This is a genomic window from Streptomyces sp. AC558_RSS880 (assembly GCF_019049255.1).
GTDB lineage: Bacteria > Actinomycetota > Actinomycetes > Streptomycetales > Streptomycetaceae > Streptomyces.
Window position 1 is genome coordinate 113,270 of record NZ_JAGMUJ010000040.1, and the last position, 57,671, is coordinate 170,940.

The following is a 57,671-nucleotide window of genomic DNA, read 5'->3' on the forward strand; positions in this document are numbered from 1 at the left end:
TCCGGGCTGGGCGGCGTTGGCCTTGCGGTAGTCGAAGACGACCGGCCGACGGTCGCGGCAGGCCAGCATCAGCGGCTCGAACGCGGCCTCGTGCACCGGGATGCGCGGCTCCAGCGCACCGTGGGCGCCGTACGGGTCGACGTCCTCGGGGAGGCCGGCCGCGCGCAGCTTCTGCAGGGCGCCGCTGGCCGCACCGGCGAGCCGGGCCTGCTGCCACACCTTGGCGGCGAGCCCGAGGGCGGCGGCCTCCTCGGCGTCGAGGGTGATGGGCGGCAGCCGGTTGCTGTCGCGGCGGGCCAGATAGCCGACCTCGCCGTCGAGGTTCTCCACGGTCTCGATGACCAGTCCGAGTTCGCGCAGGTCGTCCTTGTCGCGCTCGAACATGCGGTTGAAGGAGTCGTCCGAGCCCGCTTCGAGATAGGCCTCGATGGATTCGCGCAGTTCGCGCTTGCTGAGCGGCCGGCGCGTCCCGAGCAGACACAGCGCCAGGTTCATCAGCCGCTCGGCCTTGGCAATGGCCATCGACCCGCTTCGCCTCCCTATGGTGCTTACGACCGATGACCGTACCGCCCCGAGGTGGCGCGGTAAAAGCCGAGGGCCCATGCCCGGACAGGCATGGGCCACGGATGATCGACTCCGGTCGGATCAGACGCCGAGCAGGTCGACCACGAAGATCAGGGTCTCACCGGGCTTGATCGCCGGGGTGGGGCTCTGGTTGCCGTAGGCGAGGTGGGCGGGGATGGTCAGCTGTCGGCGGCCGCCGACCTTCATGCCCTGCACGCCCTGGTCCCAGCCCTTGATGACCCGGCCGCCGCCCAGCGGGAAGCGGAACGGGGTGCCGCGGTTCCAGCTGGCGTCGAACTCCTCGCCCGTGCTGAAAGCGACACCGACGTAGTGCACGGTGACGGTCTGGCCCGCCTGCGCCACCTCGCCGTCGCCCTCCCAGATGTCCTTGATCTCGAGGTCCGCCGGGGGCTCGCCGCCCGGGAAGTCGATCTCGGGCTTGTCGATGCTCACGTCTAACGCTCCTGCTTGTCTGCGGAAAGGCGAACACGCACAGTCTTACATCCTCACGGCGTCACAGCTTCGCGAGGATGTCGACCGAGAAGACCAGCGTGGAGTCCTTCTTGATTCCGCTGCCCTCCGGCGGGGTGTCGCCGTAGCCCAGCTCCGGCGGGATGACGACGAGGACCCGGCTGCCGACCTTCTTGCCGGTCAGCCCCTGCGCCCAGCCCTTGACGACCTGCTGCAGCGGGAACGAGGTCAGCTGCCCCTTCTTGTACGTCGAGTCGAACTCCTTGCCACCGTCCCACAGCACCCCCTTGTACTGCACCAGGATGCTGTCCTCGGCGCCGACCTCCTCGCCGTCGCCCTCGATGACATAGCTCGCCACCAGCTTCTTCGGGGCGTCCGCGTCGGGCACATCGATGGTGGGCGCCTTGCCGTCGGTGTTGGTGCCGACCTTGGGCAGGTCCTTGTCGTCCTGGGCCACCTCGGTGCCCTTGGCGCTGCTGGTGGCCTTGTACGTGTCCTTCACGTCCACGACGAACACCAGCGTGTCGGTGCCCTCGATGCCCGCCTGCGCGTTGCCCTGCTCGCCGTACCCCCAGGTCGGCGGGACTGCCATCTGGACGCGGCTGCCGGCCTTCTTCCCGATCAGGCCGTACCGCCAGCCGTCGATGATGGCGCCCTGGGTGAGCGGGAGCGCCAGGCGGGTGCCGCGGTCGTAGGAGTTGTCGAACACCTTCCCGCTGTCCCAGATCTGGCCGAGGTAGTGGGCCACCACGAAGTCGTTCTCCGCGATCGTCTTCCCGCCGCCCGCGATGACCGTCTTGACCGCGATCTGGTCCGAGGGGTCCCCGCTGCCCTTGGCGACCGTCGGCTTCTCTTCGAACTTCGTACCCGCCGTGATCGCCGGCAGCGGTCCGTCGACGATCTTCGGCGGCGGTGCCGCGGACGTCTGGGGCGCCGAGGGCGAGGCGCTGTCGCTGGCCTTGCCCGAGTCGGACTTGTCGTCCCCGCACGCGGCGAGGGTGGCCAGTCCAGCGGGAACGGCAATGAGAAGTGAGCGTCGGCGCACGGTGGGGGCCTCGTAATCATCGATCTTGTGGATGGCGTCCGCGCAACTCTACGGCGTGAGAAGGGCGCCGCACGGTGTAACGTACGGCGCCCGTGTGACGTTCCGGGAATTTCCGGTCCCCTGGCGGAACGTGTCTCTCACATTCCTGCGATCAGCTTCTCCACCCGTTCGTCCACCGAACGGAACGGGTCCTTGCACAACACCGTGCGCTGGGCCTGGTCGTTGAGCTTGAGGTGCACCCAGTCGACGGTGAAGTCGCGGCGCTGCTCCTGGGCGCGCCGGATGAAGTCGCCCCGCAGCCGGGCCCGAGTGGTCTGCGGCGGTACGGACTTGCCCTCGAAGATCTTCAAATCGTTGCAGATCCGGGCGGCTTGTCCCTTCTTCTCCAGCAGGTAGTACAGACCCCGCCGACGGTGGATGTCGTGGTAGGCGAGGTCTATCTGCGCGACCCGGGGGTGCGACATGGTCATGTTGTGCTTGGCCCGGTACCGCTCGAGGAGCTTGTACTTCATGACCCAGTCGATCTCGGTGCCGATGCGGTCGAGGTCCTCGGACTCGATCGCGTCCAGCGTACGGCCCCACAGCTCCAGCACCTGCTCGACGGTGCCGGTGCGGATGCCGCGGCGCTCGCAGAAGTCCAGCGCCTTCTCGTAGTACTCGCGCTGCACCTCCAGCGCGGAGGCCTCCCGGCCGCTGGCCAGGCGCACCTTGCGCCGCCCGGTGATGTCGTGACTGACCTCGCGGATCGCCCGGATCGGGTTCTCCAGCGTGAGGTCGCGCATCACGGTGCCCGCCTCGATCATGCGCAGCACCAGGTCGGTGGCGCCGACCTTGAGCAGCATGGTCGTCTCGGACATGTTCGAGTCGCCCACGATGACGTGCAGCCGGCGGTAGCGCTCGGCGTCCGCGTGCGGCTCGTCGCGCGTGTTGATGATGGGCCTCGAGCGGGTCGTCGCCGAGGAGACGCCCTCCCAGATGTGCTCGGCCCGCTGACTGACGCAGTACACGGCGCCGCGCGGCGTCTGCAGCACCTTGCCCGCACCGCAGAGCAGCTGCCGCGTGACCAGGAACGGAATCAGGATGTCCGCGAGCCGCGAGAACTCCCCGTGCCGGGCCACCAGATAATTCTCGTGACAGCCGTAGGAGTTGCCGGCGGAGTCGGTGTTGTTCTTGAAGAGGTAGACGTCGCCCGCGATTCCCTCCTCGTGCAGGCGTCGTTCGGCGTCCACCAGGAGTCCCTCGAGAATGCGCTCGCCGGCCTTGTCGTGGGTGACCAGTTCGGTCACGTTGTCACATTCCGGCGTTGCGTATTCCGGATGTGATCCCACGTCGAGATAGAGGCGGGCGCCGTTCCGCAGAAAGACATTGCTGCTTCGGCCCCATGACACGACACGGCGGAAGAGGTACCGCGCCACCTCGTCAGGCGACAGGCGGCGCTGTCCCCTGAACGTGCACGTGACACCGTACTCGTTCTCCAGCCCGAAAATGCGGCGGTCCATGAGGGAACATTACGCCCGATCCCCCGAGCTGAAACGAGGTTCGACAGCACGATTCGGATCATTTTCCGAACGGGCCGCAACCACCGCTCTCCCGGCGGGAACTGCCAGTACCCGTCCCGTGGCGACCAAAACCAGCAGGGACACGCCGCCCGCGACGCCCGGCACGGCGAACCCCCACAGCGCCCCGCCCGCCTCGACGACCGGACCGGTGAGTCCCGTTCCGACCGACGCGCCGACGGTGAAGGTGGTCACCAGCCAGGAGAACGCCTCCGTGACCGTGCCGCGCGGCGCGTGCCGGTCGACCAGCACGAAGGCGCAGGCGATGGCCGGAGCGAGGAAGATCCCGGCGACCACGGTGAGCAACGTCATGGCCACCACGCCCGGCATCAGCATCAGCGGCAGGTAACACACCGCCAGAAGGGCCACCAGCACCCGCAGTCGCCGCGCGGGCTCACCGGCCCACTGGCGCGCCCCGTACGCCACACCGCCGATCAGGGCACCCAGCCCGATCCCCGCCATCAGCCAGCCGTACACGTGGTCACCGCCGTGCTCGTCCGCGTACGTCACCGCCGCCACGGTGATCGACCCCAGCGCCATCCCCACGGCCAGGAAGGCACCCAGCAGCGCGAGCAGCCCCGGCGAGCGCAGCGCGCCCAGCCAGTGCGCCTCGCGCGGCGCCGACCGCCAGGCACGCGAGGGCGGCGAGACGACCACGGAGAGGGCGCCCAGCACCCCGATGACGTTCAGCACGAGCAGCGCGGCCTGCGCCGACCACACCGAGGCGCACACCGTCACCAGCAGCGGCCCGACGGTGAACATGACCTCCTGGGCCACGGCGTCCATGGCGTACGCCCGGTGGACATGGTCCTCCTCGGGCAGCACGGAAGCCCACAGCGCCCGCAGCCCGCCCTCCAGGGGCGGGGTGAAGAGTCCCGCGGCGGCGACGGCGCCGTAGGCCACCGCCGACGGCCCGATTCCCACGAAGGCGAACACGGCCATCGCCAGCGCCGACAGCACGGCGGCCGGCAGTTGCACGCGCGGCTGCCCACGCAGATCCACCAGCCGCCCCAGCACCGGCTGTCCCACGGCGTTGGCGACGCCGTACACCGCCGCCAGGGCACCGGCCAGGCTGTACGTACCGCCCTCCGCGCGCACGAACAGCACGATCGCGATGGCGGCGGTCGCGTTGGGCAGCCGCCCCACGAGCGTGCCCACGAGCAGCCGGGTGGCGTGCCGCGCCCGGAGGATCTCCAGGTATCCCGTGGCCATGCGGGCCCCTTCACTGGAAGTTTTACGTATAACTAGGTGCTCCATACGTACCATGTCCGCTGTTCACCAGTCCAGACGAAGGAGCGGCCCGACGATGCCCCGAGCCGGCACCCGCCCCACGAGCCGGGACGTCGCCCAGGCCGCCGGCGTCTCGCAGGCCGCGGTCTCCCTGGTCCTCGGCGACAAGTGGCGCGGCCGGGTGTCCGAGGCCACGGCGGAGCGCGTACGCGAGGCCGCGCGCACCCTGGGCTACCGCCCCAACCTGGCCGCCCGCAACCTCCGGCTGGGCCGCACCCGTACGGTCCTCCTGGTCGTCCCCGCCCTCACCACGGAGTTCTTCGCCGGCGTCTACACCGGGGCCGCCCGGGTGGCCTCCCGGCACGGCTTCGGCGTGGTCCTGTACCCCTCCCCCGAGGGCATCGGCCCCGCCCGCGACCCCTTCGCGTCCGCACAGGCGGCCCTGGACGGCGTCATCGCCTCCTCCATGGCCGCGGAGGCCCTCACCGCGATCCGCGGCGAGGCGCTGCCGCTGGTGATGCTGGACAGCGACCCCGAGGGCAGTGTGGGCGCGGCCACGGTCAACCTCGACATCGCCGACGGCGTCCGCCAGGTCACCGACCACCTCCTGGCACTGGGCCACCGCCGCTTCCTCCACCTGGCGGCGGATGTGGCGTCCTGGACCTTCGAGGTGCGTGCGCGGGAGCTGGCGGCGCGCCTGCGGGAGGTTCCGTGGACGTCGTTGCGCACGGCGCGGGCGCCGATCTCGATCAAGGGTGCGGAGGCCGCGGCGGAGGCCGCGCTCTCCAGGACCGCACCGGACCGCCCCACCGCCGTGGTCTGCGACGACGACCACCTGGCAGCCGGCACGTACAAGGCCGCGCGGCGTCTGGGACTGCGTGTTCCCGAGGACTTGTCCATCACCGGTCTGGACGATCTGGCCCTCGCGAGCGCGATCGATCCGGAGCTGACCACGGTGCGGTTGGACGCGGAGCTTTTCGGTGAGCGGGGGATGGAGGCGTTGCTGGCGGTCCTGGAGGGCCGCGCCCCCGCCGCGGGCGACATCCCGGTCGAGCTGGTGGTCCGGGGGTCCACGGCCCCGGCACCCCGCTGACGGCTGCGGCGGCGCCCTGCGTCGGTGCTGAGCGGGGGTGGGTTCGCAGCCCGGCGGCTTACGGAGCGCCCGGCGTTGGTGTCGACCGGGGGTGAGTTCGCGCAGCCCGGCGCTTACGGGGTGCCGTCGCGCCCACCCGTGCCGCCCCAGCGGCACGACTGCCCGCGGTGAGCGGGGGCGGCGGCAGGTAGCCGCGTACGGCGTGGAGGGGACGGGGCGGGGGTGGCCGCCCGCAGCGGCCGACGCGTCCGCGCCCCCAAGAAACCCGATCGCGCCAGTCCGAGGACGGACACCCCCGACGCGGCCCCGGCCCACCCACCGGCCACGGGCGCTACGCGCACCCCCACCGGAGCGAACGCCGCGCCGCAGGCGTCAGACGCGCACCCCCACTACTCGACGTCTCCGCCGGAGTCCGTCTCGGCCTCCGCCTCGGAGGCCGTCTCCGCACCGCCCGCCTCCAGCAGACGGGACAACTGACGCCCCCCGATCCGCTTGAACTTCCGCTTCTGCGGCCGCGTACGGTCCAGCACCGCCACCTCCAGCCGCTCCGCGGGAATCTCCCGCTCACTGCCGTTGGTGTCCCGCGACAACGCCTGCACCGCCAGCCGCAGCGCCTCCGCCAGCGTCATCCCGTCCCGGTGCCGCTGATCCAGGTACCCGCTGATCTGCTCCGCGTTACCCCCCACCGCCACCGAGCCGTGCTCGTCCACGATGGACCCGTCGTGCGGCAACCGGTAGATCTGGTCGTACTCCGGGGTCTCCCCGACCTCGGCCACCACCAGCTCCACCTCGTACGGCTTCTCCCCCACACTCGAGAAGATCGTCCCCAGCGTCTGCGCGTACACGTTCGCCAGACCCCGGGCCGTCACATCGTCCCGGTCGTAGGTGTAACCCCGCAGATCGGCGTACCGCACGCCCCCGATCCGCAGATTCTCGTACTCGTTGTACTTACCGGCCGCGGCGAACCCGATCCGGTCATAGATCTCGCTGAACTTGTGCAGCGCACGGGACGGGTTCTCACCGACGAACACGATCCCGTCGGCATACTGCAGCACCACAAGGCTGCGACCACGGGCGATGCCCTTCCGGGCGTACTCCGCCCGGTCCGCCATCGCCTGCTGGGGTGAGACATAGAACGGCGTCGACACCGGTTATCCGTCCCTTTCTGTCGAAGTCACTGGACCACCTGAAACAACCGAACAACCCGCCCGCGCGGCCTACAGCAGCGAGGCCCGCGGACCGTCCGGCTGCTCCAGCCGCCGCTCCAGCACCGACCGGGCGATGTCGGACGCCTCGTCCTCGGTGAGCCGGCGGAAACCGTCCTCGGTGATCACGGTGACGATCGGGTAGATCCGGCGGGCGACATCGGGACCACCGGTCGCCGAGTCGTCGTCTGCCGCGTCGTACAGCGCCTGCACCACCAGCGTGGTGGCCTCGGCCTCACTCAGGTCGTCCCGGAACAGCTTCTTCATCGCACCGCGCGCGAAGATCGACCCGGAACCGGTCGCGGCGTACCCCTTCTCCTCCGAACGCCCGCCCGTGACGTCGTAGGAGAAGATCCGCCCCTTCTCCCGGTCCACGTCGTACCCGGCGAACAGCGGAACCACGGCCAGCCCCTGCATCGCCATGCCCAAATTCGAACGGATCATCGTCGACAGCCGGTTCGCCTTGCCCTCCAGCGACAGCTGCGCGCCCTCGACCTTCTCGAAGTGCTCCAGCTCCAACTGGAACAGCTTCACCATCTCCACGGCGAGACCCGCCGTACCGGCGATTCCCACCGCCGAGTACTCATCGGCCGGGAACACCTTCTCGATGTCCCGCTGCGCGATGACGTTCCCCATGGTGGCTCGCCGGTCACCGGCGAGCACGACGCCGCCGGGGAAAGTCACCGCCACGATCGTCGTCCCGTGCGGCGCCTCGATCACACCCTTCACCGGCGGCAACGACCTCTTGCCCGGCAGCAGTTCCGGCTGGTGCTCGGAGAGGAAGTCCATGAAGGAGGACGACCCGGGCGTCAGGAAGGCGGCCGGCAGACGCCCGGTGCTACGAGTGTTCGCTTCCACGAAGTTCCTTCCAGGTAGGCGGCTGCCCGACGAACAGCGTCGGGATCATCTCCCAACTTGCCGATGGCCGAATTGCAGTTGAAGCACAGTACGCCACGGACCCTACCCGTCCTGCGGCAATGATCCACATATACGGCGGAGGCTTTCGGGCAGCCCCCGCAGCGCGGACGCTGCCCGCGGCCGGTCCATCCCGCACCACGGACAGCGTCTCACGCCACCTTCGACTCTCACCCTGGACACCCCCGCAACCTTCGATGCGAAGGTTACTGGCCGCCCTTTTGCACGAAGCTTCGAACGAAGTCCTCGGCGTTGGCCTCGAGCACGTCGTCGATCTCGTCCAGGACGTCGTCCACGTCCTCGCTCAGCTTTTCCTGACGCTCCTTGAGGTCCTCCGAAGCCTGCGCTTCCGCCGCCTGCTCCTCGACCTCCTCCGTGGACCGGGTGGCCTTCTGCTGTCCGCCGCCGGTGTCCTTGGTCGCCATCACCCTCACCCCGCTCGGTTCGCCCGACACACTTGCTCGGTCAAGATCAGACCCTACTCGCCGGGTCCGACAATGCCCCCGCAGTTGCTCCAACGTACGGGGACCCTCTCGATGATTCCCGGACCCGGCGTTTTCCACCCTGTCCGGCCGGCCCTTCCCGGGGTACCCCGGTACCCGCTCAGTTCCCGGACAACACCCTGACCAGGTCTTCTGCCGTGCGACAGCGGTCCAGGAGCTCCTTGACGTGATTACGCGTTCCGCGAAGCGGTTCCAGGGTTGGGACCCGCTGGAGCGAGTCCCGGCCCGGCAGATCGAAGATCACCGAGTCCCAGGAGGCCGCCGCGACGTCGTCCGCGTACTGCTCCAGACAGCGCCCGCGGAAGTACGCGCGGGTGTCCTCCGGAGGCTTCGTACGGGCCCGCTCGACCTCTCCCTCGCCCAGTAGCCGCTTCATCCGTCCCCGGGCCACCAGGCGGTTGTAGAGGCCCTTCTCGGGGCGTACGTCGGCGTACTGCAGGTCCACCAGGTGCAGCCGGGCGGCGTCCCAGTCCAGGCCGTCCCTGCGCCGGTAGCCCTCCATGAGCTCCCGCTTGGCGACCCAGTCCAGCTCGCCGGCCAGGCTCATCGGGTCGTTCTCCAACCGCGTGAGCGTGTCCTCCCAGCGAACCAGCACGTCCTTGGTCTGTTCGTCGGCATCGGCCCCGAAGCGCTCCTCCACGTACTTGCGAGCCAGCTCGTAGTACTCCATCTGGAGCTGCACCGCGGTCAGGGTCCGCCCGCTACGAAGCGTGACCAGCCGCTTCAGGGACGGGTCGTGCGAGACCTGGTGCAGCGTCCGCACCGGCTGGTCCACGGCCAGGTCCACCGCGATGAACCCGTCCTCGATCATCGACAGGACCAGTGCCGTCGTGCCCAGCTTCAGGTACGTCGAGATCTCGGACAGGTTCGCGTCGCCGATGATCACGTGCAGCCGCCGGTACTTCTCGGCGTCGGCGTGCGGTTCGTCCCGGGTGTTGATGATCGGGCGCTTCAGCGTCGTCTCCAGGCCCACCTCGACCTCGAAGTAGTCCGCGCGCTGGCTGAGCTGGAAGCCGTGCTCGTGGCCGTCCTGGCCGATGCCGACGCGGCCGGCGCCGGTGAAGACCTGGCGGGTGACGAAGAACGGCGTCAGGTGGCGCACGATGTCCGAGAAGGGGGTCTCCCGCTTCATCAGGTAGTTCTCGTGCGTGCCGTAGGAGGCGCCCTTGTTGTCGGTGTTGTTCTTGTACAGGTGGATGGGCTGGGCGCCGGGGAGCTGGCCGGCGCGCTCCGCCGCCTCGGCCATGATCCGCTCGCCGGCCTTGTCCCAGAGGACGGCGTCGCGGGGGTTGGTGACCTCGGGGGCGCTGTATTCCGGGTGGGCGTGGTCCACGTAGAGCCGTGCGCCGTTGGTGAGGATGACGTTGGCCAGGCCGATGTCCTCGTCGGTGAGCTGGCTGGCGTCGGCGGCCTCGCGGGCGAGGTCGAAGCCTCGCGCGTCCCGCAACGGGTTCTCCTCCTCGAAGTCCCAGCGGGCCCGGCGGGCCCGGTGCATCGCCGCCGCGTAGGCGTTCACGATCTGGGACGAGGTGAGCATGGCATTGGCGTTGGGGTGGCCGGGGACGGAGATGCCGTACTCCGTCTCGATGCCCATTACTCGCCGTACGGTCATGCGGCCCTCCTTGCCCGGCGGCGTCCCCGGTCGGGGGCGCTGCTGTACCGCCGGCGCTCCGGTGCGTGTGCGGTGCCCGTCCCCGCACTGCGCGACTCGGCGATACGGAAGAGCCTAGAACGCCTTTGCGCTGGTGGGGAGATCATTTGCGTCATTGCTGTGCTCCAGCCGTGGCCCGAAAAGCAGTCGGCTGCGGGTACCCGTCGAGGGCACCCGCAGCCGCCCTGGCTTTTACAGGTACTGACCGGTATTCGCCACCGTGTCGATGGAGCGTCCGGTGTCCGCACCCTGCTTTCCGGTGATGAGCGTACGGATGTACACGATCCGCTCGCCCTTCTTTCCGGAGATTCGGGCCCAGTCGTCGGGGTTGGTGGTGTTGGGCAGGTCCTCGTTCTCCTTGAACTCGTCCACGCAGGCCTGGAGCAGGTGGGAGACGCGGAGGCCCTTCTGGTTCTTTTCCAGGAAGTCCTTGATCGCCATCTTCTTGGCGCGGCCCACGATGTTCTCGATCATGGCGCCGGAATTGAAGTCCTTGAAGTAGAGGACTTCCTTGTCGCCGTTGGCGTAGGTGACTTCCAGGAAGCGGTTTTCCTCGGATTCGGCGTACATCTGTTCCACGGCGGTCTGGATCATGCTCTGGACCGTCATGGCCTTGTCGCCGCCGTGCTCGGTGAGGTCGTCGCCGTGCAGCGGGAGGCGTTCGGTGAGGTACTTGCCGAAGATGTCCTGGGCCGCCTCGGCGTCCGGACGCTCGATCTTGATCTTCACGTCCAGCCGGCCGGGCCGCAGGATGGCGGGGTCGATCATGTCCTCGCGGTTGGAGGCGCCGATCACGACCACGTTCTGCAGGCCTTCCACGCCGTCGATCTCGGCGAGCAGCTGCGGGACGATGGTGTTCTCCACGTCCGAGCTGACGCCGGAGCCGCGGGTGCGGAAGAGGGATTCCATCTCGTCGAAGAAGACGATGACGGGGGTGCCCTCGCTGGCCTTCTCCCGGGCCCGCTGGAAGACCAGGCGGATCTGCCGCTCGGTCTCGCCGACGTACTTGTTCAGCAGCTCGGGGCCCTTGATGTTGAGGAAGAAGCTCTTGCCGGCGGCCTGGCCGGTGACCTCGGCGACCTTCTTGGCCAGCGAGTTGGCGACGGCCTTGGCGATGAGCGTCTTGCCGCATCCGGGGGGCCCGTAGAGCAGCACGCCCTTGGGCGGCCGCAGTTCGTGCTCCTTGAACAGGTCCGGGTAGAGGTACGGCAGCTCGACCGCGTCGCGGATGGCCTCGATCTGGCCGCCGAGGCCGCCGATCTGCTCGTAGCCGATGTCGGGGACTTCCTCGAGGACGAGTTCCTCGACCTCGCTCTTGGGGACGACCTCGTAGACGTATCCGGAGCGGGGCTCCATGAGCAGGGCGTCGCCGGGGCGGATGGTGACGTCCAGCAGCGGCTCGGCGAGCCGTACCACCCGCTCCTCGTCGGTGTGCCCGAGCACCAGGGCCCGCTCGCCGTCCTCGAGGATCTCCTTGAGGGTGACGATGTCGCCGACGCGCTCGAACTCCATGGCCTCGACCACGTTGAGCGCTTCGTTGAGCATCACTTCCTGGCCGCGCCGGAGCTCGTCGAGCTCCACGCTGGGGCTGACGTTCACCCGCAGTTTGCGGCCGCCGGTGAAGATGTCGGCCGTGCCGTCCTCGTTCGCCGTGAGGAAGACCCCGAAGCCGGCCGGGGGCTGTGCGAGCCGGTCGACTTCCTCCTTGAGGGCCACGATCTGGTCGCGGGCCTCACGGAGCGTGCCGGCGAGTCGTTCGTTCTGGGCGGACACGCCGGCCAGGTTGGTCTGCAGCTCGACGATCCGCTCTTCGAGAATCCTCGTGTGTCGCGGAGAGTCGGCGAGCTTGCGTCGCAGGACGGCGATCTCCTGCTCAAGGTAGGCAATCTGCCCGGCCGGGTCGTCGGACCCGCGTCCTGGGCGGATGCCGCGGTTCATGTCGTCGTCGTGGGCTGCCACGGTCCTCACCTCCTCCAAGGGGAGCTGGACGCTTCCAGACCCTACCTGGGTGGGTGTCGATTGAAACCCCTAGATCACAAAGACGGTCGGGGTGTGTCCGATCTTCACCCTTGCGCTCTCCCTCACGCCAGGGGAATACCCACCGAAGACGATCGGAACCCAGGCGAAGGTAGGGTCGAAGTGTTCAACACCCGTCGGAGCTGGCCGGATTCCCGTGCGGCTCGGCGCAGGAAACGGCAGGAGAGATGAGCGTGCAGCAGGAGGCCGGAGTCGACGGCGAGGCCCTGGAGGTCTGGATCGACCAGGACCTGTGTACCGGCGACGGCATCTGCGCCCAGTACGCGCCCGAGGTGTTCGAGCTGGACATCGACGGTCTGGCCTACGTGAAGAGTCCGCAGGACGAGTTGTTGCAGGACAAGGGGGCGGCAACGCCCGTGCCGCTGCCGCTCCTCACGGACGTGGTCGACTCGGCGAAGGAGTGTCCGGGCGAGTGCATCCACGTCCGTCGGGTTTCGGACAGCGTCGAGGTGTACGGGCCGGACGCCGAGTGATCGATTTGACACGACGCGTCACGACTGTCTGATTTCTCACACTCCGGGGCGTGCGTCCCGGGGCGCGCCCCGCGGCACGCCCGCGCACGGGTCACACACTCCTGGCGCCGGACGGGGCGGACCGCACGAACGTGCCGTTCTCCCACCGCCACTTCACGTTCTCGCGCACGTCGGGGCAGCAACTGGGCACGTCGGCGGAGGAGTAGCCGAAGAGTCCGGCGGTGACCTCGCCGTCACGCACGGCGAAGTCGCCGACGTTGGTGCGGTCCTCGGGGTCGACGAGGGTGGCGACCACGCGCGGTTCGGTGCTGCCCGCGGCCCGGGTGAGGACGTACACGCCGTCGGGCGGGGTACCCATCGGGGTTTCGCAGTGGACCACGGCCACGGTCTCCGGGCGGCCGTCGCCGTCAAGGTCGCCGGACGCCTTCTTCTTCACCACGAGCCCCACCCGGCCGCAGTCGAGGGGGAGCTCGGCGGCCGCGGGATCGGGCGGGGCGGTGTGCGCCGGGGCGCTCTTCGTCTGCGGTCCGGGCGTCGGGACCGCGGTGGCGGCGTCGGGACCCACGACCGAGGAGAGGGCCACGACACCGGCGACGGCCGTGGCGGTGGCGACCCAGTGGATGGGCCGGGTGTGCGTGTGGGCGAGCTCCGGGACGGCGGAAGGCTGCACTAGGAGTGTCTCCTGTGAGGGCTGTGCCGGTGGGGGTGGCCAGCATCGTGCCACACGTCACAGTGGGGAGGGAACGGCGGGGTGTGCGGTTCCGGTGCGGGGGAACGGGGAAGGGTTCCGCTCTCCGTGCCGTCGGTCGGGTCGTCGGGTCAACGTGAAGGCGCCGTGGTGCAGTTCCCGGCCGTTGCCGGGAACTGCACCACGGCGCCCGTCCGTTGTGGGGGTGGCGGTCCGCGTCAGCGGGCGGCGCCTCCGTCGGCGTTGGGGCCGGCGTAGTCCTCGCCGTAGGCGCCCTTGGCGGGGCGGCGGCGGCGCATGGGCGGCTCGACACCGTCGGCGAGGCGGCGGGCGGTGAGGAGGAAGCCGGTGTGGCCGATCATCCGGTGGTCCGGGCGGACGGCCAGGCCCTCGATGTGCCAGTTGCGGATCATCGTCTCCCAGGAGGTCGGCTCGTTGAAGCAGCCGATCTCGCGGATGGACTCGACGGTCCGGGCGAGCTGGGTGGTGGTGGCCACGTAGCAGCACAGGATGCCGCCGGGGACGAGCGCCTTGGAGACGGCCTCCAGGCACTCCCAGGGGGCGAGCATGTCGAGGATGACGCGGTCGACGTCGGTGTCGGACAGGTTGTCCTGGAGGTCGCCGACGGTGAGCTGCCAGGCGGGGTGCGGGCCGCCGAAGTAGCGCTCGACGTTCTGCCGGGCGATGTCGGCGAAGTCCTCGCGGCGCTCGTAGGAGTGCAGCATGCCCTGGTCGCCGATGGCGCGCAGCAGGAAGCTGCTGAGCGAGCCGGAGCCGACGCCGGCCTCGACGACGCGCGCGCCGGGGAAGATGTCGGCGAAGGCGAGGATCTGCCCCGCGTCCTTGGGGTAGACGACGGCTGCCCCGCGGGGCATGGACAGGACGTAGTCGGGGAGCAGGGGGCGCAGCGCGAGGTAGGCGACGTTCCCGGTGGTGCGGACAACGCTGCCCTCGGGAGCGCCGATCAGTTCGTCGTGGGGGAAGGAACCCTTGTGGGTGTGGAAGTTCTTCCCGGCCTCGAGCGTGAACGTGTAGTGGCGGCCCTTGGGGTCGGTCAGCTGAACCTGGTCCCCGACCTTGAAGGGCCCGCGCCTGCGGGCGGCACCGGTCGGTTCGGACATGTGAACAGCCTACCCGTCCCGGGAGGGGGCGCCGACCACGGCCGGTGCGGGCGGGAGGTTCAGCTGGGCCGCGCCATCGCCTTCACGAAGGCGCGCTCGACGTCGGCCGCGGACAGGACGCCGTAGATCTCGCCAGTGTCCTCGACCACCAGGTACTCGGTGGCCGGGGTGGCGCGCAGGGCGTCCAGGAGGTCCTCTCCGGCGAGCTCGGCGGAGACGTGCATGCCGTCGGTGAGGTCCTGGGCGAGTCCGCCGACGGGTACCCAGGGGCGGCGGTGTTCGGGTACGCCGACGATGGCGGCCTCGCGGACCAGGGAGAGGGGGGCGCCGTCGGGGTCGACGACGACCAGGGCGCGGGCGCCGGCGGCGTTGGCCCGGCGCAGGGCCTCGGAGAGGGGGGTGTCGGTCTCGACGGGCACCGCGCGGCGGGTGAGGGTGCGGGCGCGCAGCTCGGGGAGGTGTTCGCGCAGCCGGGCCATGCGCAGGCTGTTGCCGGCGCCGGTCCAGATGATCGCGGCGAGGATGGCGGCGAGCAGGGCGTCCAGGACGGTGTCCATGCCCACGTTGTCCACGGCGTCGGAGCCGAGGGCGCCGGACTGGGTGAGCAGCGGGAGGCCGATCAGGACGGCGACGGCGAGGGCTCGGCCGACCCAGGCGGCGGCGATGGTGCCGGTCATGGGTTTGCCGCTGATCGCCCAGACGACGGCGCGGAGCATGCGGCCGCCGTCCAGGGGGAGGCCGGGCAGGAGGTTGAAGACGGCCACGATGAGGTTGGAGATCATCAGGCCGGCCAGCAGGACGCCGGGGACGCTGCTGGGGTCGACGGCCAGCAGCGCGAGGTAGAAGAGGCCGGAGAGGACGAGGGAGAGCAGGGGGCCGACGAAGGCCAGCACGAACTCGCGTCCGGGGGTCTCGGCCTCCTTCTCGATCTCGGAGACGCCGCCGAAGAACTGGAGCTGGATGCGGCGCACCGGGAGTTTGAAGCGGAGCGCGGCGAGGGTGTGGGCGAGCTCGTGGACCAGTACGGAGGCGTAGAAGGCGACCGCGAAGAACAGGGAGACGAGGTAGCTGGCGGCGCCGAGCTCGGGCAGCACGCGGTCGATCTGTCCGCCGAACACCCAGGTGATGAGGATGGCGACGAGGAACCAGCTGGGCGCCACGTACACGGGCACGCCGAACGGGCGCCCCATCAGCAGCCCGCCCCGCTGCTTCTCCTGCGGCCGCTGCGGGGGCGTCTGCCCCGCACCGGAGTGCGCGAGCGGGCGTCCCTCGCCGGTGCCGTCGGCCCGCGGGGTGCTCCGCTCGTCACCGGGCCCGCCCGCGGAGGCGGGAGGCTCGCCGGGTCCGGAGTCCGGAGTCCGGGGAGCCGGCCGGGGGGAGGCTGGGGGGTGCCCCGGACCGGTGGCCGGGGGCCGCGGGTGTGCGGGGGCGCCGTCGGACCGGCCGGCGGCGGGCTCGTCCGCGGGGTGGCCGGGCTCAGGGGTGGCCGAGGGCTGAGGGCCCGTGTGGTCGGGCGACTCGTCGTTGCCGGGTCGCGGCTGTCCGCGCCCGCCGCTTACGTCCACCGGTGTCCCCTCGTTCGCTGCGTCTCCCGCGCCTGCCGGACGGGAGGGTCTCGTGTCGATGGTATGCGGCCTGCGCCGCGCGTTCCGCCCCGGCACCCTGTCTCTTCCCCTCCTTCCCCCTTCCCCTTCCTTCCCCACCGTCACGCGCGGCGCCTGCGGCCGACGGGCGGTCCGGGGCCGCGTCGGAGGCGTCCGTCCTCGGACCGGCGCGCGATCGGCCCGCTGGAGGGGCGCGGGAGCACCGGCCACCGCGGACGGCCGCCCCGCCCCTTCCGCTCCGTCGGCGCGCACGCTCTGTCAGTGGCGGGCCGTAAGGTCTGTGGCATGGAGACGAGCACCGAGGGCGAGGAGCGGACCGGCGGCAGCCCGGTCACCATGGGCGTACGAGCGGACACGGCCGCCATACCGCCCGCCTCGTTGTCCCCTTCCCGTGCGAGTGACTTCATGCAGTGCCCGCTGCTGTACCGGTTCCGGGTCATCGACCGGCTGCCGGAGAAGCCGAGCGAGGCGGCGACCAGGGGCACGCTGGTGCACGCGGTGCTGGAGCGCCTCTTCGACGACCCGGCCGCCGACCGCACCGCGCCCCGGGCGAAGTCGCTGGTCCCGGGTCAGTGGGACCGGCTGCGCGAGACCCGGCCGGAGGTCATGGAGCTGTTCGCCGACGATCCGGAGGGCGAGCGGCTGGCGCGCTGGCTGGCGGAGGCGGAGAGGCTGGTCGAGCGGTGGTTCTCGCTGGAGGATCCGAGCCGGCTGGAGCCCGCCGAGCGGGAGCTGTTCGTCGAGGCGGAGCTGGACTCCGGGCTGAGACTGCGCGGCATCATCGACCGGGTGGACGTCGCGCCCACCGGCGAGGTGCGGATCGTCGACTACAAGACGGGCAAGGCGCCCCGACCGGAGTACGCCGAGGGCGCGCTCTTCCAGATGAAGTTCTACGCCCTGGTGGTGTGGCGGCTGAAGAAGGTGATCCCGCGCCGGCTCCAGCTGGTGTACCTCGGCAGTGGTGACGTGCTGACCTACGACCCCGTGCTCGCGGACCTGGAGCGGGTGGAGCGCAAGCTGCTCGCGCTGTGGGACGCGATCCGGCTGGCGACCGAGACGGGTGTCTGGCGTCCGCGTCCCACGAAGCTGTGCGGCTGGTGCGACCACCAGGCGCACTGCCCGGAGTTCGGCGGCACTCCCCCGCCGTACCCCCTCCCGGTGAGGGCGCCCGAGTCCGGCGGGGCCCAACAGGGCAGAATGGGGCCGGACTAGCGAAGGAGACTCAGGTGGCCATCCGCGTCCTACTGGTCGACGACCAGCCGCTGCTGCGTACCGGGTTCCGGATGATTCTGGAGGCCGAGCAGGACCTCGCGGTCGTCGGCGAGGCCGGAGACGGCCTCCAGGCCCTGGACCAGGTGCGGGCGCTGCAGCCCGATGTGGTGCTGATGGACATCCGCATGCCGCGGATGGACGGGGTGGAGGCGACCCGGCAGATCACCGGACCCGAGCGGGACGGGCCGGCGAAGGTACTGGTGCTGACGACGTTCGATCTCGACGAATACGTGGTGGAGGCACTGAAGGCGGGGGCCAGCGGCTTCCTGCTGAAGGACGCCCCGGCCAACGAGCTGGTGCAGGCAATCCGTGTGGTGGCCGCCGGGGAGGCGATGCTCGCGCCGAGCATCACGCGCCGGCTGCTGGACAAGTACGCCACGCATCTGCCGTCCGGTGACGAGCCGGTGCCGGACACGCTGCACACACTGACCGAGCGTGAGGTCGAGGTGCTGAAGCTGGTGGCGCGCGGGCTGTCCAACGCGGAGATCGCCGCCGACCTGTTCGTCAGCGAGACCACCGTCAAGACGCACGTGGGTCATGTCCTGACCAAGCTGGGGCTGCGCGACCGGGTGCAGGCGGCGGTGTACGCCTATGAGAGCGGGCTGGTGCGCCCCGGCGCGCAGTAGCGCGACGGTCGTGGTACGACGAGGGCGCCCTCCCCGTCGGGAGGGCGCCCTCGTCGTACCGGTGCGGCGTCAGCTCTTGTTCAGCTCCCAGAACCGGAACACGGTCGAGGCGTCGAGGCAGTACTCCAGGCCGTACACGCCGTCCCGGACGACCGCGTACTGCTTGGCCTGCCAGAGCGGGAGGACGGGGATGTCCTCGGCGACGATGTCCTGGATCCGGCCGAACTCCTTGTCGGTGGCGGAGCGGTCGCTCTGGGCGGCCGTGCGCGGGAGGAGCGACTCGGTGATCGTGCCGGCGTCGTAGTTGTTGTCCAGCACGTTGCCCTCGCCGAAGAAGGGGCCGGTGAAGTTGTCGGCGTCCGGGTAGTCGGGCACCCAGCCCTTGACGTAGACGCCGTACTCGCCGGCCGCGATGTCCTTCTCGTACTGGGCGAAGGGGACCGACTCGACGTCGGCGTCGAAGAGTCCGCTGGCGTTGAGCTGTCCGGCGATCGCCTTCAGTTCCTGGTCGGTGGCCGGGCCGTAGCGGGACGGGGTGGACCACAGGGTCAGCTCCACCTTGCCGGTGATGCCCTCCTCCTCCAGTGCCGCGGCGGCCTTGGCCTTGGAGGGGCGGGCGCCGTAGGTGTCGAAGAAGGCGGTGTTGTGGCCGGCGATGCCGGCCGGGACGATCGAGTACAGCGGGCTGGCCGTGCCCTGGTGGACGTCCCGGACGAGGGCGTCACGGTCGATCAGATGGGCGAAGGCCCGGCGCACGCCGAGCCTTCCGGCGACCGGGTCGTCCATGTTGAAGACCAGGTGCTGGACCTCGGCGCTGCTGCCCTCGACGACCTCGGTGCCGCCGGTTCCGTCGTCGGCCCGCTCGATGTCGTTGATGGCCTCGGCGGTGAGGCCGCGGTAGGCGACGTCGACCTCGGCGTTCTGTACGGCCTTCTTCAGGGCGTTCTGGTCGCCGTGGAAGAACTCCAGGGTCACGCCGGAGTTCTTGGTCTCGGCGGTGCCCTGGTAGTGCTCGTTGACGGAGAAGACGGCACGGTCGTTGGTGAACGAGTCCAGCCGGTACGGGCCGGAGCCGACCGCCTCCCCGTCCTCGCGCAGTCCGTCAGCGTCGTACTCGCGGTGGTCGACGATGGCACCGGCGCCGGACGCGATCTTGCTGGGGAAGGTGGCGTCGGGTGTGTTGAGCTCGAAGACGACCGTCTTCTTGTCGGGGGTGCCGACCTCTTCCAGCGTGGGGAACATGACCGCGGGCCCCTCGGGGTCGTTGATCCTCAGCATGCGGTCGAAGGAGAACTTCACGTCCTTCGAGGTGAGGGGGTCACCGTTGCTGAACTTCAGTCCGTCCCGCAGGGTGCAGCTGTAGACGGTGGTGCCGGCGTCCGCGAAGCCGCAGCTCTCGGCGGCGTCCGGCTGCGGCTCGGTGGCTCCCTGGGGGAAGCTGAGCAGCGACTGGAAGACGTTGTTGAACAACAGCCAGGAGCCGGGGTCGTAGCCGGAGGCGGGGTCGGTGGACAGGACGTCGTCGGACATCCCCACCACGACGTCGGAGCTGCGGGCCCCGGTGTCGCCGCTCTCGGTGCCACAGCCGGTCAACAGGCCGGAGGCCAGCCCCGCCACGAGGGGCAGGACTGGCCACGGGTTACGCAAATTCACGTGCTATGCCTTGTCATTCTTACTGCCCGGACCGCGCCACCGGTCCGGGTTCGTGCGGTTTCGTCACTCGGTGACGCCGCGCGCGAGCTCCCACAGCTGGAGAGTCGAGGAGGAGTTGAGCGCGTAGGCGGTGCCGGTGACGCCGTCGCGTGCGGCGACGTACTGCTTACCCTGCCACAGCGGGATCAGCGGGACCTCGATGGCGACGATGTTCTGGATCTCGCTGAGGCTGTCGGAGGCGGACAGCCGGTCGGCCTGGCGGCGCGACTCCGGGATCAGCTCATTGATGATCTCGCTGTTGGCGTAGGGCGAGCTGAGGAAGTTGTCCTCGCCGAGGAAGGGGGCGGTGAAGGCGTCGGCGTCCGGGTAGTCGGGGAACCAGCCCATGCCGTAGACGTCGTACTTCTCGTTCTGAGCGGCGGTCTTGAACTTGTTCCAGGTCTCGCTCTTGATGTCGGTCTCGAACAGACCGCTGTCGTTGAGCTGCTTGCTCAGCTGCTCGAACTCCGACTTGGCGGCGGGGCCGTAGTGGTCGTGCGTGTAGTGCAGGGTCAGCTTCACCGGGGTGCTGACGCCGGCCGCCTCCAGCAGGTCGCGGGCCTTGGCCACGCTCGGCTCGCCGTACTTGTTGAAGAACGCGTTGGTGTGACCGGTGACGCCGGCGGGGACCAGCGAGAACAGCGGCTCGGCCTGGGAGCCGTAGACGTTGCCGACCAGCTCGCTGCGGTTGATGACCTGGGCCATCGCCTGGCGGACGGCCTTGTCCTTCACGGTGGGGGCCTCGGTGTTGAACGCCAGGTACCGGATCTCCAGACCGGGCGACTCGACCAGCTCGATCTCGTCGTCGGTGGCGTTGCCGAGCTCCTGGATCTGCTCGGGCGACATGGTGCGGGTCGCCATGTCGATGTCGCCCTTCTTCAGCGCCTCGCCCATGGCCTCGGAACTGTCGTAGGAGACCATCTCGACCTTGTCGTTGTTCACCTCCAGCGCGCCCTTGTAGGAGGAGTTCTTGGTGAAGGTGGCGCTGACCAGCGTGTCGCCCTCGACCTTGCCCTCGAAGGTGTACGGGCCGGAGCCGTCGATCTCGAAGCCCTCGCGCAGCGCGCCCTTGTCGTAGGCGTCCGCGTTGACGATGCCCGCGACCGGGGTGGACAGCTTGTACGGGAAGGTGGCGTCGGCGCTCTTGAGGTGGAAGATCACCTCGCGGTCGCCCTGCGTCTCGACGGTGTCGATGATGGACAGCAGCGCGAAGACACCACTGTCGCCCTTGAGGGAGAGGGCGCGCTCGATGGAGAACTTCACGTCCTCCGCGGTGATCGCGTCGCCGTTCGAGAACTTCAGACCGTCGCGCAGGGTGCAGCTGTAGCGCTCGTTGCCGGCGTCGGTGAATCCGCAGGACTCGGCGGCCTCGGGCACCGGCTCGCCGTCGCCGCGGGGCTGGACCATCAGGGTCTGCACGGTCTGCCGCAGGATGTTCCAGCTGCCGACGTCATAGGCCCAGGCCGGGTCGAGGGGCGCGGGGCCGTCCTCCTTGGATGCGGTGAACCGGTCCGTGGTGCCCACGACGATCGCTTCGCCGTCTCCGCTCCCGCCCTCGGTGTCGCCGCAGGCGGCGAGCACCGGCGCGAGCAGGCCCATCGCGGCCGCCAGCACCAAAGTCTTGCGGTTCATGCTCGAGTTTCTCCAGGACTGTCGACTCCGTGTATCCGGCACGCAGGGGTTGTCGCTGCGGATCACGGGGATGGGGGCGAGGTTCTCGCGATGACATTAGTCCGCGCCCGCAGGAGGGTTCGCAGCCGCCGGAGTTGAGGGCACATCACGCAGTGGAACCGGGTGTGAACGCACCGGTAAAGGCGACCGGGGAAGGATTGGTGCAGCTTCTCATGAATCGGGACACAAAGGCGCACCGACGACCCCCGAAATGGTGCGGAAAGCACAGGCGGACATCGTTGTCGACCCCCTTTCATGTGGTGAACCTCACATGTGAAAAGGGGCTCGGCGGCACCTGAATTCGGCCACCGGCAAGCGGGGCGAATTCTTTCGGGGGCACGCGACCGGGTCCGGGAAGCCGAGCGGTGGGAATTCCGGCGGTAACACCGCTGCGCTGGGTGAACGCCTAGCGCATTTCCGTCATCACACCGCGCAGGAATGCCAGGTCCACGACTTCCAGCGAGGGGACGACCGTCCGCCGGACGGCCGGCATGATCGGGCCCACCGACGGCACCGCGACGACCTGGCAGCCCGCCGCCTCGGCGGCGGCCACACCCGTCACGGTGTCCTCGACGACGGCGCACCGCACGGGGTCCACACCGAGCCCGGCGGCGGCCGCGAGATACGGGTCGGGGTGCGGTTTGGTGCGCGGCACCTCGTCGCCGGCGATCGACAGGGCGAAGTGCTGCGGTCCCAGCGTGGTCAGCACCCGGTCGATGATGCGCCGGTGGGAGGCGGAGACGAGCGCCGTGGGGATCTCGTACTCGGACAGTTCGGCGAGCAGCCGCGCGGCGCCCGGCATCAGCGGCAGGGCGTGGTCGATACGGTCCTCGAAGCCGTCGTTGAGCAGCACCGTCAGCTCGGGGAGGCCGATGTCGGCACCGGTGGCCTCGATGAGGAACCCCGCACTGCGGGTCATGGGGCCGCCGACCACGACATGGCGCCAGGAGTCGTCGAGGGTGTGGCCGAGGGAGGCGAAGACCTCGACCTCGACGTCCCACCAGAAGCCCTCGGTGTCCACCAGGGTGCCGTCCATGTCGAGGAACACGGCCTGCAGGGCCGAACCCTCGGCCGTCTGGGTTCCTAGCGCGGGGACCGTACTGGTCATCCACGTACCTCCTTCACAGGGACGACCAGGCCGGTTCCCACGGGGGGAACCGGCCTGCGGTGGATCGACAAGTGTACGTCGTGAGGGCCGCGAACGCCCGGTGCGGCCGGTGGGGCCTCAGCGGGCGTTGAAGTACTTGGCCTCGGGGTGGTGGATGACGATGGCGTCCGTGGACTGCTCGGGGTGCAGCTGGAACTCCTCGGAGAGCCGCACCCCGATGCGCTCGGGTTCGAGCAGGGCGGCGATCTTGGCGCGGTCCTCCAGATCGGGACAGGCGCCGTAGCCGAGGGAGAAGCGGGCGCCCCGGTACTTCAGGGCGAACATGTCCTCCATCGCGGCCGGGTCCTCGCCCGCGAAGCCGAGTTCGGAGCGCACGCGCGCGTGCCAGTACTCGGCCAGGGCCTCCGCCAGCTGCACGGAGAGCCCGTGCAGCTCCAGGTAGTCGCGGTAGGCGTTGGCCTCGAACATCCGGGCGGTCTCTTCGCCGATCCTCGATCCGACGGTGACCACCTGCAGGCCGACGACGTCGGTCTCGCCGGACTCCTCGGGGCGGAAGAAGTCCGCCAGGCACAGCCGGCGGCCGCGGCGCTGGCGCGGGAAGGTGAAGCGGGTGCGCTCGTTGCCCTGCTCGTCCAGGATGATCAGGTCGTCGTCCTTGGAGACGCACGGGAAGTAGCCGTAGACCACGGCCGCCTCCAGCAGGTTCTCCGTCTGGAGCCGGTCGAGCAGTCCGCGCAGCCTGGGCCGGCCCTCGGTCTCGGCCAGCTCCTCGTAGGTCGGCCCGTCACCGGTGCGGGCCTGCTTCAGACCCCACTGGCCCTTGAACAGGGCGCCCTCGTCGAGCCAGCTCGCGTACTCCTTGAGCTGGATGCCCTTGATGACACGCGTGCCCCAGAAGGGCGGAGCGGGGACCGGGTTGTCGGTGGCGACGTCGGAGCGGACGTGCCCCTCCTCGGGCCGCTCCTCGATCTCCACGGTGGCCGCGCGGACCCGGCGCTGCTTCAGTTCGGGCAGCTTCGCGCCGGGCACTCCGCGCTTGATGCCGATGAGGGCGTCCATCAGGCGCAGGCCCTCGAAGGCGTCGCGGGCGTAGCGGACCTCGCCCTGGTAGATCTCGTGCAGGTCCTGCTCGACGTAGGCGCGGGTGAGGGCCGCGCCGCCGAGGATCACCGGGTAGTCGGTGGCCAGGCCGCGCTGGTTGAGCTCCTCCAGGTTCTCCTTCATGATCACCGTGGACTTCACCAGCAGCCCCGACATGCCGATGACGTCGGCCTTGTGTTCGTCGGCCGCGTCCAGGATCGCGGAGACCGGCTGCTTGATGCCCAGGTTGACGACGTTGTAGCCGTTGTTCGACAGGATGATGTCGACCAGGTTCTTGCCGATGTCGTGCACGTCGCCGCGCACGGTGGCCAGCACGATGGTGCCCTTGCCGGCCTCGTCGGTCTTCTCCATGTGCGGCTCGAGGTGCGCGACGGCCGTCTTCATCACCTCGGCGGACTGGAGCACGAACGGCAGCTGCATCTGGCCGGAGCCGAACAGCTCACCGACCACCTTCATGCCGTCCAGGAGGGTGTCGTTGACGATGTCGAGGGCCTTGCGGGTCTGAAGGGCCTCGTCCAGGTCGGCCTCCAGGCCGTTCTTCTCGCCGTCGATGATGCGGCGCTTGAGGCGCTCCTCCAGCGGCAGCGCGGCCAGTTCCTCGGCCTTGCCCGCCTTCAGCGACTTGGCGGTGGCGCCCTCGAAGAGCGCCATGAGCTTCTGCAGCGGGTCGTAGCCCTCACGGCGCCGGTCGTGGATGAGGTCGAGGGCCGTGGTGACCTCTTCCTCGCTGAACCGGGCGATGGGCAGGATCTTCGACGCGTGCACGATCGCCGAGTCCAGGCCGGCCTTGACGCACTCGTCGAGGAAGACCGAGTTCAGCAGGATGCGGGCGGCCGGGTTGAGGCCGAAGGAGATGTTCGACAGGCCCAGGGTGGTCTGCACCCTGGGGTGGCGCTTCTTCAGCTCGCGGATGCCATCGATGGTGGCCAGGCCGTCCTTGCGGGACTCCTCCTGGCCGGTGCAGATGGTGAAGGTCAGGCAGTCGACGAGGATGTCCTCCTCCCGGATGCCCCAGTTGCCGGTCAGGTCGTCGATCAGCCGCTCGGCGATCTCGACCTTCTTCTCGGCGGTGCGGGCCTGGCCCTCCTCGTCGATGGTGAGCGCGATCAGGGCGGCGCCGTGCTCCTTGGCGAGCTGGGTGACCTTGGCGAACCGGGACTCGGGTCCCGCGCCGTCCTCGTAGTTCACCGAGTTGATCACCGCGCGGCCGCCGAGCTTCTCCAGCCCGGCCCGGATGACGTCGACCTCGGTGGAGTCCAGGACGACGGGCAGGGTGGAGGCGGTGGCGAAACGTCCGGCCAGCTCCTCCATGTCGGCGACGCCGTCACGGCCCACGTAGTCCACGCACAGGTCCAGCATGTGCGCGCCCTCGCGGATCTGCTCGCGCGCCATCTCCACGCAGTTGTCCCAGCGGCCCTCCAGCATCGCCTCGCGGAACTTCTTCGACCCGTTGGCGTTCGTCCGCTCACCGATCGCCAGGTAGGAGGTGTCCTGGCGGAAGGGCACGGCCTGGTAGAGGGAGGCGGCGCCGGGCTCCGGGCGCGGGTCGCGCTCCGCCGGGGCGAGGTCGCGCACCCGCTCCACGAGCTGCCGCAGGTGCTCGGGCGTGGTGCCGCAGCAGCCGCCCACCAGGGACAGGCCGTAGTCGCGGACGAAGTTCTCCTGCGCGTCCGCGAGCTCTCCCGGGGACAGCGGGTAGCGGGCGCCGTCCTTGGTGAGTTCCGGCAGGCCGGCGTTGGGCATGCAGGACAGCCGGATGCGGGAGTGGCGGGCCAGGTGGCGCAGGTGCTCGCTCATCTCGGCCGGGCCGGTGGCGCAGTTCAGGCCGATCATGTCGATGCCCAGCGGTTCCAGCGCGGTGAGCGCGGCGCCGATCTCGGAGCCGAGCAGCATGGTGCCGGTGGTCTCGACCGTGACCGACACGATCAGCGGGACCTCGAACCCGGCGGTCTCCATCGCGCGGCGGGCGGCGATCACGGAGGCCTTGGTCTGCAGCAGGTCCTGGGTCGTCTCCACCAGCAGCGCGTCCGCGCCGCCCGCGAGCAGGCCCTCGGCGTTCCGCTGGTAGGCGTCCCGGATGGCGGCGAAGGTGGTGTGGCCGAGGGTGGGCAGCTTGGTGCCGGGGCCCATCGAGCCCAGCACCCAGCGGGTGCGGCCGTCCCGCGCGGCGTACTCGTCGGCCGTCTCGCGTGCGATGCGCGCGCCCGCCTCGGACAGCTCGGCGACGCGCTCCGGGATGTCGTACTCGCCGAGGGCGGTGAGGTTGGCGCCGAAGGTGTTCGTCTCGACGCAGTCGACCCCGGCGTCGAAGTACTCGGCGTGGACCGAACGGACGATGTCCGGGCGCGTCAGGTTCAGGATCTCGTTGCAGCCCTCGAGGTCCTGGAAGTCCTCGAGCGTGGGGTCCTGGGCCTGGAGCATGGTGCCCATGGCTCCGTCGGCGACCACCACCCGGGTGGCGAACGCCTCGCGGAGGGCGGACACACGGGTCCGGCTGTCGGCGGAAGGGGTCTGCGGCAACGAGGCCATGAAAGGGGCTCCCTCTGGGTGCGACGGCTGTCGGCTTTGCGGCTGCCCGGGAATCCCCTCACGGAGCGTCCCCGGCTGGGCGCACCTCGCCAGGGTATCCGGGACCGCTCCCTGATGTTCAGGGCGTCCACGGGGCGGACCATGATGGCCGACAACCGACGTACGGAGTACGGGTGGCGGAACCGGTCACGACCGACCATTGGCGAGAGGTCGACATCGACCGGTAGTGTTCGACAATGCCGAACAGCGGCAGCGGCGCGTCGCGGGTCGACGGCCGAAGGGGACGGAGGCAGTACGGCGATGGCACGGAACATCCAGTCGCTCGAACGGGCGGCAGCGATGCTGCGGCTGCTCGCGGGCGGCGAGCGGCGGCTCGGCCTGTCGGACATCGCCTCGTCGCTGGGCCTCGCCAAGGGCACCGCCCACGGCATCCTGCGCACGCTCCAGCAGGAGGGGTTCGTCGAGCAGGACGACGCCTCCGGGCGCTACCAGCTGGGCGCCGAGCTGCTGCGCCTGGGCACCACCTATCTCGACGTGCACGAGCTGCGGGCGCGCGCCCTGGTGTGGACGGACGACCTGGCCCGCTCCAGCGGCGAGAGCGTCCACCTCGGCGTGCTGCACCAGCAGGGGGTGCTGATCGTGCACCACGTCTTCCGGCCGGACGACAGCCGGCAGGTCCTGGAGATAGGGGCCATGCAGCCGCTGCACTCCACGGCCCTGGGCAAGGTGCTGTCGGCCTACGACCCGGTGGCCCACAGCGAGGCCCTGGAGGCCGACCGCAAGGCCTTCACCGACCGCACGGTGTGCGACCCGGACGGCTTCGAACACATCCTCGACCTCACCCGCGCGCGCGGCTACGCGGCGGACGTGGAGGAGACCTGGGAGGGCGTCGCCGCCGTCGCCGCCCCCATCCACGACCGGCGGCGCATGCCGGTGGGCGCGGTGGGCATCACGGGGGCGGTGGAGCGGCTGCGCCGGGACGGCGAGTTGCGGCCCGAGCTGATCGCGGCGGTGCGGGACTGCGCCCGCGCGGTGTCGCGGGATCTGGGCGCCGGGCGGTTCTGAGCGGAACACCGAGGAGACCGGGGTGCCGTACGGCGTTCCGGTCACAGCCGTGCCCGGGGGGGCGGACATACGGGGCGCGAGCCGGTGCAACCGCCGCGAAGATCGACGACTCGGGACGATCGATAACGATCGCGTTTTCGACAACCAAACTCTTGACGCCCGGGGGGTGCCGGGAAAGACTCCCGTCCATCGGTCGGCATTGTCGAACACCTACCGGCAATACGAGTTAGAGTGTGACAACGCCAAGGGCCGGCATCGCTCTCACCCCTGAGGGCGCCAATCCCCGGTGGGACCCGGGGGTCGGCTTCCCTGGACGAAGGACAAAGGAGTCGCGGGTGTCCAGCTCCGACATCTTCATCGGCGAGACCATCGGTACCGCCATACTCATCCTGCTCGGCGGCGGCGTCTGCGCCGCCGTGACGCTGAAGGCCTCCAAGGCCCGTAACGCCGGCTGGCTCGCCATCGCCTTCGGGTGGGGCTTCGCCGTCATGACGGCCGTCTACATCGCCGGACCGCTCTCCGGCGCCCACCTCAACCCGGCCGTCACCGTGGCACTCGCCCTCAAGGACGGCGAGTGGAGCAACGTTCCGGTCTACTTCGCCGGAGAGTTCCTCGGCGCGATGATCGGTGCGGCTCTGGTCTGGGTGGCCTACTACGGCCAGTTCCTGGCCCACCTCACCGACAAGGAGATCGTCGGCGGTCCGGGCGCGCAGACCACCGCCGCCAAGGCGGTCGAGGCGCAGGAGAAGGGCGCGGGCCCGGTGCTCGGCGTCTTCTCCACCGGCCCGGAGATCCGGAACCCGGTGCAGAACCTCGCCACGGAGATCATCGGCACCTTCGTGCTGCTGCTCGCCATCCTCACCCAGGGCCTGAACGACGCGGGCAACGGCCTCGGCGTGCTGGGCGGCCTGATCACGGCGCTCGTCGTCGTCTCCATCGGTCTGTCGCTGGGCGGCCCGACCGGTTACGCCATCAACCCGGCCCGCGACCTCGGTCCGCGCATCGTGCACGCGCTGCTGCCGCTGCCCAACAAGGGCGGCTCCGACTGGTCCTACGCCTGGGTCCCGGTGGTCGGTCCGCTGATCGGCGGTGCCCTCGCGGCCGGTATCTACAACGTCGCCTTCGCCTAGTCGACCAGGTCGCCGTCAACGGCGAATGTTGTAGAAGCGCCGTACACACAGCCCCGTAACCAAGGAACTCCCAGGAGCACACAGTGACCGACGCCCACACCGCCGGCCCGTTCATCGCCGCCATCGACCAGGGCACGACCTCCTCCCGCTGCATCGTCTTCGACCGCGACGGGCGCATCGTCTCCGTCGACCAGAAGGAGCACGAGCAGATCTTCCCCAAGCCCGGCTGGGTCGAGCACGACGCCACCGAGATCTGGACCAACGTCCAGGAGGTCGTCGCCGGAGCCATCGAGAAGGCCGGCATCACCCGCGACGACATCAAGGCCATCGGCATCACCAACCAGCGCGAGACGACCGTGCTGTGGGACAAGAACACCGGTGAGCCGGTCCACAACGCCATCGTCTGGCAGGACACCCGCACCGACGCCCTCTGCCGCGAGCTCGGCCGCAACGTCGGCCAGGACCGCTTCCGCCGCGAGACCGGCCTTCCCCTCGCCTCCTACTTCGCCGGCCCCAAGGCCCGCTGGCTGCTCGACAACGTCGACGGCCTCAAGGAGCGCGCCGAGGCGGGCGACATCCTCTTCGGCACCATGGACACCTGGGTCATCTGGAACCTGACCGGCGGTGTGAACGGCGGCCACCACGTCACCGACGTCACCAACGCGTCCCGCACGATGCTGATGAACCTGCACACGATGCAGTGGGACGAGAAGATCGCCGAGTCCATCGGCGTGCCCACCGCGATGCTGCCCGAGATCCGCTCCTCCGCCGAGGTCTACGGCGAGATCACGGGCGGCAGGCTGGGCGAGCTGCTCGGCGGCATCCCGGTCGCCTCCGCGCTCGGTGACCAGCAGGCGGCCCTGTTCGGCCAGACCTGCTTCGCCGAGGGCGAGACCAAGTCGACGTACGGCACCGGCACCTTCATGGTGATGAACACCGGCGACAAGATCATCAACTCCTACAGCGGCCTGCTGACCACGGTCGGCTACCGGATCGGCGACCAGAAGCCGGTCTACGCCCTGGAGGGCTCGATCGCCGTCACCGGCTCGCTGGTGCAGTGGATGCGCGACCAGATGGGCCTGATCTCCACCGCCGCCGAGATCGAGACCCTCGCGCTGACCGTCGAGGACAACGGCGGCGCCTACTTCGTGCCGGCCTTCTCCGGCCTGTTCGCCCCGTACTGGCGCTCCGACGCCCGCGGTGTGATCGCCGGACTGACCCGGTACGTCACCAAGGCGCACCTCGCGCGCGCCGTGCTGGAGGCCACCGCCTGGCAGACGCGGGAGATCGCGGACGCCATGACGAAGGACTCCGGCGTGGAGCTGACCGCCCTCAAGGTCGACGGCGGCATGACCTCCAACAACCTGCTGATGCAGACGCTCTCGGACTTCCTGGACGCCCCCGTGGTGCGCCCGATGGTCGCCGAGACCACCTGCCTCGGCGCCGCCTACGCCGCCGGCCTGGCCGTCGGCTTCTGGAACAGCACCGACGACCTGCGCGCCAACTGGCGGCGGGCCGCCGAGTGGACCCCCCGCATGGACGCGGAGACCCGCGACCGTGAGTACAAGAGCTGGCTCAAGGCCGTCGAGCGGACCATGGGCTGGCTCGAGGACGAGGAGTAAGAACCGCCATGACCACCCAGTCCACCCTGCAGTCCGTGCCTGCCCTGGGGACGCGCCCGGCGTCCGGCTCGAACCCGAGCCGTGCCGAGACCCGGGAGCAGCTCTCCAAGGCGTCGTACGACCTTCTCGTGATCGGCGGCGGCATCCTGGGCATCTCCACCGCCTGGCACGCCGCGCAGTCCGGCCTCAGGGTGGCCCTGGTGGACGCCGGTGACTTCGCCGGCGCCACCTCCTCCGCCTCCTCCAAGCTGCTCCACGGCGGTCTGCGCTACCTGCAGACCGGCGCGGTGAAGCTGGTGGCGGAGAACCACTTCGAGCGCCGCGCGGTCTCCCGCCAGGTGGCCCCCCACCTGGCGAACCCGCTCACGTTCTACCTCCCCGTGTACAAGGGCGGGCCGCACGGCGCGGCGAAGCTCGGCGCCGGTGTCTTCGCGTACTCGGCGCTGTCCGCCTTCGGCGACGGCGTCGGCCACCTGCTCTCGCCGGCCAAGGCCGCGCAGGACGTGCCGGAGCTGCGCACCGAGAACCTCAAGGCCGTGGCCGTGTACGGCGACGACCAGATGAACGACGCGCGCATGGCGCTGATGACGGTCCGCGCGGCGGCCGAGTCCGGCGCGGTCGTCCTCAACCACGCCGAGGTGACGGGCCTGCGCTTCACCCGGGGCCGGGTCACCGGCGCCGAGCTGCGCGACCGGCTCTCGGGCGACGAGTTCGGCGTGAACGCCCGCCTCGTGCTCAACGCCACCGGCCCGTGGGTCGACCACCTGCGCCGTATGGAGGACCCGGACGCCGCGCCGTCCATCCGTCTGTCGAAGGGCGCGCACCTGGTCCTGAAGCGGACCTCCCCGTGGAAGGCCGCGCTGGCCACCCCCATCGACAAGTACCGGATCACCTTCGCCCTCCCCTGGGAGGACATGCTGCTGCTCGGCACCACCGACGAGGAGTTCGAGGGCGACCCGGCGGACGTCGCGGTCACGGAGAAGGACACCGCGCAGATACTCGACGAGGCCGCGTTCTCCATCCGCGACCAGCAGCTCGACCGTGACCTGATCACGTACGCCTTCGCCGGGCTGCGGGTGCTGCCGGGCGGCCCCGGGGACACGGCCAAGGCCAAGCGGGAGACCGTCGTCACCGAGGGCCGGGGCGGGATGCTGTCCGTCGCGGGCGGCAAGTGGACCACCTTCCGCCACATCGGCCGTACGGTGATGCGCAAGCTCCAGGAACTGCCGGGTCACCCGCTGGGCGAGGACTTCGAGCCGATCGCCTCGCTGCCGAAGAAGCTGCCGCTGCCGGGCGTGGCCAACCCCCGCGCGGTGGCCCACCGGCTGCTGGTCGACGGCCCGGCGCCCGGCCCGCGCATGGCGGCGGACACCGCCAGGCACCTGGCCACCCACTACGGTTCGCTGGCCTTCGACATCGCCCGCCTGGCCAACGACGACCCGGCGCTCGCCCGGCGCGTCCACCCGGACGCCCCGGAGATCTGGGCGCAGGTCGTCTGGGCCCGCGACCACGAGTGGGCCGAGACCGCGGACGACGTGCTGCGCCGCCGCACCACCCTGACGATCCGCGGCCTGGCCACGGACGAGGTCCGCGCCGACGTCCAGTCCCTGCTCGACAAGAGGTAACCCGCGGTCCCCCGGCTCCCCCGCACGGGAGCCGGTACCGGGTCAGGGGCGGCTCCGCACCGACGGAGCCGCCCCTGACCCGTTACATAATGGGCTGGATACATCGGAGGTCTGGTCCGCAGGGAGGCGCGGTATGGCAGTGACCGACGAGGCGATCGAGAAGATCAAGGGAATGATCGTCTCGGGTGCGCTGCGTCCCGGCGCCCGGCTGCCCAAGGAGAGCGAGCTCGCGGCCGAGCTGGGGCTGTCCCGCAACTCGCTGCGCGAGGCGGTGCGCGCCCTGTCGCTGATCCGCATCCTGGACGTACGGCAGGGCGACGGCACCTACGTCACCAGTCTCGACCCGCAACTCCTGCTGGAGGCGCTGAGTTTCGTCGTCGACTTCCACCGCGACGACACGGTCCTGGAGTTCCTCGCCGTGCGCCGCATCCTGGAGCCGGCCGCGACGGCCCTCGCGGCCACCCGGATCGGCGAGGAGCAACTGGACGCGCTGTCGGAGCAGTTGGACAGGCTCGGCGACGAACCGTCGGTGGAGGACCTGGTCGCCGCCGACCTGGAGTTCCACCGGGGCATCGTGCGCGGCTCCGGCAACTCCGTGCTGTGCTCCCTGCTCGACGGCCTGTCCGGCCCCACCACCCGGGCCCGGATCTGGCGCGGGCTCACCCAGGAGGACGCGGTCGGCCGCACCCTGCGCGAGCACCGGGCCATCCTGGCCGCTCTGCGGGACCGGGACGCGGAGGCGGCGCGGTCCTGGGCGACGGTGCACATCGCGAGCGTGGAGCAGTGGCTGCGGTCCACACTGTGAACGTCTCCTTCCGCCCCGGGGCCCCCGGACCGCCGAAGGGTGTTTCCCGGTGCCCGACGGGGCAGTGATGGGGGCACTCCCCCTGTGAGGGGGCTGCGGGCGCCCCGTGAGCACGCCGTAAGGTTGGGGCGTACGCGAGGGCACGTCGGAAGGAGGCGCTGGGTGATCGAGCTCGAGGGGGTTCCCGAGCTGGTCGACCCGGTCATGGTGGCCGCGTTCGAGGGCTGGAACGATGCCGGTGACGCCGCCTCCACCGCGGTCGCGCATCTGGACAGGGAGTGGAAGGGCGAGGTGTTCGCGGCGCTGGACGCCGAGGACTACTACGACTTCCAGGTGAACCGCCCCACGGTGTTCATGGAGGACGGCGTCCGCAAGATCACCTGGCCGACGACGCGGTTGTCGGTGGTCCGGGTCGGCGGCGAGAAGCCTCGCGATCTGGTGCTGGTCCGCGGCATCGAACCGTCCATGCGGTGGCGTTCGTTCTGCAACGAGATCCTCGGCTTCGCGCACGAACTCGGCGTGGAGCTGGTGGTCGTGCTGGGCGCGCTGCTCGGTGACACCCCGCACACCCGCCCGGTCCCGATCAGCGGGACCACGTCCGACCCGGACCTGGCCCGCCGCATGGACCTGGAGGAGACCAAGTACGAGGGCCCCACGGGCATCGTCGGCATCCTCCAGGAGGCGTGCACGCACGCGGGCGTGCCCGCGGTGTCGCTGTGGGCGGCGGTCCCGCACTACGTCTCGCAGCCGCCCAACCCGAAGGCCACGCTGGCCCTCCTCAACCGCCTGGAGGACCTGATCGACGTGCGGATCCCGCTGGGCGAGCTGCCCGAGGACGCGCGTGCCTGGCAGGTGGGTGTGGACCAACTGGCCGCGGAGGACAGCGAGGTGGCCGAGTACGTCCAGACGCTGGAGGAGGCCCGGGACACCGCCGAGCTGCCGGAGGCGTCGGGCGAGGCGATCGCCCGCGAGTTCGAGCGCTACCTGCGGCGCCGTGACGGGGCGTCGGGTCCGCCCGGCGGGCACGCCACGGCCGACGGCTCGGACGGTACGTCGTACCGGCGGGAGGGCCCGGGCGGGCGCACCCGCCCGCCGAGGCCGCCGAAGCCGGAGACGGACTCCGACCCGGGCTCGGACTCGGGCCCGGACTCGGGCCCGGACTCGGGCGGCGATGATTCGTCGGAGGACTGAACACGAAGGGGCGCCCTGTTTCTGAACGGGGCGCCCCTTCGTCGTGGTGTCCGGTTACAGCGCCACGCCGAGCAGCGCGTCCACCGCGCGGGAGACGACGCCGGGCGCGCCGGTGTCCGTGCCGCCGCTCTCCTCCTGGAGCACGGTCCAGCGGTCGACGGCGGCCAGCGCGGCGGGGGCGTCCAGATCGTTGGCCAGCGCCTCGCGGATCTCCTCGACCAGCGCCTCGGCGGGCGGGCCGTCGGGGCGGGAGACCGCGGCACGCCAGTGGCCGAGGCGGGTCACGGCGTCCTGGAGGACCTGGTCGGTCCACTCCCAGTCGGCGCGGTAGTGGTGGGCGAGCAGCGCCAGCCGGATCGCCGCCGGGTCCACGCCCTCGCGCCGCAGCGCGGACACGAAGACCAGGTTGCCCTTGGACTTGGACATCTTCTCGCCGTGCAGGGCGACCATGCCGGCGTGGACGTACGCCTTGGCCATGGGGAACTCGCCGGTGAGCGCCTGGGCGTGCGAGGCGCCCATCTCGTGGTGCGGGAAGACCAGGTCGGAGCCGCCGCCCTGGACGTCGAAGCCCATGCCGAGGTGGTCGAGGGCGATGGCCACGCACTCGATGTGCCAGCCGGGGCGGCCCCGGCCGAGGGAGCCGCCGTCCCAGCTCGGCTCGCCCTCGCGGGCGGCCATCCAGAGCATCGGGTCGACGGGGTTCTTCTTGCCCGGACGGTCCGGGTCGCCGCCGCGTTCGGCGGACAGCAGCCGCATGGCGGCGGCGTCGAGGTTCGAGACCTGGCCGAAGTGCGGGTCGGACTCGACGGAGAAGTAGACGTCGCCGTCGATCTCGTAGGTCGCACCGAGGTCACGCAGCCGTTCGACGAGGGGGACGATGCCGGGTATCGCCTCCACGGCGCCTATGTACTGGCGCGGGGGCAGCATCCGCAGGGCCGTCATGTCCTCGCGGAACAGCGCGGTCTCGCGCTCGGCGAGCTCGGCCCAGTCGAGGCCGTCCCGCTCGGCCCGCTCCAGCAGCGGGTCGTCGACGTCGGTGACGTTCTGGACGTAGTGAACCTGCCGCTTGGTGTCGAGCCACACGCGCTGCACGAGGTCGAACGCGTTGTAGGTCGCCGCGTGTCCGATGTGGGTGGCGTCGTAGGGGGTGATGCCGCAGACGTAGATACGGGCGACGGGACCGGGGGCGGAGGTGATCAGGCCTCCGGTCGCGGTGTCGTGGATCCTCAGGTCGCGGCCCTGACCGGGCAGGGCGGGGACCTCGGAAGCGGGCCAGGCATGCATGTCATGAGCCTAACCGGACCGCGGTTCGGAAAACGAACGGGAGCAGGCCGGATGACCGGGAAGGCGCTCTTGCGCCGCGCCGTCCGGTGTGCTGCCGGTCCCGTTCCGGACGGGCTGCCGTCTCGTTCCGGACGGGCTGCCGTCTCGTTCAGACCGGGGGCCAGGGGATGGCCGGCCAGTCGCCGCCCGGCTGCGGGTGGGTGCCGGTGGTGAGGAGGGTCTCGACGCGTGTACGGGTGGCGTCGATCTCCGCGCGGGTGATGAGGGGGGTCAGGGCGGCGGTGAGGGCGCCGGTGCCGGTGAGGGCCGTTCTGAGGCCCTCGAGGACGTCCAACGCCTCCGCGGTCAGGGGCTCACCCGCCCAGCCCCACAGCAGGGTGCGGAGCTTGTCCTCGGCGTTGAAGGTGACCCCGTGGTCGATGCCGTACAGCAGGCCCTCCGCGGTGGGCAGCAGATGCCCGCCCTTGCGGTCGGCGTTGTTGATCACCGCGTCGAGGACCGCGAGCCGGCGCAGCCGCTCGTCGTCGGCGTGCACGAGCAGCGCGGTGCGGCCCTCACCGACCTCGGCGAAGCCGACCGCCTTCCAGCCCGGCTCCGGCTCCTCGCCGTCGACCAGGGCGAGGAGTTCCGCGCCGGGCGCCGTCTCGATCCACAGTTGGCACATGCCCTCGCCGTAGGGGCCGTCGCGGAGCACGGTGGGCGGGACGAGGCCCCAGCCGGTCGCCTCGGAGACCGCGTACGCCGCGACCTCGCGCCCGGCGAGCGTGCCGTCGGGGAAGTCCCACAGGGGCCGCTCCCCGGCGACCGGCTTGTAGACGCACGCGGCTTCCCGGCCGTCGTACGTCACGGTGCAGTACAGCGCCGCGTTCGACGCCTCGCGGATGCGTCCGCGCACGGTCAGCTCGCCCTCGGCGAGCAGCGCCGCGGCGGCCGGGTCGGCGGCCGTCACGCTCCGCGGCGGTATCCGTTCTGGCGCGGACATACGTGTCCTTCCGGGTCGAGCGGGAGGCTGCACAGCGGGCACGGCGGCCGCCCGGCGTTGACGACGTCGAGGGCGCGCTTGGCGAAGGCCCGGGCCTGCGCGCCGGTGAGCCGGACGCGGAGCATCGGGGGCCCGTTCTCCTCGTCCTGGAGCAGCCGCTCCTCGGCCTCGGCGAGGTCCTCCTCGGAGTCGGCGTCCAGTTCGACGAGCGCCTGCGCCTCGACGATCATGCGCTGCTCCTCGCCGTCCCAGGCGAGCGCCATGGTGCCGACGCGGAACTCCTCCTCCACGGGGGTGTCCAGCGGGGCGCTGTCGGTGATCTCGGCCGGCGTCATCGCGGGCACCGCCGCGCTGCCGCCGCTGCGGCGCACGACCTCGTCGAGCAGTTCGTCCATCCGCTCGGCGAGCGCCGCGACCTGGGTCTTCTCCAGAGCCACGCTGGTCACCCGGGAGCCGGCGGAGGCCTGGAGGAAGAACGTACGGCGCCCTGGCAGCCCGACCGTACCGGCCACGAAACGTTCCGGTTGGTCGTAGAGGAACACCTGACGGGACACGTCCTGTCTCCATTGAGAGTCGTGGTGGGCGGTGGGGGGGGACGGGCGGCTGGTCGAAACGGGGACGCACTGCTGCGACCGCTTCACCCTACTGCGCCCGACGATCACGGTGCGCCCGCGTCGCCCCCGACCGTGGCGTCGTCGGCCGGCGGTTCCTCGCGCGGCGCCAGGGACGCGAGGTCGCCGGTGTCGCCGAGGCGGACGAGAAAAGGACGCAGCCGTGTGTAACGGATCGCGGTGATGGAACACGGTTCAACGGAAATCCGCTGGAAGAGGTCGAGATGAAGTCCGAGCGCGTCCGCGACGAGAGACTTGATGATGTCGCCGTGCGAGCACATGAGGTACACGGCGTCGGCGCCGTGATCGCGCTCCACGCGCGCGTTCCACTCGCGCACCGCCTCGGCGGCGCGCGTCTGCATCGCGCGCATGGACTCCCCGCCGGGGAAGGCCGCCGCCGACGGGTGCGCCTGCACCACCTCCATCAGGGGCTCGTCCTTGAGTTCGGCGAGTTTGCGGCCCGACCAGTCGCCGTAGTGGCACTCGCCGATGCGGTCGTCGGTGTGCGGGGTGAGGCCGGGACGGGCGTCCAGCAGCGGCCGGAGGGTCTCCCGGCAGCGCTGGAGCGGGCTGGTGACGATCTCGGCCAGCGGCAGCTCGGCGAGCCGTCCGGGAAGTGCGGCGGCCTGGGCGGCGCCGCGGTCGTCGAGGGCGACGCCGGGCGTCCACCCGGCGAGCAGTCCCTCGGTGTTGGCGGTGGAGCGTCCGTGCCGGACCAGGAGCAGCGTGGGCATGCGGCCCAGGGTAGGCGCACCCGCGGGTGCGGTGTCCGTGAGAGGAAGGGAGAAAACGCTTCGTGATCGTCGACTGTGCCATCTACCGGGAGGGGCATCGGTCGGAGGGGCCCCACGACTTCTCCGACGCGCTGGACGAGGCGCGGTCGGCCGGGGGGTTCGTCTGGATCGGGCTGCACGAGCCGACGGCGGACGAGTTCGACCTGGTCGCGCAGGAGTTCAGCCTGCACCCGCTGGCGGTCGAGGACGCCCTCAAGGCCCATCAGCGGCCCAAGCTGGAGGTGTACGACGACTCGCTCTTCGTGGTGCTGAAACCGGTCGGGTACGAGCCGCGGAGCGACACCGTCTCCTCCGGCGAAGTCATGATCTTCCTCGGTGACTCCTTCGCCGTGACCGTACGGCACGGGGAGGACGCGCCGCTCGGGGCCGTGCGGCGGCGGCTCGAGCGGGAGCCCGAACTGCTGGGAGAGGGGCCCACCTCGGTGCTGTACGCGGTCGCCGACGCCGTCGTCGACCACTACCTGGACGTGGCGACCGAACTGCAGACCGACCTGGAGGAGCTGGAGACGGAGGTCTTCAGCCCCGACAGCGGGGGTTCGCGGTACACCGCGTCCAAGATCTACAACTTCAAGCGGCAGATCCTGGAGTTCCGCCGCGCGACCGGGCCGCTGGCGCTGCCGATGACGCGGCTGGCGGGGGTCGGCACGTACGGGGGGAAGGTGCCGTTCGTGGAGGACCGGGTGCGGCCCTTCTTCCGTGACGTGCACGACCACCTCACCCGGGTGAACGAGTCCGTGGAAGGGCTGGACCGGCTGGTCTCGGACATCCTCTCGGCGCATCTGGCGCAGATGAGCGTGCGGCAGAACGACGACATGCGGAAGATCTCCGCGTGGGCGGCCATGGCCGCGGTCCCCACGATGATCGCGGGGATCTACGGGATGAACTTCGAGCACATGCCGGAGCTGCGGTGGGAGTGGTCGTATCCGGTGGTGATCCTGGTGATGGTGGGGCTGGAGGTGCTGCTGTTCCGCCTGTTCAAGCGGCGGGGGTGGATGTGAGGGGCTGGGCCGGTGTCCGGTGTCCGGTCACGCGAACCCCGGTTCCGGGTTCGCCGGCCTGGTGCCCCCGTGCGGTCACGCGAACTTCGGCTCCGGGTTCGCCGGGCCGCCGAGCGCGTTGCGGCGGTCGGGCATCCTGAGGGAGACCATGCGGCGCCAGCCGCCCAGGCGTTCGTACGCGTACACCGCGTGGATGCCTGCCGCGAGGACCGCCGCCTTGGGGGCGGGCCAGCCGAGGATGCGGCCCATGTGGGCCATCACCGCCAGGCTGACGTCCCGGTAGACGCGGATCTCCGCGAGCGCGCACTCGCGCAGGGTGCGCTGGATGGCGCGGCCGTGTCCGGCGTACGCGAAGCGCAGCAGTTCCTCGTGGCAGTAGGCGAGGTGGTTGTCCTCGTCGTCGGAGATCATCCTGACCGCGCGGCCGAGGTCGGGGTGGTCGGAGAAGTGCTTGCGCAGCAGGTCCATCTGCTCGGAGGCGCGTTGTTCGGTGACCCTGCTGTGGGCGAGGTAGGTGACGATGTCCTGGACGGTGAGGGGCTCGTCGCGCTTCAGCCGGCCGTGGGCCAGGCCGATGCCGCTGTTCTCGAGGAGCATCGTGTAGTCGGTCTCCGGGGGGACCGGGACGGGCTTGAGGCCGCGCTTCTTCATCAGGGCGTTGAAGATGCGGCCGTGCTTGTCCTCGTCGGCGCCGTGCCTGGTGATCTTGGGGGCGAGTTCGCGCTGGGTCTCGGGGACCAGCGCGGCGATACGGGCGTTCTCCCAGCCGCCCTGGGACTCGCCGCTCGCGGCGATGGAGCAGAACAGGGCGAAGGACTCGTCGTTGTCGAGGATCTCCTGGAACAGACTCTTGGCCGAAAGCATGGTGGGCCACCTCTCCGCAGGCTTCCGCTCTCCGCGGGCTTTCTGCTCTCCACGGGCTTCCGCGGCTCCGAAGTTCCGCAAAGAACGAGTCAAGTGCGCGGGACGGGTGGCGGCAACAGGTATGCCCGGCAACTCCGCCAAAAGGAGTACGGGAGAAGGGCGCGGGAGCGTAACCGGGTGGGTCGGCGGACGTTGTGGTGGGTGACGGACGTCACGGCCGTGGCGGGGTGGCCCCCGAGCCCCCACCACGGCCGTGAGGTCTACGCGAGACCCGCGCGTTCCAGGGCTTCGGTGCCGGCGCGGAGCGATGCGAGGCGCTCGTCGAGCGTGAAGCCGGCCGGGGCGAGGGTGAGGGTGGTGACTCCCGCGGTGGCGTAGGCCTTCATCCGGTCGGCGATGCGGTCGACGGAGCCGAGGAGGGTGGTCTTGTCGATCAGGTCGTGCGGGACGGCGGCGGCCGCGCCCTGCTTGTCGCCGGTGAGGTACTTGTCCTGGATCTCGGCGGCCTCGCGTTCGTAGCCCATGCGCCGGGCGAGCTGGTTGTAGAAGTTCTGCTTGCGGCTGCCCATGCCGCCGACGTACAGCGCGGTGTAGGGGCGGAAGGTGTCGGCGAGGGTGGTGACGTCCTTGTCGTCGCCGACGGCGAGGGGGACGGTGGGGCAGATGTCGAAGCCGTCGAGGGTCTTGCCGGCCTTCTCGCGGCCCGCGCGGAGGTGCTTGACGGCGGTGTCCTCGAGGTGGTCGGCGGAGGGGAAGATCAGCAGGGCGCCGTCGGCGATCTCGCCGGTCTGTTCGAGGTTCTTCGGGCCGATGGCGGCGATGTAGAGGGGGATGTGCTCGCGCTGGGGGTGCACGGTGAGCTTGATGGGCTTGCCGGGGCCGCCGGGGAGGGGGAGGGTCCAGTGTTCGCCGTCGTGGGTGAGGCGTTCGCGGGTCATGGCCTTGCGGATGATCTCGACGTACTCGCGGGTGCGGGCGAGTGGCTTGTCGAACTTGACGCCGTACCAGCCCTCGGAGACCTGGGGGCCGGAGACGCCGAGGCCGAGGCGGAAGCGGCCCTGGGAGAGGGAGTCCAGGGTGGCGGCGGTCATCGCCGTCATGGCCGGTTGACGGGCCGGGATCTGGAAGATGGCCGAGCCTACGTCGATGCGGTGGGTCTGGGCGGCGACCCAGGTGAGGACGGTGGCGGCGTCGGAACCGTAGGCCTCCGCGGCCCAGCAGACGGCGTATCCGAGGCGGTCTGCCTCCTGGGCCACGGCGAGGTTGTCCGCGTCCATTCCGGCACCCCAGTAGCCGAGGTTGATCCCTAGCTGCATGGCGGCTCTCCCCTTACCGATGAGTAACGTCGCTTGTGCGGAGACCTTATACCTCCGGTGGTCGGGTGGGATGCCTGCGGCGCAGCGTTCGGCTTCGGTGGGGCGGGCGTAGCGCCCGCGACCGCGGGCAGTCGTGCCTCCCCCAGTGCCTTAAGGGCCTGGGAGGTACCCCCAGGGCGGCACGGGTGGGCGCGACGGCACCCCGCAAGCGCCGGGCAGCGCGACTCACCCCAGGGCCACACCAGCACGGGGCACCCCGTACGGCACCGGACCCCGCAACCGCTCACCCCCTCGGGAAATCCGTTGTCCACAGGCCCCCACACCAAAGGCTCTGGCCAGTAATCTCGGCGTTCATGGAGCAGAGGCATCTCGGCCGTACCGGCCTGCGCGTGTCCCGGATCGGGCTCGGGACTCTGACCTGGGGTCGGGACACCGACGAGCACGACGCCGCGGACCTCTTGAAGACGTTCTGGGAAGCCGGCGGGACCCTCGTCGACACCGCCGACGTGTACGGCGACGGAGAGTCCGAGTACCTGCTCGGGAAGCTGATGGACGGGCTGGTACCGCGCCAGGACCTCGTCATCTCCACGAAGGCCGGGAGCGTACCCGACCCGGACCGCCGCTTCGACGGCTCGCGCGGCCATCTGCTCTCCGCCCTGGACGCCTCGCTCGCCCGCCTCGGCACCGACTACGTCGACGTGTGGCACATCCACGCCTACGACCCCGCCACCCCGCTGGACGAGACGCTCGCCGCGCTCGACATCGCCGTCGGCAGCGGGCGCGTGCGGTACGCCGGTGTCTCCAACTTCTGCGGCTGGCAGCTGGCCAAGGCGGCGACCTGGCAACTCGCCGCGCCGGGGGTGAGAACCCGGCTGGCGAGCACCCAGATGGAGTACTCGCTGCTCCAGCGGGGCGTGGAGCGCGAGGTCCTCCCCGCGGCCCTCGACCTGGGGATCGGGCTGTTGCCGTCCTCGCCGCTCGGCCGGGGCGTGCTCACCGGCAAGTACCGCAACGACTCCGCGCCGGCGGACTCCCGGGGTGCCTCGGAGCATCTCGCGCTGTTCGTCGAGCCGTATCTCGACGACACGGCGAGCCGCATCGTGGACGCCGTGACCACGGCGGCGGACGGGCTCGCCGTGACCGCGCTGCAGGTGGCCCTCGCCTGGGTCCGTGACCGGCCCGGTGTGGCCGCCCCCATCGTCGGCGCGCGCACCGCGCAGCAGCTCACGGCGGCGTTGTCAGTGGAGGCCCTTAGTCTTCCTGACGAGATCTGCCGGGCTCTCGACGACGTGTCGGCGCCCGTGCACCGCTATCCCGATCACGACTGGAGCACGCTGTGAGCACGGAGCCGCCCGAGACCGCGGAGGACGCCGAGGAGCCGGGGACGTCTGCCGAGGGCGCGCAGGTGTCCGAGGCCGAGGCCGAGCTGGCCGCGCAGCGCGTGGAGCGGGAGCGGATCGAGCGGCGGAAGGCGGAGCGGCAGGGGCCGATCGAGGCCGGGGGCAAGCTGAGCGGCACGGCCGCGGATCTGCTGGCCGCCGTACGGGCCGTGGAGAGCGGTGAGAAGCCGGCCGCCACCGTGTTCGCGGAGGCCGAACCCGCGCCGCGGCGGCCCGCTCCCGAGCCCGTGCGCCGGGTTCCGTCCGTGGCTCCGGGCCCGCTGGTTCCCGCCGCCGGTGCCGTCGAGGACGTGCGGGCGGTGCTGGTCCAGGGGGGTGCGCCGGAGGGGATCGCCGTACAGGCCGCCGGCGTGTTCGGGGACGGGGGCGCCGACGTGCTGCGCACCGATCCCTGGCAGTTGCTGCGGGTCCCCGGGGTGCGTCCCGAGCAGGCGGACGGGTTCGCCCGGGCGCTGCTCGGCGCCGAGGCCGGGCCGGACGACGAGCGGCGGGGGCGGGCGGTCACCGTGTGGCTGCTGGAGCAGGCCGCGCTGGCCGGACACACCGCGCTGGAGATGTCGGCGCTGGTCGCCGCGCTGGGGCGGCAGGGGGTGCCGGAGCCCGAGGAGACCGTGCAGAACGCCGTCTCGGAGGGGGACGTGCTCGTTTTCCAGGACGCCGTCGGCGAAGCCGGTGGCGCCGGGGAGGACGAGGAGCGGCCGGTTCGGGTGCTGGTGGGGCTGGAGCGGTGTGCGCTGGCCGAGGAGAGTCTGGCCGACGGGCTGGCCCGGCTGGTCAACTCCGTGACCGGGCAGGACGGTGCGGGTGAGGAGTGGGAGCGTGCGGCCGCCTCGGCGGAGGGTTCCGCGGGTGAGCTGATCCGGGCGGTCGCCGGGCACGGGCTGGTGCTGCACACCGGTGGGGAGGCCTCGCTGGCCGAACCGGCGGCGCTGGTGAGCGCCGCGCGGGAGCTGGGGTTGCGGGTCTGGGCCGCCGCCCACGGTCCGGTGGGGCGTGCCCGGTTCGCGGGCCTGGTCGGGGGGGCCGGGGTCGCCACCGTCGCCGGACTGCTGTCCGGTGCCGAGGGGCCCGGGCGGGACGCCGACGGGGCGCTGGAGGTGGATCTGCTGGTGGTGCTCGACGCTCCGCAGCTGGATGTCGAGACCGCCGCGCTGGTGACGGAGTCGCTGCCGGACGGGGCGCGGCTGGTGCTGGCCGGTGATCCGGGTGTGCTGTGGTCGGTGGGGCCGGGGCGGGTGTTCGCGGATCTGCTGGCGGCGCGGGTCTGCCCGCAGATCGCCTCGCGGCGGCCGGATCCCGGCCCGCTGGGTGAGCTGGTCTCGGGCATCGGCGTCGGCGAGCTGAACCAGGTGGCGGCGCCCGGCAAGGAGGTCGTGATCGTGCCGGTGCGGGACGCGGGGGAGGCCGTGCACCGGACCGTGCAGCTGGTGGTGGACTCGGTGCCGCGAGCGATCGGCGTGCCGGTCGAGGAGACCCAGGTGATCACTCCGGGGCACGGGGGTGCGGTGGGTACGCGTGCGTTGAACGCGGCGCTCAAGGAGCGGCTGAATCCGGGGCCGGGACGCTTCGGCGGATTCGACCCGGGTGACCGGGTCGCCTACTCCCCCGCTCCGGGTCGTGCGCTGCCGGGCCGCGTGGTGAGGGCCGACGGCGAGGGGTTGCACCTGGAGTGCGGGGGCGAGGAGGTCGTCGTACCGAGGGAGCGGGTGGAGTCGTCCGTGCGGCACGGGTGGGCGCTGACCGCGCACCAGGCGGTGGGCTGCCGGTGGCCCGCGGTGGTCGTGGTGCTGCCCGGTGACGCCGCACAGGCACTGAGCCGGCCCTGGGTGTACACGGCGTTCAGCAGGGCCGACCGGCATCTGTCCGTGGTGCACGGTGTGGAGCAGGCGCTGCCGCGTGCCGTGGCCGAGGTGGCGGCGAAGCCGCGGACCACCCGGTTGCCGGTGCTGCTGGCCCCGCAGGTTCCGGTGGCGGAGGGCTGAGCCGGACCCCCACGCGGGCGGCGGCACCGGAGGGCCGCCGCCCGCGTGGGGCGGGTGCGGTCAGCGGTCCGCGTCGAGGGGTTCCAGGTCCTCGTCCGGGTCCAGCTCGTCCTCCAGGTCGTCCTCGTCCTCGAGGTCCTCCTCGTCGTCGAAGACCGCGCTGACGTCGAAGCGGCACACCACCCGCTGCGGGTCCACCTGCTCGAACGGCGCCTCCAGCCACTCGCCGGGTTCCGCGGGGTCGTCCGATGCCGTCACCCAGAGCGTGGAGTCGCCTTCCTCCAGTCCGAACTCCTTGTGCCGGGAGGCGATCTCGTCCGGCTCGAACTCGCCGAACAGCAGGCCGAGCGCGCCGTGGACGGTGCCCGACGCCTCCGAGCCCTCGTCGTCGGCCGCCTCGATCCGCTGGGCGTGCGCGCGCAGCCGCTGGGGTTCCACGACGGCGTAGTCACGGCGGATCAGCACGCTGAGCGCGGCCGGTTCCTCGGGACCGGTGTACGGCGGCGCGTCCTCCGCGCCGGGGATCTCGAAGGGGGTGACCTCGTCGTAGCGGTCGTAGAGCAGTTCGTCGTACGCCTCCGCGGCCGCGGCCAGCTGGTTGAACGCCTCGTAGACGGCCGGGTCGTCCTCACCCGACCGTCGTTCGACCGCGGCCAGGTGGCGGTCGAGCGCGGTCTTCACCGCCTCGGCGGCGGCGCGTACCTCGGCAGCGGTGGGCTGCGCAGCATCAGACATAGTGCAGACGCTATCCGTACCGGGGCCCGGCCCGCACAATAGATGCGATGCCGGAATACGAATTTGTCGACGTGCACGTACCGCGCGGGGTCTCCCGCAAGGAGACGGCACGTCTGCTGACGGACCATGCAGAGTACGGTCACTGGGAGTTGTACCGCCTGACGCTGATGCGTGACGGCAGTCGCAGGGTGCGGCTGCGGAGGCGGATCATCCGCCAGGTGCGCGCCACTTGGTGATCTTCGACACCCGACCGGAATCACACGACGGAGCGGACCCCGCGGTCGCGGGGTCCGCTCCGTGTGTCCGGTGTCACGCGGCGGTCCGTGCCTTGCGGTAGAGGACCGCGCCGGCGAGCAGCGCGCCCGCGCCGACGGGCAGGACGAGCCCCAGCGGCAGCTCGCTGCCGGTCTGCGCGAGCTGCGCGTCGTGCCGGGGGTGGGTGAGGGAGTGGACGCCCTGCTGGTCGTCGGCCGACGGGCGGTCCGGGGTGCCCGGCTCGTCGCCGGGGTGCTCCGGGCTGCCGGGGTGCTCGGGGCTGCCGGGGTGCTCGGGGCTGCCGGGGTCGCCCGGGTCGCCGGGGTCGCCGGGCTGTCCCGGGGTGTCGTGGCCCGAGCCGCCGTTCGCGCAGCCGTTGCCCTCGGTGGCGTTGCCGGCGCCGAGGATGTCGACGCTGTTGCCGCAGACGTTCACCGGGATGTGGATCGGTGCCTGGATGTGGTTGCCGGAGCCCACGCCGGGCGAGCCCTCGGCATGGCCGCCGGCGTGCGAACCGCCGTGGCCGCCGGAGTCGCCGTACCCACCCGAGGAAGAGCCACCCTGGTTGGCACAGGAGTTCCCCACCGACGGGTTGAGGACACCGACCACGTCGACCGTGTTCCCGCAGACGTTCACCGGCACATGCACCGGCGCCTGCACCGTGTTCCCGGAGAGCACACCGGGCGAGCCCTCGGCATGGCCACCGGCGTGCGAACCGCCGTGGCCGCCGGAGTCGCCGTACCCGCCCGAGGAAGAGCCACCCTGGTTGGCACAGGAGTTCCCCACCGACGGGTTGAGGACACCGACCACGTTGACCGTGTTCCCGCAGACGTTCACCGGGATGTGGATCGGCGCCTGCACCGTGTTCCCGGAGCCCACGCCGGGCGAGCCGGCGGCGTGGCCCGTCGCGCCGGAGTCGGCGTGGGCGGTCCCGCCCGCGGCGGCGAGTACGCCCGTGGCCGCCGCCATCGTCATCAGGCCCTTGCGGGTGACCTGTCGCATTGCTGAAATCCCTGCCTTCGACCTGGTGCCGGGAATCGGCGTTCCGCAGGATTCCCGGTGTTCCGACGTTCGATGAGAGCGGTCGGCCCCGGAGCGCATGGCGCACGCTCCGGGGCCGACGGGCTCAAGCCCTCAGCGGGCGTGCCCTAGAGGGCGAGGCACAACGTCACTTGTTGATGCAGACGTTGCCGAAGGCGGGGTTCAGCAGCCCGATCACGGAGATCGTGTTGCCGCAGACGTTCACGGGGACGTGGATCGGGGCCTGCACGACGTTGCCGGAAAGGACACCCGGGGAGTGCGCGGCAACACCCTGGGCACCGGAGTCGGCGGCGGCCATGCCCGCGCCCGCGAGAACCAGACCACCGGTGGCAGCCGCGACGGCGACGACCTTCTTGAGCATTATTCCTCCTAGTTGGCAAAGCGATCCAAAGTCGCGGATCACATCACGGCTAACGAGGACGGAGTAATGAGGCTACGAGCTTATCGTCGCATTCACTCTTCCCGGTCAACTCTGTACGCCTGCACGATTATTGAGTTCATCGGGTAACCGCCTCAGGAGGCGTCGAGGAAGCGGTCGAGCACCCGCACACCGAACTTCAGACCGTCCACCGGCACCCGCTCGTCGACCCCGTGGAACATGCCGGCGAAGTCCAGCTCCGGGGGGAGCTTGAGGGGCGCGAAGCCGAAGCCCCGGATGCCGAGGTCGTCGAAGGACTTGGCGTCCGTTCCGCCGGAGAGCATGTACGGGATGGCCTTCGCGGCCGGGTCCTCGGCCACCAGCGCGGACTGCATCGCGTCCACGAGGGCTCCGTCGAACGTGGTCTCGACGGCCTTGTCGGAGTGGACGTCCTCGCGCCGCACCTTCGGACCGAGGATCCGGTCGAGGTCGGCGAGGAACTCCTCCTCGTGTCCGGGCAGGAACCGACCGTCCACGTGCGCGGTCGCCTCGCCCGGGATGACGTTGACCTTGTAGCCCGCGCCCAGCTGGGTGGGATTGGCGGTATTGCTCAGTGTCGCGCCGATGAGCTTGGCGATGCCGCCGAGCTTGGCGAGGGTCCCCTCCATGTTCTCCGGGTCGAGCTCGGTCCCGAGGGCGTCGCCCAGTTCGTCGAGGAAGGCCCGGGTCGTCTTCGTGACGCGGACGGGGAACTTGTGCCGGCCGAGACGCGCGACGGCCTCCGACAGCTCGGTGATGGCGTTGTCGCGGTGGATCATCGACCCGTGCCCGGCGGTGCCGGCCACGGTCAGCTTCATCCAGTGCATGCCCTTCTCGGCGGTCTGGATCAGATACAGGCGGCGCTGCTCGCTGACGGTGAACGAGAAGCCGCCCACCTCGCTGATCGCCTCGGTGACGCCCTCGAAGAGGTGCGGGTGGTTGTCGACCAGGTGGCGGGCGCCGTACGTGCCGCCGGCCTCCTCGTCCGCGAGGAAGGCGAGGACGATGTCGCGCGGGGGCTTGCGGCCGCTGCGCAGCCGGTCGCGGACGACCGCGAGGGTCATCGCGTCCATGTCCTTCATGTCGACGGCCCCGCGCCCCCACACGCATCCGTCGGCGATCTCGCCGGAGAAGGGGTGGTGGGTCCAGTCGGCGGCGTTGGCCGGTACGACGTCGGTGTGGCCGTGGATGAGCAGCGCGGGCCGCGACGGGTCCTCGCCCTCGATCCGGGCCACCGTGGAGGCTCGTCCGGGGTGCGACTCGAAGATCTGCGGCTCGAGTCCCACTTCGGCGAGCTTCTCGGCGACGTACTCGGCCGCCTTGCGCTCGCCGGGGCCCGAGTGGTCGCCGTAGTTGCTGGTGTCGATCCGGATCAGCTCGCGGCAGAGGTCCACGACCTCGTCCTCACCGGTGACGCTCCTGGCCGTGTCCGTCTCGCTCACGTGCTTCCTCCCGCTGCTGGTGTTCCCGCTGGTGGGTCGTCCCCTCATCCTCCCTCCCCCGCGGTCGCGCCCCAAGACCCGGCCCGGCCCGTCACACGCCGTTCACGCGACGGCGCGGCCGGGCGGGGGTGATCGGCCACCCCGGAACACCTGGTAATGTTTACGTCGTCGCCACGGGGGAAACCCCGCGCGACAGACACCTTGTCCGGGTGGCGGAATGGCAGACGCGCTAGCTTGAGGTGCTAGTGCCCTTTATCGGGCGTGGGGGTTCAAGTCCCCCCTCGGACACCAGCAAGATCGAGATGGACCCTTAATCATCAAGGGTCCATCGTCGTTTTCCCTCCAGCCGACAGCTCACGCGCAAGCGGACGTGGACCAGGTCAGGTCTCAGGCAAAAGAACTGTACGTACCTCCGGGTCACGCAGCAGAGCGAGGACTTCGGACTCGTCCACGAAGATGTCTTCGGCACCAGGGGCGAGCGCCTGGTGGAACATGGCATGGACGACGTCGGCAGTCGGCTGCTCCCAGATGGTGGCCGCGCAGTCCGCGGCGTCCTCCAGGTCACCCTTGTCGACGGCGACGCGCCATTCCCTCAGGAGGAGTGGGGTGATCCGGTAGGCGTTGAGGCGTCCTCGGACGAGGATGCCCCGGTTGAGGCCGAAGACCTTGATCGTCTCCTTACCCTTGTCCGTAAGGTGCACGTACACGCCAGTGGCAAGCGAGAGGTGCAGATGCGCCGCGGGGTCCTCGCTGCTCGGGTCGACGAGCAGGGGCGTGCCGTCGGCGGCGAGCGGGAAGACGTCGCGCTTCAGATGGCTGTTGCACAGGGAGCACGCCAGCAGGTGGTTGCTCCAGTCGAAGGTCCGTAACGGATTCTCGCGGACGGGCTCGAAGTGGTCGATGTCCGTGCCCTGGTTGTCTCCGCAGTACATGCAGCGTTCCAGGCCGGGTGCCATCTCCGCCAGGGCTGAGCGCAGGGCCGGGTGTATGTGCCTCCGCACAGTCGTGTGCTTCCATAACTGCTTCGCCCGCTGCCGTGGGACGGGTGCCTGCCTGATGTCGTCCGTGTGACCGGACATCTCCGTCAGGGTCTGTTGCGGGAGGGCTCCTCGCGTGATGCGGATCATGAATCGCCCCGTGCGCGGCCCGAGTGGCGCCGGGCCGTGATCTCGTCGACACGGGTCGCGGGGGAACTGGTCAGCTTGCGCTTCAGAGCCCGGTAGTGCGCCTTCTCCACCTCACTGGCACGGCCACGCACCACGTCCATTTCCAGGGCGATGAGCTCCTCCCGCTTCTCCTCGGCCTTCTCCGAGTACGGAGTGTCGAGCCCGAACAGGTCGGAAAGTACGGCGTCGTCCCCGCTGCCGAAGATGACGCGGTCGTAGAGGTGCTCGGGCACGACTTCCACCGGGCTGTCCTCGTCCGGGCCCGGGAGTCGGATCAGACCGCCCGGGTCGGCCGCCTGGCAGATGTACGGGCTGTGCGTGGTGACGATGAACTGGATGTTCGGGAAATGCGCCTTCAACCAGCCACCGATCCGCTTCTGCCACGAGACGTGCAGATGGGCGTCGATCTCGTCGATGATGACGACCCCCGGACTCGGCACGTTCGGAACACCGTCCGTCGTGTCGAGGACGAGTTCGCCGTAGGCGTCGTGGATCTGCTTGAGGATGTCCACTACCAGGGCGGCCACCGTACGGTAGCCGTCGCTCATCTCACGCAGCGGGAACTTGTGGTTCCGGTTTATGACCCACAGGCCCTCGGAGTCGACGCTGTCGACGCGGTAGTCGTCGGGGAGCAGATCGTCACCGAGGATGGCCAGTGCGGCAGCCTTGAGGTCCCGGGCACCCTCACGGTCCTCGAAGGCGCGCAGATGCTGCTCGATGAGCCAGCTCACGCCCTCCGCCAAGGAGGCGTCCTCGTGGAAGAGACTGGTCAGCCGGGCAACGGGGCCTGAGGTGGACATCAGCCGTTGGATGTCGCTGGAGCCACCGGCCAGTCTACGGAAGGGACCGTACCCCGCGCAGAACCATCCCACGGGGTTGTCGGCCCACGGGCCGCGCAGGGCGACAGGCCGCTCCTTCTGGTAGCCGATGGGCATCAGCGACGGCTGGCCGGTCCTGCTGGACCCCGGCTTGCCGGACAGTGACCCCTCGTTCGACGCGGTCCACCGCAGCCCGGCCCAGATGGGCAGGGCCGGGCGCCTCCCTCCCGTGAACTCGTCGTCCTCGGGATCGTGGACCAGGCACACCTCCGCCTTCGCCACCCTCTCGTCCCTGGCGACCCAGGTGTCGAACCCGGGGACGAGACTCCGGGCGACGGCCGGTCCGCTGACCGCCAGGGCGAGCGCGCGCAGCAGCGTCGTCTTACCCGAGCCGTTCCGGCCGGCCAGTACCGTCCAGCCGGCGTAGGAGCCGTCGGGCCGGGTCAGGTCCAGGTCGACTGTGCGCGCGCCGTGGAACGACCTGATGTTCCTTAGGCGCAGATTCTTTAGGTACATATCTCGTCCGCCCACATCCCGATCTGAGGCGAGAGCCGAACAGCGGTTGGCCCCGCGGCGACTGTAACGCGCTGCTCCGACAAATCACCCCAGGTCAGTGGCTTCCTTCCAGGAACGGGCTGCGTTTCCCCGCCCAGGTGACGGCAAGCTGTTCGCGCGCCCGGGTGGCGGCGACGAACAGCAGGGAGCGTTCGCGCTGCAGGTCGCGCTGGTACTGGAGGCGGTCCTCGGAGGCGGGGGTGACGGCGCCGGACTGCGGCACGTGGTCGGCGCCGACGCCGATGATCGCGACCGCCCGGTACTCCAGCCCCTTGATCCGGTGCATCGTCATCACGTGCACTCCGGAACCGATCTCCGGGGTCTGCCGCGGCATCACCTGGACGGCCTTGATCTTCGCGCTCTTCAACGCCTCCACCGCCGCCCTGACGAGCTTGTTGGTCCGGGCGGTGACGACGATCTCGTCCTCCTTCAGGCCCTCGGCCAGCCAGTCCTTGACCCGCGCGGCCAGCCCCGAGAGCTCGGCGGCTGTGGAGGGGTACTCGACGAGTTCAGGCTTGGCTCCGCCGAGGACGGACCGGTAGCCGCCGAGGTCCTCGGTCGAGTCGTCGAGGTCGTCGAAGCGCGCGTCGCCCAGCAGGCTCAGGGAGGTGCCGAGGATCTGCCGGGTCGTGCGGTAGTTCAGGGTGAGTCGCTTGGAGCGCCCGCCTCGCACGTTGATGCCGTGGGCGCTCAGCGGGGTCTGGTTGCCGTAGATCCTCTGGTGGGCGTCGCCGACGATGAACAGGTCGTCCTCGCCGTCCGGGACCAGCGCCCGCAGCAGCTTCCAGTGCGCGGCGTGCAGGTCCTGGGCCTCGTCCACGACGATGTGCCGGTACGGCCGCGTCTCGTCGTTCCATCCGGAGGCGATCCGGGCGGCCTGCGCGGCGAGCTGGGTGACGCCGACCTCGCCGGCCGCGTCCAGGCGGTGCTCGAAGGCTTCGATCAGGCCCCACACCTGGGCGCGTTCGGGACGGTTGAGGCGCCGGCCGCGTCCGGCCCGGCTGGCGGTGAGGTACTCGTCCCGGCTGCGTACGTCCTGGGCGAGCACGACCTGCTTCCACTCGGCTTCCAGGAAGCGTGCGTCCCAGCGGTGCGGCTGCTGCTCCTCGGCCAGCTCCTCCCAGCGACTGCGGATCTCGTCGTCGCCGAGGGGTTTCGGGGTCTTGGCTCCGAAGATGTCCTTGGCTATGCCGTAGGAGACCTTGTCGATGTTGCGGACGTCGACCTTCGCGGCGAGCTGTGCGCCGCCGAGGTCCTCCAGCAGGGAGCGCAGCAGGTCGGCGAGGGTGGTGGTGTAGGTGGTGAGCAGGATCGCCTGGCCCGGCGGCATCCGCTCGGCCAGGGCCTTGACCCGGTGGAGGGCCACGACGGTCTTGCCCGTGCCGGGGCCGCCGGTGACGCGCACCGAGCCCTTGTTGGGGGTCTTACGCTCGGCCAGGGCGCGCTGTGCCGGGTGCAGGAAGATCCGCCAGGCCGACAGCGGCTCGGACATGATCTGCTTGAACTCGGCGACGTCGCCGGTGATGACGAACGACTCCTTGGTGGCGGGGCGCTCGTTGGCGGCTTCGTAGTCCTCCGGGTCGACGGTGTCGCTGGTGGCGGCCACCGAGCTGACGTGTTCCCAGACCTGCTCGACGGTCATGCCGTCGGCGAGGCAGAGGATCACGTCCCGGGCGAGTTTCGGCAGGTGCTCGACGAAGCCGAGGATGGCGTCGACGCTGCGGATCTCGCGCAGGGCGGGGACAACCGAGGGGTGGACGCCGAGCCGGTCGAAGTCCGCGTCGGAAACCTCGGCGAAGACCGACGGCTCGGCCTGCTCGGCGGGGGCCTTGGCGGGCTGTCCGCTGAGGGTGCCCTCGACGCTCGCCAGGTTGATCAGCTCGACGCCGCCGGTGACCTTGTTGATGTCGAAGATGATGTGGGAGGCGAGGGTGTAGGCATCGTCGTGCGGCAGGACCGCGACCAGGTAGTAGATCCGGTCGGCGTAGTGCATCAGCACGGCCCGGAAGTTGTCGTTGATCCTGGCCGTGCGGACCCGCTTGTCGCGGCCGCCCTTCGGCGGCTTGAGGTTGAGTCCGTTGGCGTCCGGATCGCGCTGCATCTTCATGATGAACTGCAGCACCTGCGCCTGGACGGCTCCGTCCAGGGCGTCGTAGTACTTGCCGAAGACGTCAGCCATGACGACCTGGGCCTTGGACATCAGCGGTTCTCCAAACGCTCGGCCAGCTCGGCCACATCAACAGTTTCCGCGTGGGCGACGTGCCAGCCGGCCGCCGCGAACGCCGCGTCGCGGTCCTCGTTCATGTCGAGGAAGACCGCCACCTTGGCGTCGGGCCAGGCGAGTTCCGCCTGTTCCGGCATCCGCTCGTCGAGTTCGAAGCCGACCTCGGGAGCGTCGAAGCGGCGTGTCCGCGCTTCCTTCACCAGGTCGAACAGCAGCTTCTCGGCCTGTGGTGCGGCCCATTCGACCGCTTCCGCCCACGGCTGCGGCAGCTGCTCGAGCACACCGCTCGTAGTGGGCAGCGCACCGGCGAGCAGGGCGACCGCGTGCGCGTCCAGCTGTCCGGCCGTGGACAGGGCCACCTGATGGAACGAGCGCGGCAGCGCGGGGCCGTGGGCGCCGGTCAGCAGTTGCAGCAGGTTGGACCAGCGCAGCCAGTCGGCCCAGCGCCGGCGGTGGGCGGGCTCGGCAACGGCCTCGTCGCGGTCGTCCAGGACGGTGAAGGCCGACCAGGCGGACATGCCCGGCTGGCCGGTCGAGGGTTCGGGCCTCCGGTCGAGCAGTCCGATGACGCGCAACCCGCCCGGAGTTCGGGCGTCCAGCGCCATGGCGTCGGGGGCGGCCTGGCCGGCAGGCGCCGACAGGGGGTCCCCGGCCAGTATCCGCGGCAGTCCCTCGCCCACGGCCTGCCGGTCGACCGGCTGCCGCGTGGCTCCGCCACCGGCGAAGCCGCCGATGAGGGCGGCGGCCTTGCGGGACCACTTCTCCGCGTCGGGGTCGGCCAGGACGGCCAGCAGGGTCTCGATCGGGTTGCGCAGCACCGGGTCCAGGGTGTCCTCCGAGCGCGGGCCGCCGATCAGGGTCTGGTGGATCTGCCGAGCGGTCCGCAGCGCGTTGTCGCCGAGGAGCGGTTCCGCGGGCGTGCGTACCTCGCGGTCCGCCGAGGTCCCCTCCACGGCGGCCTTCCAGGCCATGACGTCGGTGTGGGTGAACTGCCACACCTGTGTGCCCTCGGCCCGCAGCGCCTCGCGCTTAGCCGCGTCGTCGGCGATCCGGTTGATGCCCGCGCTGGCGTGGTAGGCGTAGCCGTCGAGGAAGACCGCGATGCGGGTGGAGGGCCCGTCGATCCGCGTCAGCAGGTAGTCCGGTTCGCTGGGTGCGGAGGTCAGCTGGCGTACGTGGTCCTGGAAGAGCCAGCGGGTGGTGCCGTCGTCGGGCCGGGTGAAACGCAGCTCGTACTCCATGCCGCGCTCACCGGCGCGGGGCGTCACCGTGCCGGTCTCCTTCTTGCGGTTGCCCCAGTCGACGAGGGTGCGGACGAACTGGGCCTCCAGTTCGCTGTCGGCGAGCTGGTCGATGCGCACGCCGGACAGGGTGTCGACGTCCTCGGTGTCCCAGTCCGTCAGGATCTCGTCCAGCAGCTCCCTGGCGACGCGCAGCGACACGTGGGGGTGTTCGTCGCTTCTGACGTGTGGCAGCAGGCAGCGGTGGCAGGGGGTGCGCACGTTCTCCTTGCCGCAGGGGCAGTCCCGCAGCGCGGTCTGGGCGAGGGTCAGCACCCGGTGCAGCACGGTGCGGTCGGCGAGGTGTTCCAGGTAGCCCGTGCCGCCGGGCATGGAGTCGTGCAGGACGAGGAACCGGCGGCGCAGTTCCTGTGTGCCGCCCGGCATGGTGGCGGTGACGACCCGCAGGTGGTCGGGGGCGCCGCCGAAGTGCTTGGTGATGCCCAGCAGCAGCGCCGCCTTGAACGACACCAGCCGGGTCTCCAGGTGCAGGGTGGAGAAGGGCAGCAGGATGCGCAGCGCCTGGGTCGTCAGCTCGTGGGCGAGGACGAGCCGCTGTACCGGTTCGGCGTCGATCCCGTCGTCCTTGTGACCGCACCAGTACGCGTGCCGGGTGCCGATCCGCTGGGCCTTGCGGTCCCACGCCTGCGGATGCACGCCGCGTACGGCCCCGCACTCCAGGCAGGTCTCGAAGCCGGGGACCTGGACCTGCTCCCCGGCGATCTGGTGCTCGGGGCCCGCGGCGGCGGCCGGGCCGAGGTTCAGCGTGCGGATGGTGGCCTCCCGCGCGAACTCGACACCGAACGGCAGGTCCCCCTTCCGCTTCCAGGCCCGCAGTCCCTGGGGCTGGTCCGGGTCGATGTCGACCAGTGTGAGGTCGGAGAACCGGCGTCGTTCGCGCTCGTCGCGCTCGTCGGTGAGCCGCGCGTCCTCGCGGCGTTCGCGGGCGGTGACGCGTTCGGGCACGAGGACGGTGTGGAGGGCGCCCGGGTCGCCGATCTGCGCGGCCTGGCAGCGCGGGCAGGCGGTCAGGTCGGGTCCGGTCTCGGCGGTGGCGACGTAGCCGCACTCCGGGCACAGCCGCCACTGGGCGTACGCGGTGTCGCCCTCGCCGGCGCCCAGGTCCACGCCGTTGACGATGTACTTGTAGCCGTCGCTGTGGAAGGTGTTGCCGGGCGCGAGTTCCAGCAGGCCGGTGCGCGAGCCGCGCCCGTACTCGGTCAGTTTCTCCTGGAACTCGCCGTCGGCGTCCTTCCACCACAGGGTGGCGTCCAGGAGCGTGGCGTCGTCGTGCAGCGTGTAGTTGGGCAGCAGGCCGAGCCGGACCATGGCGTTGACCGAGTTCTCGCCGACCAGCGCGTCCCGGCGCTTGTTGACGGACCTGCGCTCCGCGTAGAGCTGGCGGCGCTGTTCGTCGCGTTCGCGGTCGCCGGAGGCGGTGGACAGGGCGTCGAAGGCGCGGCCGATCTGCCGGGAGCGGGAGCGCAGTGCCTCCAGGCGCTTGCGCCAGGCGGTGGCGGCCTTGCCCACCGACTCCTCCAGCTTCAGCGCGGCGAACTGCCGCAGCCCCTGTTCGGCCTCCGGCGACATGGCGGGGAAGAGCGCGATGAAGGCAGAGGCGAGTTCGGCGTGGCGGGCCTGGGCGACGTCCAAGAAGCGGCGGAACCAGCCGCCTTCGGCCAGCCCGCGGGTGAAGAGCCCGCCGATGCGGTGCGGCATGGGCTCCTCGGGCGTCGCCGTCCCCTGCCACAGGCTGCGGTCCGCGGCCCGGTCCAGCAGGTACGCCAGGTACTGGCGGTGCAGGATCTCGGAGGCGTCGAGGTAGCAGTCCGGCGGGATGATCCGCCCGGCGAGCATCTGCTCGGGGGCGTGCAGGTAGTACTGATTGCGGGCGCCGCGCGGGACGAAGGTGACGGTGAGCGAGTTGCCGGTGCTGCGTCCGGCGCGGCCGATGCGCTGCGCGTAATTTGCGGGCGCGGGCGGCAAGGAGGCCAGCAGTACGGCGGACAGGTCGCCGATGTCGATGCCGAGTTCGAGGGTGGGCGTGCAGGTCAGCACGTTCGGGTCGAAGGGCGCGCGGCGCAGTTTGAAGGCCTGCTCGACCTCTTCGCGGCGGGCCCGGCTGAGGGCGCCCGTGTGCTCGGCGGTGAGGACGTCGCCGGGACGGTCGACGGTGTAGAGGCGGCGGTAGTAGTCGTCGCGGTAGTCGCGGTCGTCGGTGGTGAACGTGCCGGTGCACTGGAAGCGCAGGCAGGGGGTGCCGAGCCAGTCGTCGCGCCGGCCGGGTGGCACGGTGTGGCGCCAGGTGCAGTTGTCGCAGCGGACGCCGTAGTCGTTGACGGCGGCGCCGTAGGCGTCGTCGGGCGAGGAGGGGTCGGTGGCGAGGCTGTGCACCATGATGGTGCGCGGCCGGAGCGCGAAGACGGTCGAGCCGCCGTCGCCGGGGTAGGTGGCCAGCACCTCCCGCTGGGCCAGTAGCTTCATCGCCTGCTCGGCGACGGCGCGGGCCTCGTGCCGCGTGCAGCCGAGGGCCCGGTGGCCCCAGTCGGCGAACCAGGTGTTGTCGCGGGTGAGCGAGTCGAAGTCGGATGTTCCGAGCTTGCCGAGGATCGGGAAGGTCGGTGCGGCCAGACCGCGTGGGAAGGCGGGCATCCCGGTGGGCCGTCCGCCCCAGATCGGCCAGCGGCGGGCGCCGGCCTGCGCGATGTACTCCTTCAGCCAGGGGTGGAACAGCGCGCCGCGCAGCCGCATCCGCTCGAGGAGCCCGCGCAGGTATACCTGGTACGCGGTGTCGTCGGTGGGGAGCGTGATCTGCCCGGGGAGGCGCTGGTGGGCCTCGCGCAGCAGCGCGGCGACGGTGGCGGCGTCGGGCAGCTCCACCTCGGCGGCGGCGGTGCGGGTCAGTTCAAGGGTGCGGCCGAGGCGGGAGCGCAGGCCGAACTCCATCAGCGTCTGGAAGACCATGCGGTCCTGCAGCATGTACGCGCCCGCGTCGCTGAACCCCTCGCCGGTGAGGAGGGTGCGGATCTCCGGGTTGTCCCGCAGGTCGGGCGGGACGATCGAGGCGAGTTTGCTCCGCTCGCCCTTCTCGGCGGCCGTCACGACGGCTTCGGCCGCGTCGGTGGCGAGGTCGTGCACGGCGACGGGGACGCCCGGCTTGAGTTGCTCGGCAAGCAGGCCGCGGAAGGTGAAGCCGAAGCTGCGGTTGGCGATGAACGCGGCCCGGTGCGTGGCGTCCTGGACGGAGTCGGTGAACACGAGCAGTTTGCGCTCGTCGTCGGTCAGGCCACGGTCGGAGAAGAGCTGGGTGGTGGTGACGGAGGCGAGGGTGGCAGTGCCCGCGCCGAGGAAGCGCATGCCGTCGGAGAGGTCGCAGGAGGGGCACCTGTCCCCCGTCCCGGCAGGGATCGGCCCGGGGACGGTGAGCACCGGCACGGTCTCGCTGCCGGCTACGGTCCGCAGCTCGCCTTCCTCAGCGTGCAGGAAGACGGGGGTGTGCTCGCCGGGCCTGGCGCGGATCATCCAGCGCACGGCGCGGTTGTTCTGGGCGGAGGCCCGGTAGATCTCCAGCGGCTTGGTCTTGAGGTGCTGCCACTCCAGGTCCGTGGAGAGCGCCGCCCAGCCCGAGCGTCCGCAGTGACGGCAGTACACGGCGGGCAGGTGGGCCCGGTAGGCCGGGCCGACGGGCCGGACGAACGGGGCCGGGGCATCGGTGCCGGTGTCCTTCTCCGCTTCGGCGTCGGCGGTGCCGTCCACCTCGGCGGCGGGGTAGATGGCGAGGTTGGCCGGGTTGGGCTGGGTGTCCCCGGTGGGGCCGTCGTCGTCGAACCAGCGGAAGTGCGGGGTCGCCGTCGCAGCGCGGATGACACGGCGCACCTCACGGACCCAGAGCTGAGCCTCGACGCGCAGGAACGGGCCGATGCGGCCGGTTTCC

General features: G+C 70.7%; 45 protein-coding genes, 1 tRNA gene and 1 pseudogene (2 of these 47 running past the window's edge). 15 read left to right on the forward strand and 32 right to left on the reverse strand.

Annotated elements, in window-relative coordinates; all coding sequences use genetic code 11:
* From KUM38_RS17400 to KUM38_RS17420, 5 genes are all read right to left on the reverse strand, one after another.
* Positions 1–522 carry the 5' portion of a YafY family protein gene (locus KUM38_RS17400; RefSeq protein ID WP_217130291.1) on the reverse strand. Its footprint begins 432 nt before the window's first position, so only the first 522 of its 954 coding nucleotides appear in the window; the start codon lies at positions 520–522; its stop codon lies beyond the left edge, outside the window.
* 123 nt (positions 523–645) lie between these two features.
* The gene (locus KUM38_RS17405; protein WP_030835713.1) at positions 646–1,017 is read right to left on the reverse strand and encodes an FKBP-type peptidyl-prolyl cis-trans isomerase; all 372 of its coding nucleotides are present in this window, start codon (positions 1,015–1,017) and stop codon (positions 646–648) included.
* Between the two features lie 61 nt (positions 1,018–1,078).
* Complete coding sequence (locus KUM38_RS17410; protein ID WP_217130292.1) at positions 1,079–2,080, reverse strand: FKBP-type peptidyl-prolyl cis-trans isomerase; 1,002 nt, start codon at positions 2,078–2,080, stop codon at positions 1,079–1,081.
* Positions 2,081–2,217: 137 nt separating this feature from the next.
* Positions 2,218–3,579, reverse strand: a complete 1,362-nt coding sequence (gene pafA / locus KUM38_RS17415; protein ID WP_142196373.1) for a Pup--protein ligase — start codon at positions 3,577–3,579, stop codon at positions 2,218–2,220.
* Positions 3,580–3,588: 9 nt separating this feature from the next.
* Positions 3,589–4,848 (reverse strand): MFS transporter, encoded by a 1,260-nt coding sequence (locus KUM38_RS17420; protein WP_217130293.1) that lies wholly within the window; start codon positions 4,846–4,848, stop codon positions 3,589–3,591.
* A 94-nt stretch (positions 4,849–4,942) separates the two neighbouring features.
* Here KUM38_RS17420 and KUM38_RS17425 point away from each other — a divergent pair, with 94 nt between their 5' ends.
* The gene (locus KUM38_RS17425; RefSeq protein WP_217130294.1) at positions 4,943–5,959 is read left to right on the forward strand and encodes a LacI family DNA-binding transcriptional regulator; all 1,017 of its coding nucleotides are present in this window, start codon (positions 4,943–4,945) and stop codon (positions 5,957–5,959) included.
* Positions 5,960–6,348: 389 nt separating this feature from the next.
* Here KUM38_RS17425 and prcA read toward each other — a convergent pair whose 3' ends face one another.
* The 6 genes and pseudogenes from prcA to arc all read right to left on the reverse strand — a co-directional run bounded on the left by prcA (position 6,349) and on the right by arc (position 12,192).
* Entirely contained in the window at positions 6,349–7,107 is a 759-nt protein-coding gene (prcA, locus tag KUM38_RS17430) for a proteasome subunit alpha (protein ID WP_217130295.1), read from the reverse strand.
* A 69-nt stretch (positions 7,108–7,176) separates the two neighbouring features.
* Positions 7,177–8,022, reverse strand: coding sequence for a proteasome subunit beta (prcB, locus tag KUM38_RS17435; protein ID WP_217130296.1), 846 nt, complete (start codon positions 8,020–8,022; stop codon positions 7,177–7,179).
* Positions 7,974–8,183, reverse strand: a pseudogene (locus KUM38_RS17440) (endonuclease domain-containing protein); the annotation flags it as partial. The pseudogene KUM38_RS17440 and the gene prcB, both read right to left, overlap by 49 nt.
* A gap of 102 nt (positions 8,184–8,285) precedes the next feature.
* Positions 8,286–8,504, reverse strand: coding sequence for a ubiquitin-like protein Pup (locus tag KUM38_RS17445; protein ID WP_217130297.1), 219 nt, complete (start codon positions 8,502–8,504; stop codon positions 8,286–8,288).
* A gap of 178 nt (positions 8,505–8,682) precedes the next feature.
* Complete coding sequence (dop, locus tag KUM38_RS17450; RefSeq protein WP_366812404.1) at positions 8,683–10,194, reverse strand: depupylase/deamidase Dop; 1,512 nt, start codon at positions 10,192–10,194, stop codon at positions 8,683–8,685.
* A gap of 231 nt (positions 10,195–10,425) precedes the next feature.
* Positions 10,426–12,192 (reverse strand): proteasome ATPase, encoded by a 1,767-nt coding sequence (gene arc, locus KUM38_RS17455; RefSeq protein WP_217130298.1) that lies wholly within the window; start codon positions 12,190–12,192, stop codon positions 10,426–10,428.
* 245 nt (positions 12,193–12,437) lie between these two features.
* On the opposite strand from arc, the gene KUM38_RS17460 reads away from it, so the two are divergent.
* Complete coding sequence (locus KUM38_RS17460) at positions 12,438–12,743, forward strand: ferredoxin (protein ID WP_217130299.1); 306 nt, start codon at positions 12,438–12,440, stop codon at positions 12,741–12,743.
* Between the two features lie 91 nt (positions 12,744–12,834).
* Here the strand turns inward: KUM38_RS17460 and KUM38_RS17465 are convergent, their stop codons facing one another.
* From KUM38_RS17465 to KUM38_RS17475, 3 genes are all read right to left on the reverse strand, one after another.
* The gene (locus KUM38_RS17465; RefSeq protein ID WP_217130300.1) at positions 12,835–13,413 is read right to left on the reverse strand and encodes a hypothetical protein; all 579 of its coding nucleotides are present in this window, start codon (positions 13,411–13,413) and stop codon (positions 12,835–12,837) included.
* 236 nt (positions 13,414–13,649) lie between these two features.
* Positions 13,650–14,552: a tRNA (adenine-N1)-methyltransferase gene (locus KUM38_RS17470; RefSeq protein ID WP_073933638.1), complete on the reverse strand. Its 903-nt coding sequence runs from the start codon at positions 14,550–14,552 to the stop codon at positions 13,650–13,652.
* 59 nt (positions 14,553–14,611) lie between these two features.
* On the reverse strand, positions 14,612–16,117 hold the full coding sequence (locus KUM38_RS17475; RefSeq protein WP_217130301.1) for a site-2 protease family protein: 1,506 nt from the start codon (positions 16,115–16,117) through the stop codon (positions 14,612–14,614).
* Between the two features lie 324 nt (positions 16,118–16,441).
* Here KUM38_RS17475 and KUM38_RS17480 point away from each other — a divergent pair, with 324 nt between their 5' ends.
* Positions 16,442–17,368 (forward strand): RecB family exonuclease, encoded by a 927-nt coding sequence (locus KUM38_RS17480; RefSeq protein ID WP_217130302.1) that lies wholly within the window; start codon positions 16,442–16,444, stop codon positions 17,366–17,368.
* 14 nt (positions 17,369–17,382) lie between these two features.
* Complete coding sequence (locus KUM38_RS17485; protein WP_073933635.1) at positions 17,383–18,054, forward strand: response regulator transcription factor; 672 nt, start codon at positions 17,383–17,385, stop codon at positions 18,052–18,054.
* A gap of 69 nt (positions 18,055–18,123) precedes the next feature.
* Here KUM38_RS17485 and KUM38_RS17490 read toward each other — a convergent pair whose 3' ends face one another.
* From KUM38_RS17490 to metH, 4 genes are all read right to left on the reverse strand, one after another.
* Positions 18,124–19,707, reverse strand: a complete 1,584-nt coding sequence (locus KUM38_RS17490; protein ID WP_217130303.1) for an ABC transporter substrate-binding protein — start codon at positions 19,705–19,707, stop codon at positions 18,124–18,126.
* A 63-nt stretch (positions 19,708–19,770) separates the two neighbouring features.
* Positions 19,771–21,378, reverse strand: a complete 1,608-nt coding sequence (locus KUM38_RS17495; protein WP_217130304.1) for an ABC transporter substrate-binding protein — start codon at positions 21,376–21,378, stop codon at positions 19,771–19,773.
* Positions 21,379–21,823: 445 nt separating this feature from the next.
* A complete protein-coding gene (locus KUM38_RS17500; protein WP_217130305.1) occupies positions 21,824–22,525 on the reverse strand; it encodes an HAD family phosphatase in 702 nt (233 codons plus the stop codon).
* A gap of 117 nt (positions 22,526–22,642) precedes the next feature.
* Entirely contained in the window at positions 22,643–26,155 is a 3,513-nt protein-coding gene (gene metH, locus KUM38_RS17505; RefSeq protein ID WP_217130306.1) for a methionine synthase, read from the reverse strand.
* Positions 26,156–26,455: 300 nt separating this feature from the next.
* Here metH and KUM38_RS17510 point away from each other — a divergent pair, with 300 nt between their 5' ends.
* The 6 genes from KUM38_RS17510 (at position 26,456) to KUM38_RS17535 (ending at position 33,593) form a co-directional block, all read left to right on the forward strand.
* Positions 26,456–27,220, forward strand: a complete 765-nt coding sequence (locus KUM38_RS17510) for an IclR family transcriptional regulator (protein ID WP_217130307.1) — start codon at positions 26,456–26,458, stop codon at positions 27,218–27,220.
* A gap of 335 nt (positions 27,221–27,555) precedes the next feature.
* The gene (locus KUM38_RS17515) at positions 27,556–28,350 is read left to right on the forward strand and encodes an MIP/aquaporin family protein (protein WP_217130308.1); all 795 of its coding nucleotides are present in this window, start codon (positions 27,556–27,558) and stop codon (positions 28,348–28,350) included.
* A gap of 83 nt (positions 28,351–28,433) precedes the next feature.
* Complete coding sequence (glpK, locus tag KUM38_RS17520) at positions 28,434–29,972, forward strand: glycerol kinase GlpK (protein WP_217130309.1); 1,539 nt, start codon at positions 28,434–28,436, stop codon at positions 29,970–29,972.
* A gap of 8 nt (positions 29,973–29,980) precedes the next feature.
* Positions 29,981–31,597 carry a glycerol-3-phosphate dehydrogenase/oxidase gene (locus KUM38_RS17525; RefSeq protein WP_217130310.1) on the forward strand — a complete coding sequence of 539 codons (1,617 nt, stop codon included), beginning with the start codon at positions 29,981–29,983 and terminating at the stop codon, positions 31,595–31,597.
* 133 nt (positions 31,598–31,730) lie between these two features.
* Entirely contained in the window at positions 31,731–32,402 is a 672-nt protein-coding gene (locus tag KUM38_RS17530) for a FadR/GntR family transcriptional regulator (RefSeq protein ID WP_217130311.1), read from the forward strand.
* Between the two features lie 162 nt (positions 32,403–32,564).
* Entirely contained in the window at positions 32,565–33,593 is a 1,029-nt protein-coding gene (locus KUM38_RS17535) for a PAC2 family protein (RefSeq protein WP_217130312.1), read from the forward strand.
* A 54-nt stretch (positions 33,594–33,647) separates the two neighbouring features.
* Here the strand turns inward: KUM38_RS17535 and mshC are convergent, their stop codons facing one another.
* The 4 genes from mshC to KUM38_RS17555 all read right to left on the reverse strand — a co-directional run bounded on the left by mshC (position 33,648) and on the right by KUM38_RS17555 (position 37,204).
* Complete coding sequence (mshC, locus tag KUM38_RS17540; RefSeq protein WP_217130313.1) at positions 33,648–34,877, reverse strand: cysteine--1-D-myo-inosityl 2-amino-2-deoxy-alpha-D-glucopyranoside ligase; 1,230 nt, start codon at positions 34,875–34,877, stop codon at positions 33,648–33,650.
* Between the two features lie 148 nt (positions 34,878–35,025).
* Positions 35,026–35,859 carry an SCO1664 family protein gene (locus KUM38_RS17545; protein ID WP_217130314.1) on the reverse strand — a complete coding sequence of 278 codons (834 nt, stop codon included), beginning with the start codon at positions 35,857–35,859 and terminating at the stop codon, positions 35,026–35,028.
* Positions 35,823–36,413: a DUF3090 domain-containing protein gene (locus KUM38_RS17550; RefSeq protein WP_217130315.1), complete on the reverse strand. Its 591-nt coding sequence runs from the start codon at positions 36,411–36,413 to the stop codon at positions 35,823–35,825. The genes KUM38_RS17545 and KUM38_RS17550 overlap by 37 nt, the downstream gene beginning before the upstream one ends.
* A 104-nt stretch (positions 36,414–36,517) precedes the next feature.
* Positions 36,518–37,204, reverse strand: coding sequence for a histidine phosphatase family protein (locus KUM38_RS17555; RefSeq protein WP_217130316.1), 687 nt, complete (start codon positions 37,202–37,204; stop codon positions 36,518–36,520).
* A gap of 62 nt (positions 37,205–37,266) precedes the next feature.
* On the opposite strand from KUM38_RS17555, the gene corA reads away from it, so the two are divergent.
* The gene (gene corA, locus KUM38_RS17560) at positions 37,267–38,262 is read left to right on the forward strand and encodes a magnesium/cobalt transporter CorA (protein ID WP_217130317.1); all 996 of its coding nucleotides are present in this window, start codon (positions 37,267–37,269) and stop codon (positions 38,260–38,262) included.
* Positions 38,263–38,337: 75 nt separating this feature from the next.
* On the opposite strand, the gene KUM38_RS17565 is transcribed toward corA, so the two are convergent.
* On the reverse strand, positions 38,338–39,126 hold the full coding sequence (locus tag KUM38_RS17565; protein ID WP_217130318.1) for a ferritin-like domain-containing protein: 789 nt from the start codon (positions 39,124–39,126) through the stop codon (positions 38,338–38,340).
* A gap of 260 nt (positions 39,127–39,386) precedes the next feature.
* Positions 39,387–40,442 (reverse strand): LLM class F420-dependent oxidoreductase, encoded by a 1,056-nt coding sequence (locus KUM38_RS17570; RefSeq protein ID WP_217130319.1) that lies wholly within the window; start codon positions 40,440–40,442, stop codon positions 39,387–39,389.
* A gap of 353 nt (positions 40,443–40,795) precedes the next feature.
* Here KUM38_RS17570 and KUM38_RS17575 point away from each other — a divergent pair, with 353 nt between their 5' ends.
* A complete protein-coding gene (locus tag KUM38_RS17575; RefSeq protein ID WP_217130320.1) occupies positions 40,796–41,782 on the forward strand; it encodes an aldo/keto reductase in 987 nt (328 codons plus the stop codon).
* Positions 41,779–43,824 carry an ATP-dependent RecD-like DNA helicase gene (locus KUM38_RS17580; RefSeq protein ID WP_308408984.1) on the forward strand — a complete coding sequence of 682 codons (2,046 nt, stop codon included), beginning with the start codon at positions 41,779–41,781 and terminating at the stop codon, positions 43,822–43,824. Before KUM38_RS17575 ends, KUM38_RS17580 begins: the two co-directional genes overlap by 4 nt.
* Before the next feature lie 60 nt (positions 43,825–43,884).
* Here the strand turns inward: KUM38_RS17580 and KUM38_RS17585 are convergent, their stop codons facing one another.
* Complete coding sequence (locus tag KUM38_RS17585; protein WP_217130321.1) at positions 43,885–44,559, reverse strand: hypothetical protein; 675 nt, start codon at positions 44,557–44,559, stop codon at positions 43,885–43,887.
* A gap of 47 nt (positions 44,560–44,606) precedes the next feature.
* Here KUM38_RS17585 and KUM38_RS17590 point away from each other — a divergent pair, with 47 nt between their 5' ends.
* Positions 44,607–44,795, forward strand: a complete 189-nt coding sequence (locus KUM38_RS17590) for a DUF5703 family protein (RefSeq protein ID WP_026085313.1) — start codon at positions 44,607–44,609, stop codon at positions 44,793–44,795.
* Between the two features lie 73 nt (positions 44,796–44,868).
* Here the strand turns inward: KUM38_RS17590 and KUM38_RS17595 are convergent, their stop codons facing one another.
* The 3 genes from KUM38_RS17595 to KUM38_RS17605 form a co-directional block, all read right to left on the reverse strand.
* Positions 44,869–45,816 carry a chaplin gene (locus KUM38_RS17595; protein ID WP_217130322.1) on the reverse strand — a complete coding sequence of 316 codons (948 nt, stop codon included), beginning with the start codon at positions 45,814–45,816 and terminating at the stop codon, positions 44,869–44,871.
* A gap of 166 nt (positions 45,817–45,982) precedes the next feature.
* On the reverse strand, positions 45,983–46,216 hold the full coding sequence (chpH, locus tag KUM38_RS17600; protein WP_217130323.1) for a chaplin ChpH: 234 nt from the start codon (positions 46,214–46,216) through the stop codon (positions 45,983–45,985).
* Positions 46,217–46,368: 152 nt separating this feature from the next.
* Complete coding sequence (locus KUM38_RS17605) at positions 46,369–47,694, reverse strand: M20/M25/M40 family metallo-hydrolase (protein WP_217130324.1); 1,326 nt, start codon at positions 47,692–47,694, stop codon at positions 46,369–46,371.
* A 203-nt stretch (positions 47,695–47,897) separates the two neighbouring features.
* On the opposite strand from KUM38_RS17605, the gene KUM38_RS17610 reads away from it, so the two are divergent.
* A tRNA-Leu gene (locus KUM38_RS17610) sits at positions 47,898–47,985 on the forward strand.
* A gap of 89 nt (positions 47,986–48,074) precedes the next feature.
* Here KUM38_RS17610 and KUM38_RS17615 read toward each other — a convergent pair.
* The 4 genes from KUM38_RS17615 to KUM38_RS17630 form a co-directional block, all read right to left on the reverse strand.
* Positions 48,075–48,695: an HNH endonuclease gene (locus KUM38_RS17615; protein ID WP_308408985.1), complete on the reverse strand. Its 621-nt coding sequence runs from the start codon at positions 48,693–48,695 to the stop codon at positions 48,075–48,077.
* 122 nt (positions 48,696–48,817) lie between these two features.
* Positions 48,818–50,194, reverse strand: a complete 1,377-nt coding sequence (locus tag KUM38_RS17620) for an AAA family ATPase (RefSeq protein ID WP_217130325.1) — start codon at positions 50,192–50,194, stop codon at positions 48,818–48,820.
* 94 nt (positions 50,195–50,288) lie between these two features.
* Positions 50,289–52,433 carry a UvrD-helicase domain-containing protein gene (locus KUM38_RS17625; protein WP_217130326.1) on the reverse strand — a complete coding sequence of 715 codons (2,145 nt, stop codon included), beginning with the start codon at positions 52,431–52,433 and terminating at the stop codon, positions 50,289–50,291.
* Positions 52,433–57,671 carry the 3' portion of a DEAD/DEAH box helicase gene (locus KUM38_RS17630; protein WP_217130327.1) on the reverse strand. The gene runs 1,406 nt beyond the window's last position, so only the last 5,239 of its 6,645 coding nucleotides appear in the window; the start codon falls outside the window, past its right edge; its stop codon occupies positions 52,433–52,435. The genes KUM38_RS17625 and KUM38_RS17630 overlap by 1 nt, the downstream gene beginning before the upstream one ends.

Excerpts from the sequence above, each read along its gene's own strand:
- KUM38_RS17530 (WP_217130311.1), top strand. The coding sequence starts at position 31,731 with ATGGCAGTGACCGACGAGGCGATCGAGAAGATCAAGGGAATGATCGTC.
- KUM38_RS17570 (WP_217130319.1), bottom strand. The coding sequence starts at position 40,442 with ATGCAGCTAGGGATCAACCTCGGCTACTGGGGTGCCGGAATGGACGCG.
- mshC (WP_217130313.1), bottom strand. The coding sequence starts at position 34,877 with ATGCATGCCTGGCCCGCTTCCGAGGTCCCCGCCCTGCCCGGTCAGGGC.
- KUM38_RS17495 (WP_217130304.1), bottom strand. The coding sequence starts at position 21,378 with ATGAACCGCAAGACTTTGGTGCTGGCGGCCGCGATGGGCCTGCTCGCG.
- KUM38_RS17480 (WP_217130302.1), top strand. The coding sequence starts at position 16,442 with ATGGAGACGAGCACCGAGGGCGAGGAGCGGACCGGCGGCAGCCCGGTC.
- KUM38_RS17575 (WP_217130320.1), top strand. The coding sequence starts at position 40,796 with ATGGAGCAGAGGCATCTCGGCCGTACCGGCCTGCGCGTGTCCCGGATC.
- KUM38_RS17500 (WP_217130305.1), bottom strand. The coding sequence starts at position 22,525 with ATGACCAGTACGGTCCCCGCGCTAGGAACCCAGACGGCCGAGGGTTCG.
- KUM38_RS17425 (WP_217130294.1), top strand. The coding sequence starts at position 4,943 with ATGCCCCGAGCCGGCACCCGCCCCACGAGCCGGGACGTCGCCCAGGCC.
- KUM38_RS17625 (WP_217130326.1), bottom strand. The coding sequence starts at position 52,433 with ATGTCCAAGGCCCAGGTCGTCATGGCTGACGTCTTCGGCAAGTACTAC.
- KUM38_RS17445 (WP_217130297.1), bottom strand. The coding sequence starts at position 8,504 with ATGGCGACCAAGGACACCGGCGGCGGACAGCAGAAGGCCACCCGGTCC.
- KUM38_RS17555 (WP_217130316.1), bottom strand. The coding sequence starts at position 37,204 with ATGCCCACGCTGCTCCTGGTCCGGCACGGACGCTCCACCGCCAACACC.
- KUM38_RS17590 (WP_026085313.1), top strand. The coding sequence starts at position 44,607 with ATGCCGGAATACGAATTTGTCGACGTGCACGTACCGCGCGGGGTCTCC.
- KUM38_RS17545 (WP_217130314.1), bottom strand. The coding sequence starts at position 35,859 with ATGTCCGCGCCAGAACGGATACCGCCGCGGAGCGTGACGGCCGCCGAC.
- KUM38_RS17510 (WP_217130307.1), top strand. The coding sequence starts at position 26,456 with ATGGCACGGAACATCCAGTCGCTCGAACGGGCGGCAGCGATGCTGCGG.
- KUM38_RS17565 (WP_217130318.1), bottom strand. The coding sequence starts at position 39,126 with ATGCTTTCGGCCAAGAGTCTGTTCCAGGAGATCCTCGACAACGACGAG.
- KUM38_RS17620 (WP_217130325.1), bottom strand. The coding sequence starts at position 50,194 with ATGTACCTAAAGAATCTGCGCCTAAGGAACATCAGGTCGTTCCACGGC.
- KUM38_RS17420 (WP_217130293.1), bottom strand. The coding sequence starts at position 4,848 with ATGGCCACGGGATACCTGGAGATCCTCCGGGCGCGGCACGCCACCCGG.
- dop (WP_366812404.1), bottom strand. The coding sequence starts at position 10,194 with ATGACCGTACGGCGAGTAATGGGCATCGAGACGGAGTACGGCATCTCC.
- chpH (WP_217130323.1), bottom strand. The coding sequence starts at position 46,216 with ATGCTCAAGAAGGTCGTCGCCGTCGCGGCTGCCACCGGTGGTCTGGTT.
- metH (WP_217130306.1), bottom strand. The coding sequence starts at position 26,155 with ATGGCCTCGTTGCCGCAGACCCCTTCCGCCGACAGCCGGACCCGTGTG.
- KUM38_RS17585 (WP_217130321.1), bottom strand. The coding sequence starts at position 44,559 with ATGTCTGATGCTGCGCAGCCCACCGCTGCCGAGGTACGCGCCGCCGCC.
- pafA (WP_142196373.1), bottom strand. The coding sequence starts at position 3,579 with ATGGACCGCCGCATTTTCGGGCTGGAGAACGAGTACGGTGTCACGTGC.
- KUM38_RS17470 (WP_073933638.1), bottom strand. The coding sequence starts at position 14,552 with ATGTCCGAACCGACCGGTGCCGCCCGCAGGCGCGGGCCCTTCAAGGTC.
- KUM38_RS17525 (WP_217130310.1), top strand. The coding sequence starts at position 29,981 with ATGACCACCCAGTCCACCCTGCAGTCCGTGCCTGCCCTGGGGACGCGC.
- KUM38_RS17460 (WP_217130299.1), top strand. The coding sequence starts at position 12,438 with ATGAGCGTGCAGCAGGAGGCCGGAGTCGACGGCGAGGCCCTGGAGGTC.
- KUM38_RS17595 (WP_217130322.1), bottom strand. The coding sequence starts at position 45,816 with ATGCGACAGGTCACCCGCAAGGGCCTGATGACGATGGCGGCGGCCACG.